The 57,671-nt window shown below is 73.6% G+C and carries 51 protein-coding genes and 1 pseudogene (2 of these 52 cut by a window edge); 13 read left to right on the plus strand and 39 right to left on the minus strand.

The genetic code is table 11. The annotated features are described in order from the left end of the window. On the minus strand, positions 1-255 hold the 5' portion of the coding sequence (locus tag ACFVFR_RS13090; RefSeq protein ID WP_383700560.1) for a chorismate mutase. It extends 159 nt beyond the left edge of the window; only the first 255 of its 414 coding nucleotides appear in the window; the start codon lies at positions 253-255; its stop codon lies beyond the left edge, outside the window. 421 nt (positions 256-676) lie between these two features. On the opposite strand from ACFVFR_RS13090, the gene ACFVFR_RS13095 reads away from it, so the two are divergent. Both ACFVFR_RS13095 and ACFVFR_RS13100 read left to right on the plus strand, forming a co-directional pair. Beyond that, positions 677-1,075 carry a VOC family protein gene (locus tag ACFVFR_RS13095; RefSeq protein ID WP_383700562.1) on the plus strand — a complete coding sequence of 133 codons (399 nt, stop codon included), beginning with the start codon at positions 677-679 and terminating at the stop codon, positions 1,073-1,075. A 54-nt stretch (positions 1,076-1,129) separates the two neighbouring features. Beyond that, the gene (locus tag ACFVFR_RS13100) at positions 1,130-2,170 is read left to right on the plus strand and encodes an aminoglycoside phosphotransferase family protein (RefSeq protein ID WP_383700564.1); all 1,041 of its coding nucleotides are present in this window, start codon (positions 1,130-1,132) and stop codon (positions 2,168-2,170) included. Positions 2,171-2,357: 187 nt separating this feature from the next. Here ACFVFR_RS13100 and ACFVFR_RS13105 read toward each other — a convergent pair whose 3' ends face one another. After that, entirely contained in the window at positions 2,358-3,089 is a 732-nt protein-coding gene (locus ACFVFR_RS13105) for a S1 family peptidase (RefSeq protein ID WP_383700707.1), read from the minus strand. A 921-nt stretch (positions 3,090-4,010) separates the two neighbouring features. Continuing rightward, a complete protein-coding gene (locus ACFVFR_RS13110; RefSeq protein WP_383700566.1) occupies positions 4,011-4,859 on the minus strand; it encodes a S1 family peptidase in 849 nt (282 codons plus the stop codon). Positions 4,860-5,122: 263 nt separating this feature from the next. On the opposite strand from ACFVFR_RS13110, the gene ACFVFR_RS13115 reads away from it, so the two are divergent. Beyond that, entirely contained in the window at positions 5,123-6,031 is a 909-nt protein-coding gene (locus ACFVFR_RS13115; protein WP_383700568.1) for a hypothetical protein, read from the plus strand. Positions 6,032-6,150: 119 nt separating this feature from the next. On the opposite strand, the gene ACFVFR_RS13120 is transcribed toward ACFVFR_RS13115, so the two are convergent. The 6 genes from ACFVFR_RS13120 to ACFVFR_RS13145 all read right to left on the minus strand — a co-directional run bounded on the left by ACFVFR_RS13120 (position 6,151) and on the right by ACFVFR_RS13145 (position 12,044). Next, on the minus strand, positions 6,151-6,876 hold the full coding sequence (locus ACFVFR_RS13120; protein WP_383700570.1) for an alpha/beta fold hydrolase: 726 nt from the start codon (positions 6,874-6,876) through the stop codon (positions 6,151-6,153). A 261-nt stretch (positions 6,877-7,137) separates the two neighbouring features. Next, positions 7,138-8,709, minus strand: coding sequence for a glycosyltransferase family 39 protein (locus ACFVFR_RS13125; protein WP_383700572.1), 1,572 nt, complete (start codon positions 8,707-8,709; stop codon positions 7,138-7,140). Positions 8,710-8,756: 47 nt separating this feature from the next. Continuing rightward, a complete protein-coding gene (locus ACFVFR_RS13130; RefSeq protein WP_383700574.1) occupies positions 8,757-9,704 on the minus strand; it encodes a hypothetical protein in 948 nt (315 codons plus the stop codon). 38 nt (positions 9,705-9,742) lie between these two features. Continuing rightward, positions 9,743-10,711, minus strand: a complete 969-nt coding sequence (locus ACFVFR_RS13135) for an ATP-binding cassette domain-containing protein (protein ID WP_383700576.1) — start codon at positions 10,709-10,711, stop codon at positions 9,743-9,745. 34 nt (positions 10,712-10,745) lie between these two features. Beyond that, positions 10,746-11,153 carry a GntR family transcriptional regulator gene (locus tag ACFVFR_RS13140; protein ID WP_383700578.1) on the minus strand — a complete coding sequence of 136 codons (408 nt, stop codon included), beginning with the start codon at positions 11,151-11,153 and terminating at the stop codon, positions 10,746-10,748. Between the two features lie 153 nt (positions 11,154-11,306). Beyond that, complete coding sequence (locus tag ACFVFR_RS13145) at positions 11,307-12,044, minus strand: SDR family NAD(P)-dependent oxidoreductase (RefSeq protein WP_383700580.1); 738 nt, start codon at positions 12,042-12,044, stop codon at positions 11,307-11,309. 80 nt (positions 12,045-12,124) lie between these two features. On the opposite strand from ACFVFR_RS13145, the gene ACFVFR_RS13150 reads away from it, so the two are divergent. Then, on the plus strand, positions 12,125-12,799 hold the full coding sequence (locus tag ACFVFR_RS13150; RefSeq protein WP_383700582.1) for a MarR family transcriptional regulator: 675 nt from the start codon (positions 12,125-12,127) through the stop codon (positions 12,797-12,799). Positions 12,800-12,827: 28 nt separating this feature from the next. On the opposite strand, the gene ACFVFR_RS13155 is transcribed toward ACFVFR_RS13150, so the two are convergent. From ACFVFR_RS13155 to hisI, 17 genes are all read right to left on the minus strand, one after another. Beyond that, a complete protein-coding gene (locus tag ACFVFR_RS13155) occupies positions 12,828-14,171 on the minus strand; it encodes a hypothetical protein (RefSeq protein WP_383700584.1) in 1,344 nt (447 codons plus the stop codon). Between the two features lie 250 nt (positions 14,172-14,421). Then, positions 14,422-15,882, minus strand: a complete 1,461-nt coding sequence (locus ACFVFR_RS13160) for a glutamate synthase subunit beta (RefSeq protein ID WP_383700586.1) — start codon at positions 15,880-15,882, stop codon at positions 14,422-14,424. Continuing rightward, positions 15,875-20,401, minus strand: a complete 4,527-nt coding sequence (gltB, locus tag ACFVFR_RS13165) for a glutamate synthase large subunit (protein ID WP_383700709.1) — start codon at positions 20,399-20,401, stop codon at positions 15,875-15,877. The genes ACFVFR_RS13160 and gltB overlap by 8 nt, the downstream gene beginning before the upstream one ends. A gap of 405 nt (positions 20,402-20,806) precedes the next feature. After that, positions 20,807-21,538 carry a VIT1/CCC1 transporter family protein gene (locus ACFVFR_RS13170; RefSeq protein WP_383700588.1) on the minus strand — a complete coding sequence of 244 codons (732 nt, stop codon included), beginning with the start codon at positions 21,536-21,538 and terminating at the stop codon, positions 20,807-20,809. 341 nt (positions 21,539-21,879) lie between these two features. Further along, positions 21,880-22,887: a prolipoprotein diacylglyceryl transferase gene (gene lgt / locus ACFVFR_RS13175; RefSeq protein ID WP_383700590.1), complete on the minus strand. Its 1,008-nt coding sequence runs from the start codon at positions 22,885-22,887 to the stop codon at positions 21,880-21,882. 99 nt (positions 22,888-22,986) lie between these two features. After that, the gene (locus ACFVFR_RS13180; RefSeq protein WP_383700592.1) at positions 22,987-23,775 is read right to left on the minus strand and encodes a DsbA family protein; all 789 of its coding nucleotides are present in this window, start codon (positions 23,773-23,775) and stop codon (positions 22,987-22,989) included. Positions 23,776-23,899: 124 nt separating this feature from the next. Next, positions 23,900-24,481: a Clp protease N-terminal domain-containing protein gene (locus tag ACFVFR_RS13185; protein ID WP_383700711.1), complete on the minus strand. Its 582-nt coding sequence runs from the start codon at positions 24,479-24,481 to the stop codon at positions 23,900-23,902. Positions 24,482-24,483: 2 nt separating this feature from the next. Further along, positions 24,484-24,693, minus strand: a complete 210-nt coding sequence (locus ACFVFR_RS13190; RefSeq protein ID WP_383700594.1) for a helix-turn-helix domain-containing protein — start codon at positions 24,691-24,693, stop codon at positions 24,484-24,486. Between the two features lie 137 nt (positions 24,694-24,830). Beyond that, positions 24,831-25,646, minus strand: a complete 816-nt coding sequence (trpA, locus tag ACFVFR_RS13195; RefSeq protein ID WP_383700596.1) for a tryptophan synthase subunit alpha — start codon at positions 25,644-25,646, stop codon at positions 24,831-24,833. Next, the gene (trpB, locus tag ACFVFR_RS13200) at positions 25,643-26,902 is read right to left on the minus strand and encodes a tryptophan synthase subunit beta (protein WP_383700598.1); all 1,260 of its coding nucleotides are present in this window, start codon (positions 26,900-26,902) and stop codon (positions 25,643-25,645) included. The genes trpA and trpB overlap by 4 nt, the downstream gene beginning before the upstream one ends. Before the next feature lie 343 nt (positions 26,903-27,245). Beyond that, complete coding sequence (gene trpM, locus ACFVFR_RS13205) at positions 27,246-27,413, minus strand: tryptophan biosynthesis modulator TrpM (protein ID WP_383700600.1); 168 nt, start codon at positions 27,411-27,413, stop codon at positions 27,246-27,248. A gap of 8 nt (positions 27,414-27,421) precedes the next feature. Beyond that, entirely contained in the window at positions 27,422-28,231 is an 810-nt protein-coding gene (trpC, locus tag ACFVFR_RS13210; RefSeq protein ID WP_383700602.1) for an indole-3-glycerol phosphate synthase TrpC, read from the minus strand. Positions 28,232-28,390: 159 nt separating this feature from the next. Next, complete coding sequence (locus ACFVFR_RS13215) at positions 28,391-28,882, minus strand: DUF2752 domain-containing protein (RefSeq protein ID WP_383700604.1); 492 nt, start codon at positions 28,880-28,882, stop codon at positions 28,391-28,393. A 524-nt stretch (positions 28,883-29,406) separates the two neighbouring features. After that, entirely contained in the window at positions 29,407-29,637 is a 231-nt protein-coding gene (locus ACFVFR_RS13220; protein WP_383700606.1) for an HGxxPAAW family protein, read from the minus strand. 442 nt (positions 29,638-30,079) lie between these two features. Next, positions 30,080-30,757 (minus strand): TIGR02234 family membrane protein, encoded by a 678-nt coding sequence (locus ACFVFR_RS13225; RefSeq protein WP_383700608.1) that lies wholly within the window; start codon positions 30,755-30,757, stop codon positions 30,080-30,082. Between the two features lie 259 nt (positions 30,758-31,016). Further along, a complete protein-coding gene (locus tag ACFVFR_RS13230; protein ID WP_383700713.1) occupies positions 31,017-32,618 on the minus strand; it encodes an anthranilate synthase component I in 1,602 nt (533 codons plus the stop codon). 208 nt (positions 32,619-32,826) lie between these two features. After that, the gene (gene hisI, locus ACFVFR_RS13235) at positions 32,827-33,216 is read right to left on the minus strand and encodes a phosphoribosyl-AMP cyclohydrolase (protein WP_383700610.1); all 390 of its coding nucleotides are present in this window, start codon (positions 33,214-33,216) and stop codon (positions 32,827-32,829) included. Between the two features lie 624 nt (positions 33,217-33,840). Between hisI and ACFVFR_RS13240 the strand changes: the two genes are divergently transcribed. Beyond that, positions 33,841-34,596 carry a hypothetical protein gene (locus tag ACFVFR_RS13240; RefSeq protein ID WP_383700612.1) on the plus strand — a complete coding sequence of 252 codons (756 nt, stop codon included), beginning with the start codon at positions 33,841-33,843 and terminating at the stop codon, positions 34,594-34,596. Between the two features lie 136 nt (positions 34,597-34,732). Beyond that, a complete protein-coding gene (locus ACFVFR_RS13245; RefSeq protein WP_383700614.1) occupies positions 34,733-35,365 on the plus strand; it encodes a TIGR03085 family metal-binding protein in 633 nt (210 codons plus the stop codon). Between the two features lie 231 nt (positions 35,366-35,596). Here ACFVFR_RS13245 and hisF read toward each other — a convergent pair whose 3' ends face one another. The 8 genes and pseudogenes from hisF to hisD form a co-directional block, all read right to left on the minus strand. Then, a complete protein-coding gene (hisF, locus tag ACFVFR_RS13250; protein WP_383700616.1) occupies positions 35,597-36,367 on the minus strand; it encodes an imidazole glycerol phosphate synthase subunit HisF in 771 nt (256 codons plus the stop codon). 149 nt (positions 36,368-36,516) lie between these two features. Then, positions 36,517-36,921: pseudogene (locus ACFVFR_RS13255) on the minus strand (RidA family protein); the annotation flags it as partial. Next, complete coding sequence (priA, locus tag ACFVFR_RS13260) at positions 36,918-37,643, minus strand: bifunctional 1-(5-phosphoribosyl)-5-((5-phosphoribosylamino)methylideneamino)imidazole-4-carboxamide isomerase/phosphoribosylanthranilate isomerase PriA (RefSeq protein WP_383700618.1); 726 nt, start codon at positions 37,641-37,643, stop codon at positions 36,918-36,920. The gene priA and the pseudogene ACFVFR_RS13255, both read right to left, overlap by 4 nt. 117 nt (positions 37,644-37,760) lie before the next feature. Next, positions 37,761-38,405 (minus strand): imidazole glycerol phosphate synthase subunit HisH, encoded by a 645-nt coding sequence (gene hisH, locus ACFVFR_RS13265; RefSeq protein WP_383700620.1) that lies wholly within the window; start codon positions 38,403-38,405, stop codon positions 37,761-37,763. Next, positions 38,402-38,569 (minus strand): hypothetical protein, encoded by a 168-nt coding sequence (locus ACFVFR_RS13270; RefSeq protein WP_383700622.1) that lies wholly within the window; start codon positions 38,567-38,569, stop codon positions 38,402-38,404. Before ACFVFR_RS13270 ends, hisH begins: the two co-directional genes overlap by 4 nt. Positions 38,570-38,651: 82 nt before the next feature. Further along, complete coding sequence (gene hisB, locus ACFVFR_RS13275; protein WP_383700624.1) at positions 38,652-39,245, minus strand: imidazoleglycerol-phosphate dehydratase HisB; 594 nt, start codon at positions 39,243-39,245, stop codon at positions 38,652-38,654. After that, entirely contained in the window at positions 39,242-40,387 is a 1,146-nt protein-coding gene (locus ACFVFR_RS13280) for a histidinol-phosphate transaminase (RefSeq protein WP_383700626.1), read from the minus strand. The genes hisB and ACFVFR_RS13280 overlap by 4 nt, the downstream gene beginning before the upstream one ends. Continuing rightward, on the minus strand, positions 40,384-41,712 hold the full coding sequence (gene hisD, locus ACFVFR_RS13285; protein WP_383700628.1) for a histidinol dehydrogenase: 1,329 nt from the start codon (positions 41,710-41,712) through the stop codon (positions 40,384-40,386). The genes ACFVFR_RS13280 and hisD overlap by 4 nt, the downstream gene beginning before the upstream one ends. 153 nt (positions 41,713-41,865) lie before the next feature. On the opposite strand from hisD, the gene ACFVFR_RS13290 reads away from it, so the two are divergent. The 3 genes from ACFVFR_RS13290 to ybaK all read left to right on the plus strand — a co-directional run bounded on the left by ACFVFR_RS13290 (position 41,866) and on the right by ybaK (position 45,150). After that, positions 41,866-43,467, plus strand: a complete 1,602-nt coding sequence (locus ACFVFR_RS13290) for an oxidoreductase (RefSeq protein ID WP_383700630.1) — start codon at positions 41,866-41,868, stop codon at positions 43,465-43,467. Positions 43,468-43,795: 328 nt separating this feature from the next. Next, a complete protein-coding gene (locus ACFVFR_RS13295; protein ID WP_383700632.1) occupies positions 43,796-44,536 on the plus strand; it encodes an LON peptidase substrate-binding domain-containing protein in 741 nt (246 codons plus the stop codon). A 77-nt stretch (positions 44,537-44,613) separates the two neighbouring features. Further along, positions 44,614-45,150, plus strand: a complete 537-nt coding sequence (ybaK, locus tag ACFVFR_RS13300) for a Cys-tRNA(Pro) deacylase (protein ID WP_383700634.1) — start codon at positions 44,614-44,616, stop codon at positions 45,148-45,150. A 339-nt stretch (positions 45,151-45,489) separates the two neighbouring features. On the opposite strand, the gene ACFVFR_RS13305 is transcribed toward ybaK, so the two are convergent. The 4 genes from ACFVFR_RS13305 to ACFVFR_RS13320 all read right to left on the minus strand — a co-directional run bounded on the left by ACFVFR_RS13305 (position 45,490) and on the right by ACFVFR_RS13320 (position 50,104). Then, positions 45,490-46,293, minus strand: coding sequence for a DUF2567 domain-containing protein (locus ACFVFR_RS13305; protein ID WP_383700636.1), 804 nt, complete (start codon positions 46,291-46,293; stop codon positions 45,490-45,492). A gap of 60 nt (positions 46,294-46,353) precedes the next feature. Next, positions 46,354-47,196 (minus strand): ABC transporter permease, encoded by an 843-nt coding sequence (locus ACFVFR_RS13310; protein ID WP_383700639.1) that lies wholly within the window; start codon positions 47,194-47,196, stop codon positions 46,354-46,356. 408 nt (positions 47,197-47,604) lie between these two features. Next, positions 47,605-48,585 (minus strand): ABC transporter ATP-binding protein, encoded by a 981-nt coding sequence (locus ACFVFR_RS13315; RefSeq protein ID WP_383700715.1) that lies wholly within the window; start codon positions 48,583-48,585, stop codon positions 47,605-47,607. Between the two features lie 211 nt (positions 48,586-48,796). Continuing rightward, entirely contained in the window at positions 48,797-50,104 is a 1,308-nt protein-coding gene (locus ACFVFR_RS13320) for an NYN domain-containing protein (RefSeq protein WP_383700641.1), read from the minus strand. Positions 50,105-50,351: 247 nt separating this feature from the next. On the opposite strand from ACFVFR_RS13320, the gene ACFVFR_RS13325 reads away from it, so the two are divergent. Further along, a complete protein-coding gene (locus tag ACFVFR_RS13325) occupies positions 50,352-50,531 on the plus strand; it encodes a hypothetical protein (protein WP_383700720.1) in 180 nt (59 codons plus the stop codon). Positions 50,532-50,891: 360 nt separating this feature from the next. On the opposite strand, the gene dnaE is transcribed toward ACFVFR_RS13325, so the two are convergent. After that, the gene (dnaE, locus tag ACFVFR_RS13330) at positions 50,892-54,434 is read right to left on the minus strand and encodes a DNA polymerase III subunit alpha (RefSeq protein WP_383700643.1); all 3,543 of its coding nucleotides are present in this window, start codon (positions 54,432-54,434) and stop codon (positions 50,892-50,894) included. 191 nt (positions 54,435-54,625) lie between these two features. On the opposite strand from dnaE, the gene ACFVFR_RS13335 reads away from it, so the two are divergent. The 3 genes from ACFVFR_RS13335 to ACFVFR_RS13345 all read left to right on the plus strand — a co-directional run. Next, positions 54,626-55,951 (plus strand): DUF2252 domain-containing protein, encoded by a 1,326-nt coding sequence (locus ACFVFR_RS13335; RefSeq protein WP_383700646.1) that lies wholly within the window; start codon positions 54,626-54,628, stop codon positions 55,949-55,951. A gap of 460 nt (positions 55,952-56,411) precedes the next feature. Next, positions 56,412-57,317: a thioredoxin domain-containing protein gene (locus ACFVFR_RS13340; RefSeq protein WP_383700648.1), complete on the plus strand. Its 906-nt coding sequence runs from the start codon at positions 56,412-56,414 to the stop codon at positions 57,315-57,317. A 205-nt stretch (positions 57,318-57,522) separates the two neighbouring features. Next, on the plus strand, positions 57,523-57,671 hold the beginning of the coding sequence (locus tag ACFVFR_RS13345; protein ID WP_383700650.1) for a hypothetical protein. 535 nt of this gene lie beyond the right edge of the window; 149 of the gene's 684 nt are visible here — the first part of the coding sequence; the start codon lies at positions 57,523-57,525; its stop codon lies off the right edge, out of view.

Genomic DNA, 57,671 nt, shown 5'->3' on the forward strand with positions numbered 1-57,671 from the left:
TCGGGACTCGCGCGCCGGGTCGGCGGGGGGCAGTTTGTGGTCGGCCTTGAGGCGGCCGACGCGTTGGGTGCACTTGAAGCGCTCGGCGAGCATGTGGACGACGGCCGCGTCGATGTTGTCGATGCTGTCCCGCAGCCGCGAGAGTTCGGCGCGTACGGCCGCGTCATCCGAGGTGGCGGTCTCCGGCTCACCGGCCGGCGTCGCGGGAAGGGTCCGCTGGGCGGAGCGTGCGGGCAGGTCAGGCTGGTCGTTCATCGCGTGGGTCTCCCGATGCGGTCACGGGCGGCAAACGGCGCCACGCTAACAGGGCGCGCGACGGCGCGAACGACCGACCGCGCCAGCGCCCCGCCGCGACCGCCCGGCCAGGTCAGCGCCGCCCGCCCGCACCCGCTCCGAGCCCCACCGGTACCACCGGCCCGGCCCGCCGCCGCCTCCGGGCCAGGGCGACCCTCCGGCCAGGCCGAACCCACCACCGCGCACGCCCACCAAGCCCGCCCGGCCCTACCGGCCCGCACCCGCCCGCTCCCACTCCCCCAGCGCCGCCGGCGCCCCGGCGTACCCGGCGACACCCGGCGCACTCCGGGGCAGGCGGGCGCGGGAACGGAGCGCGGGCGGTCGGGCGGGCCGCTCGGGCACGGTGATGGACTCCGACCGTCGACGCGTGCACCCTGCCTCCATGATCGCGAAACTCCAGTGCACCGTCATCGACTCCCCCGACCCCACCGCGCTGGCCGGCTTCTACGCCACCGTCCTGGGGTGGCGGCGCGACGCCGACGACCCCGACTGGGTCACGCTCACCGGCCCCGGCGGCCAGCGGTTCGCCTTCCAGCGCGTCGCCGACTACCACCCGCCCCGCTGGCCCGACCCGGCCCACCCGCCGCACTTTCACCTGGACTTCGAGGTGGAGACGCGCGCCGACGTGGAGCGGGCCCGGCGCGCGGTGGAGTCCCTGGGCGCCGCGCTCGTCCACGACACCGGCGGCGCGCGCGCCGGCTTCCTCGTCCTCACCGACCCGGCCGGCCACCCCTTCTGTCTCTGTTACGGGCAGCACCTCGCGCCCAAGGACCCGGCCTGACCGGCCGCCGGACGACAGCGCGCGGCCGGGGCGGGGGCGTGCGACGATGCGCCGATGGATTCGCAACCGCCGTTCAGCGACGGGTTACGCGCCGCGCTGGGCCGGCCCCGGACCGCTCGACCGCTGGAGAGCAGCCCGCGTTCACGGGTGTGGCGGGTGGAGTTGGACGCCGGGCCCGCGGTGGTCAAGCAGATCGTCGGCGGGGCCGACGCCGGACAGCGGTACGCCCGCGAGGTGGCCGCGCTACGGCTCGCCTCCGGGGCGAGGCGCCCCGTGGTGCCCGCGGTGTGGGGCACCGATCCGCACGCGCGGGTCATGGTGCTGGCGCACGTGGCACACCGGCCGCCGACCGCGCGGTGGATCGTCCCCTACGCCCGCGCGCTGGCCGCGCTGCACGCCAGCGCGGGGCCCGAGATCGTGGACGTCCTGCCCCGCTGGCGCGGCCCCGACGAGGGTGACATCGCCTCGTTCCTCGCGCTGGCCACCGAGCTCGGGGCGGCCGTTCGGCCCGGTGTGGCGGCCGAGTTGGCCGCGCTGACCCGCCGGCTCGACGCGGCTCCCGGACGGGCGCTGCTCCACGGCGACCCCTGCCCCGGCAACGACCTGCACACCACGGACGGGGTCACGTTCATCGACCTCGAAGGGGCGTCGTGGGGCAGCGGCCTGGTCGAGCTGGCCTACCTGCGGATCGGGTTCCCCACCTGTTGGTGCGTCACGACCGCGGCCCCGGCGCTGCTGGCGCGGGCCGAGCGCGCCTACGCGACGACCTGGCGGGAGCACACCGGCCAGACACCGCGCCTGGACCTGGTCGACGCCTGCGCCGGCTGGCTGATCAGGGGGGACGCCCTGGTCGAGCGGGCGTACCGGGGCACCGTCGACCAGTTGGCCCGGCTGCCGCACGAGGACTGGACGTGGGGCACCGTCTCGGCCCGGCAGCGGCTGTTGCACCGGCTCGGGGTGGTGGCCGGGTCGGCCCACGGGCGGGCCGAGCTGGGTGGGGTGGCCGCGCTCTGCGCCGACCTGCGCCAGCGGATGCTCGCGCGCTGGCCGGCGCTGCGCCCGGCTCCCGCCCGACGGCCGGACGCCCACGGGTGACGCGCGCACGGGCCGCGCTGAGGGGCGCGGCCCGTGCGGTGGTGCGTTCCGTGTGTCGCGTCAGCCGCCTCGCCGGGACCGTGGGTCGCACGGCCCGTGCTGTGCCGTGCCGTGCGTCGTCGGGCGGTGCCCGTCACGCGGACCCACGGATGGCGCTGTGGCGGTGTCGCTCAGCGGTGGAGCGAGGTCAGCGGAGCTGGCCCGCGGCGGTCTGGATGGCCGACGCGAAGTTGCTGACCTGGGTGTAGACACCGGGCTTGCCGGCGCGGGCGCAGCCCTCGCCCCAGCTCACGATGCCGACCTGGATCCAGGCGTTCGCGTTGTCCTTGCGGAACAGCGGGCCGCCGGAGTCGCCCTGGCAGGTGTCCACGCCACCCTGCTGGAGGCCGGCGCAGATCTCCTCGGCGGCGATCAGACCGCTGTAGGAGCCGCCCGCGGCCTTGCAGGTCGCGTCGCTGATGAAGGGCACCTTGGCCTTGAGCAGGTAGCGCTGCTGGGCGCCGCCCTCACGGTTGGCACCCCAGCCGGCGATGTCGAAGGTGCCGTTGTCGTACGACGAGGTGGTGGTGATCTTGATCGTCGGCAGGTCGATCGGCTTGGCCAGCTTGATCAGGGCCCAGTCCTTGCCGTTGCCGTTGTAGCCCGGGGCCTGGAGCACGCGGGTGGACTTGACCTTGACGGCGCTGGAGCTCTGCAGGTCCACCGAGCCGGCGGTGGCCGTGATGCTGGTGTTGGGGCCGCTGCCGTCCACGCAGTGCGCGGCGGTCAGCACGATGTCCTTGGCGTACAGCGAGCCGCCACAGCCCATCGACAGCCGGACCATGAACGGGAACTCGCCCTGGGCCGCGCGGGTGCCGCCCACGACCCGGGTGCTCGGGCCGCTCGGGTCACTCTGGGCCGACGCGGTGGTGGGGCTCATGCTGAGGGCGGCGAGGGCGACGGCGCCCGCGGCGACGCATCTCTTGACGTGCTTGATGAGCTTCAACGGATGTCCTCTCGTGGGTGGTTAGCACACAATTGGCAGAATCATGACAACCAGAATCCGGATACCGCTGCCACAGAACATCCCTTGAGCACGGAGCAGCGAGCCGCACAACATCCGGACTCGTTGGAGCAAGACCGTGAAAGTGCCGCTCGAATTATGTGGAGCCTATGGACACGGTGGCAAGGGTCGAGTTCCGGACACCACGGACGGCCTTTTGGACAGTTTCGAGAAGGCATGCTCGATTCCCGCGCATTACCGGGCATGCCGACCGGTCGGCGCACGCCGGAATTTCCGATATACGAACGTGGGGGCTTGCTCCAGCCACCACACCGGGAAGCGCGGACACCGCGCGCCGACCGCCCAACTCGCCGCGTACGACGAGAAAAGCACAGGCCAGCGACCTGGCGTGCGACACGAGAGCGGCCCGTACAGCGACCGGCGGACCGCCGCCGCCCATGCGAGCCACCGGCACGGACCCGCCAGTACGGCGCACGCGGGCCGGTCAGCACAGCGCGGCGACTTCCCCGTACGGCGCGCGAAGAAGCGCCCCGCGCGTCCTCGTCGCGGGGCGTCACGGAAATGCCGTACGCGCGAAACGCATCCCGCTTCGGGATTACCGGGAACGGGGAATCCACACCGTGGGTGGGCATGCCGAATTCCGCGTTCGCGTTCTGCGCGCACGCGGAATGAATCGGGCGGACAACGGACACCCCGCACGGAACGCCGGGCACGGGAAAGCGCGTTCCGAGCGGCGGGCCGACGTCGTGGGGGCGACGTCGGCGCCGTCTCGTGCGGCCGGTCACGCCGGCGACCCCGCCGCCGGACCCCGGTCGGGGCCCCGACGGCGGAGGGTGATCAGCTGCCGAGCTGGTCGGCGGCGCTCTTGATGTCCTGGGCGAAGTGGCTCACCTGGGTGTACACACCGGGCTTGCCGGCGCGGGCGCAGCCCTCGCCCCAGCTCACGATGCCCACCTGAATCCAGTCGCCCCCGTCGTCCTTGCGGAACATCGGGCCGCCGGAGTCACCCTGGCAGCTGTCCACGCCACCGGAGTCCTTGCCGGCGCAGATCTCCTCGGCGTCGACCAGGCCGCCGTAGGAGCCGCCCGCGGCCTTGCAGGTCGCGTCCTCGATGAACGGCACCGTGGCCTTGAGCAGCTTCTGCTGCTGGCTGCCACCCTCGCGGTCGGCACCCCAACCGGCGATCTGGAAGTCACCGTTGTCGTACGCGTCCGTGTCGGCGATCTTCAGCGTGGGCTGGTCGATCGGCTTGTCCAGCTTGATCAGGGCCCAGTCCTTGCCCGTGCCGTCGTACCCGGGCGCCTGGAGCACCTCGGTGGACGTGGCCTGCTGCGCGGCCGGGTCGTCCAGGTCCACGACGCCACCGGTGACACCGATATCGGTGTTGGGGCCACTGCCGTCCACGCAGTGCGCGGCGGTCAGCACGATGTCCTGGGTGTAGAGGGCGCCACCGCAGCCCATCGACAGCCGGACCATGAACGGGAACTCGCCCTGCTCGGCGGGGGTGCCGCCGACGATGCGGGTGTTCGGCCCGCCCGACTGGCTCTGCGCGAAGGCGGTGCCGGGGGTGAGGCTGAAGGCGGCGAGGGCGACGGCGCCGAACGCGGCACCTCTCTTGACGTTCCTGAGGAAGGACAACGGATTTCCTTTCGTGGGGGGTTCACCGCGTTGACGGGCCCGTGCCATGAGGAAATCCGGAGCTCGCCGCCGAAGATCCACCAAAGAAAATTGGTGCAGACCAGGTGACGAGCCGTAAAGTCTCCGGACCCCGTGGGGTGAGCCCGCAAAGCGCACTGCGATTATGTGTAAAGAGTGAACCGCGTGACAAGGGCTTCCTACCGGCCAGTTGAGGGCGCGAAGCACGCGCTCCGGCACATCGCGCTGACGCCGCCAGGCGCCGGCCGTTAGGTTGAGCCAGGTCAGCGGGGTTGACGGCGCGGGGGTGTGACGTGGCGACGACGGGCAACGAGATCCAGCACGGCTTTCCGCACATCGAGACGGTGCGCGCGGCCATCACCGCGCTCTACCGGCGCCTGTCCCAGGACACCGTGCGCGGCTTCGCGCTGAGCGTGCCACCCGTGGACGTCGCCTTCGCGGACGACGACGACCTCTATCTCGGCGTGCAGCGCCTCGCCCGCGTCATGGTCCGCCACCTGCGCCTGCCCGACGCGCGGATGATCATCAGTTTCCGCGAGATGGAGCACGCGGGCAACGTCGAACTGACCGCGGGCCCCGAGTACTTCATCGAGCTCAACGACCGCTTCAAGACCCACCGCCGCGATATCGGGGCCGCCTTGGCGCACGAGGTGATGCACGTCTACCTGCACCGCCTCGACCTCGCCTTCCCCGGCACCCGCGACAACGAGATCCTCACCGACACCGCCGCCGCCTACCTCGGCTCGGGCTGGCTGCTGCTGGACGCCTACCGGGAGAGTTCGGTCTCCCGCCAGAAGCTCGGCTACCTCACACCGGAGGAGTTCGGCTACGTCCTGGCCAAGCGGGGGCAGGCGTTCGGCGAGGACATCGCGCCCTGGTTCACCAGCCCCCAGGGCTACGACGCGTACGCCAGGGGCCAGGCGCGGGCGCGGCGGGACGAGCGACAACCCCCGCTGGCCGCCAGCGGCTGGGCGGGCCGGCGCCGTTACGCCAAGGACCGCCGGTACGCCCAGGACCCGCTCCACGCGTCGGGCCCCCACCCGTCCCCCGACCCGGGCGCGGGGTACGTCTTCGAGGGGTCGGCCCCGCTCCGGGTCCGCTTCCCGTGCCCGGTGTGCAACCAGCGCATCCGCGTGCCCGTACGGGGCAGGCTGCGGGCTCGGTGCGGGCTGTGCGGGACGGTGCTGGAGTGCGACACGTGAGCCCGGGCGGCGCCACGGCGACCCGCGGACGGGCCGGGGGCGCCGCGCCGCCGGGGTGAGCGACGGATGGCGAGGGTCCGGCCGCGAGCGGCGCGCGGGCCGCTCGCGACCGGCCCCGCTCACCGCAGGCCGGCCGGCTCCTCACCGCGTACCCAGCCCAGGACCGACCGCATGAAGCCGTCGAAGTCGTCCCGGTGGATGGAGTGGCCCGTGTCCTTGACCGTGTGCACGGCGAAGCCCCGCTGGCGGAGTTGCTCCTTGTGCGCCTCGGAGACCACGTAGCTCGGGTCGGCCGCCTGCACCAGCGAGGGCACGACGGGCCGTTCGGGGATGTAGTCGATGGCGTACTCGCCGCCCACCGCGTCCGCGGTCGCCGGGTCCCAGGCCGCGATGCCGGCGAGTTCGGCGTCCACGTCCCCCTCGTCCCAGTGCGGGTTGAAGTTGGCGATCATGCTGCGGGTCGCCTTGCGCAGGGTCTTCAGCGTCTGGGGGTCGGCGGGGCGCTCGCCGGTGGCCAGGGCCCAGGCCGGGTCGCTGTAGACGGCCCGCTTGGGGCGCAGCGTGTCCACCGCGATGGAGAGCGAGAGGCCGCCGAGCGAGTGTCCGATGGCCAGGTCGGCGCCGACCGGCAGGTTCTCCGCCAGGTCGGCGGCGAACAGCGCCACGCTGTACGCGTCGGCGCGCTCGCTCGCCCCGTGCCCGCGCAGGTCAACCGCGATGACCCGGTACCCGCTGTCGGCCAGCGCCGGGCCGACCCGGCGCCAGGTGCGGTGATCCGACATGATCCCGTGGATGAGCAGCGCGATCCGGTCCCCCGCGCCCCACTCCCGCGTGTGCAGCCGCATGATGGTGCCTCTCCCGTCCGTACGCACGGCGGTGTCGCATCCCACACCCCCGTCGGTCTCGTCCGCCCCGGCCGCCGCGCCCCCGCGCGCCGCCCCGCGCGGTGGGCCGGTGCCCACGCGCGCCCGGGGTCGACGCCGACGGTGGTCGTCGGCGGTACCGTAGCCGCTTCAACCTACCGTTTCGCATCGGCCCTCCCGCCGGGACTGTCTACGATCCGGGACGCGGGGCGGCCTGCGCCGTCGCCGCGTCGGTCCGTGGGGTCAGCAGGTGCCCGGTCGGGCGTAGCGCACCACGCGCATACCGCGCACCGGGCGCCGCTCGCAGACCGTGAAGTGGTCCCGCAGCACCGCGCGTTCGACCGCCTCCCGCGGGGCGGGGCGGACGGAGGGCGGCGGGTCGGTGATGAGGGTGATGCGGTGCGCGCGCAGCATGCGCGCCCGGATCTCCGCCGGCGGCAACTCCGTGCCCCACAGCGTGCCCGAGGAGAACGCGTCCTGGGCCAGCGCCAGGTCACGCAGCCCGTGGAACTCGTCCGGGGCGGACATCAACGGCTCGCGGCGGTGGAACGGCAGGAACAGCAGCCCGTCACCGGGTTCGGACAGCTCGCCGACGGCGCGGGCGGCGGCCACCGTGTCGTCGAGCCGGCTGTCCGGCGTGCGCAACGTCAGCGCGTACGGCACCTGCGCGACGAGCAACGCCGCGCTGGCGCCGCACAGCAGGCCGACGGCGGCCGGGCCGCGGCGCCGGGCGGCGCGCGACGCCTGGTCGAGCGCGGCACCGAGCAGCAGCGCGAACCCGAGCCAGCCGAAGAGCACGTACCGGTCGACGTAGATCGGGTGCAGCGCGGAGGCGGCCATCAGCAGGGCCGTGGGCACGAGGAACAGCGGCAGCGCCAGCGCCGCGAGCCCGATCCGCCCGCGCCGCCGCAGGGGCACCCGGGCCAACGCGCCGGCGGCGAGTGCGAGCCCGAGGAAGGCGGCGACCTGTCCGACGCCCGGCGCGGAGATCCACGCGACCTGCCGTGCCTGCTGCTGGCTCACCACGACCAACGGTGCGAGCGGTAGGGCGGCGCTCGCGGCGGCCCGTGCCCAGGACCAGAACGCATCGCCGTGCACCCGAGCGCAGCGCAACGTGAGGCCGTGCGCGAGGAGCGCGAGCACGGCGAACTCGTGCAGCAGGGCGGCCGCCGCCATCGCCGCCGCGTAGCCGCACCACGCCCGCCGGGTGGCTCCGGCGACCGCCCGCAGCAGCAGGTACGTGCCCCACACCACGCAGACGCAGACCAGCGCGTAGGAGCGGCCCTCCTGTGCGTACCGCTGCACCGGTGGCAGCAGGGGGAAGACCAGCCCGGCCGCCAACCCGGCGCGGGAGCCGGCCAGTCGGCGGCCGATCAGGACCACGCCGGCGGCGGCGCCGGCCATGGCGAGGACCGACGGCAACCGCAGCGCCCAGAGACCGCCGTCCCAGCAGGCGAACACGGCGTGCATCAACAGGTAGTAGAGGCCGTGCACGACGTCGACGGTGCCGAGCATCCGCACGATCTCGCCGAGGTCACGGTGCGCCACCTGGTACGTGCTGGACTCGTCGCGCCACATGCTGTGCTCGCGTTCGAGCCCCCACACCCCCGTGGCCAGGGTGAGCACCACGGGAAGCAGGACGAGGGCGTACGAGCGCGTGCGGCGCGACAGCCGCAGCCGCCTGGCGCGGGCAGCGCCGGGGCGGGCGGTACGGGTGCCGGTGGTGCGCGGTTCGGCGGCCGGCGTGGCGGGCTGTGCTGCCGTGGTCGTGGTGCCGGCGTCAGCGCCGCGGGCGCGCGGCGGGGTCAGGGCCATGGGGCGACGGAGCTCCGTTGTCGAAGGGGGCCACGGGGTGTCGACGGTCAGGCAGTCCGGCGCCCGACCCACCACAGGCAGCCGGCGACGAGGGCGGCGGCGACGGTCAGGCAGATGCCGGCCAGTACCCACTGCGTGGGCCAGTAGGCGCCGGCGGGGCGGTACTCGACGACGGCGCTGACCACGTCGTGCCGTTGCAGGCAGCGGGCCTGGTTCGCCTCCACGCTCAGGTCCGGGCATATCCAGTGGGGAAGACGCTCGCCCGAGGATGTCTCGTAGCCCAGGCGTTCGTGCAGCGCGTAGCGGGGCAGGTCCGGGTAGGTCGTGGGGGTGGACCGCGCGGTGCTCGTCGGCCACAGGTGCTCGGCCGGGCGCCACTTCCTTACCAGGTACGCGGCTCCGCCGCCGATCGCGAGGGAGACGAGCATGGCGGGCAGGGTCCGGCGGAGGATCAGGCCGGCGGCGGCGCCGACGACGACCGCGAGCACGGCCAGGGCCACCGCGGCCGGCCCCGTGGTCAGCAGGGGTGTGGGAGTGTCCCAGACCAGATCCCCGAAATCGCGCCAGGTCGAGTGCCACCACCATCCGTACAGCGCCGTGACGGCGATGCTGACCAACAGGGTGAGTGTCACGGCGAAGGCGAACTTGGCGGCGATCCAACGGCGAGGGCTGACCGACTGGGTGAGGGCCAGCCGGTGGCTGCCGCTCTCGAAGTCCCGCGCGAACAGCGGGGCGCCGACGAACGCGGCGACCAGCAGCGGGAGGACCAGCAGCGCGTAGCCCACGCGAAGGACCACGTCACGGTAGTCGGTAGTGAGCACTCTGGCCGCGTCGGTCAGGGAGTCGCCGACCGCGAGCCGCTCGCCGTGGCAGGTGGGGAGCAGGATGTCGCAGCCGGCGATGCCGTGGTCGTGCTGGAAGGCGGACTGCTGGTGGAACCAGTAGCCGAGGCAGCAGGCCGCCACCGTGGTCAGCGTCAGCACGGTCCAGGTCACAGAACGATGCTGACGCCACATCACCCAGCTCAGGCCCTTCACGCCGCGACCTCCGAGGCGTCGGCGCGGGCCTGGGCGAGCAGCAGCGGCGGCGCGGTCGGGTTGCGGAGGTAGCCGAGCAGGATCTCCTCGACGGAGGGCTCGCGAGTGATCCACTCGCCCTGCGGATCGGTGGCGCCGGGCCGTACCAGCGCGGTGAGTTGCCGGCCGGTGGCGCGGGCCTCGACCACGGTGTGGGCGGCGAGTTCGGGCGGCAGCCCGGGGTCACTGGCCCGATGCGCGGCGGCCCGTTCGCCGTCCCGACGAGCCCCGGTCACCAGGGCGTGCGCGGACTGGACGGCCTCCGTGTCGCCCGCGACCCGCAGCCGGCCCGCGCCGAACAACCAGAGGTGGTCGCTGACGCCGTCCAACTCGGCGAGTACGTGCGTGGCGATCAGCACCGTGGTGCCGTGTTCGGCGGCCTCGGCCATCAGTGCGCCCATCATGCGGCTGCGCCGCAGCGGGTCCTGGTCGGCCATCGGCTCGTCCAGCAGCAACAGGTCAGCGCGCTTGCCGAGCGCCAGGGCCAGCGCGACGCAGGTGCGCTGGCCGCCGGAGAGGGTCGATATCCGCACCCCCGTCGGTATGTCGACGTCCCGTAAGATCCGCTCCGCCACGGCCTGGTCCCAGCCGGGGTTGAGCTCGCGCCCGAACCGCAGTGTCTCCGCCACGGTCAGTCGTGGAAACAGCGGCTTGTCCTGGGCCACATAGGCCACCCGACGCCGGGTGGCGGGCGCCGAGGGCGCCTCGCCGAACAGCCGCAGGCTGCCGGTCGTCGGCGCCAGCAGCCCGGCCGCCAGGGCCAGCAGCGTGCTCTTACCCGAGCCGTTCGGGCCGATCACGGCGCAGATCCGCCCGGCGGGAAGCCGCAGCGTGACCTCGCGCAACGCCCAGTTCCGCCGGTACCTCTTGCCCAGGCCGCGCGCCACGACGGCCGCCCCCGGGTCGCCCGCGTTCTCGCTGGTCACCCGTACCCCCCACTTGTCATCTCGGTTCCCCTGGTCAGTTCGGCGTCGGCGACGCGTCGCCGAGGCGTTCGTCGAGGACCGAGGCGAACAGCGCCGCCACGTCCTCCCGGTCGAGCCCGGCCTCGCGCGCCCGGTCCATCCACGCCGCCAACTCCGCGCGCAGCGGCGACCCGGCGGCGGCCTCCGGCCGCGCGAGGGAGCGCCGCACGAAGGTGCCGAGGCCCGGCCGGGGTGCGACCAGGCCCTCGCGCTCCAGTTCGCGGTACGCCTTCAGGACGGTGTTCGGATTGATCGCGGTGGCCGCGACGACCTCCTTGGCCGTGGGCAGTCGGTCCCCCGGCTGCAACAGGCCAAGGCGCAGCGCCTGCTTCGTCTGCTGGACGATCTGCAGGTACGTGGCGACGCCGGCGCGCCGGTCGATGCGGTACTCGATCACCCGCATCACCCTTTCACTAATCAGTTAGTGGAATGATGGTGAGGTGGCGACCCGGCCCCTGTCAAGAAACGCCGACGGCGCGCGGCGTCGGCCCCGTGAGGGGCGGACGCCACGCGCCGTCGGCGACCGATCACCGGCCGCCTCACCACCGGGCGGGCCTCAACGCGTCATCCGCGCCCCGCCGTTGACGTTCAGCACCTGCCCGGTGATGTGCCGCGCGGCCGGCGAGCACAGGAAGGCGACCGCGCCCGCCACGTCGTCCGGCGCCCCCGCGCGGCCCACGGCGGTGGCGGCCACGAGTTGGACCCGGCGCTCGACGGTGAGCACGTCGCCGAAGAACTCGGTCTCGGCGACGTAGCCGGGCGAGACGACGTTGGCCGTGATGTCCCGGGCGCCCAGCTCCGCCGCGAGGTCGAGGTTCCAGGTGGCCAGGCCCGCCTTGGCCGCGCCGTACGAGCCGGCGCCTTGGTCGGCCGCGATCGACCCGACGTGCACCACGGCCCCACCGGCGGCCAGCCGGTCGGAGAGGGCGTGGGTGGTCAGCGCCGCGCTGACCAGGTTGGCGTCCAGGTTGGCGCGGAAGCGGGCGGCGTAGGCCCGCAGCCCGTCGGCCGGGTCCGTACCCACGGGCTCCTGCGGGGCGAAGTCGGTGTTGCCGCCCGCGTTGTTGACCAGGACGTCGATCCGGGCCGGCAGCGCGGCGAGCAGGTCGGCCACCCGGGCCGGGTCCGTGTGGTCGCACACCGCCGTCGCCACGTCGAACTCGGCGGCGGCGGTGGCCAGCGGAGCGGCGCGCCGACCGGTGACGATCACGGTGTCGCCCGCGTCGGCGAAGTGTCGGGCGACGGCGAGACCGATGCCCGTACCGCCGCCGGTCACCAGGATGGTGCGTGGCATAGAGTGCCCTCCAGCATTCATTTAGCTCTAAACGTAAGCTGCCGTTTAGATCTAAACGCATCCCGCGCCGGAGGACAACCATGACCGCCACCGACCGCCCAGCGGGCCGCGACCGCCCCGACCCGGGCGCCGGTCCACTCGCCGACCCGACCGACACGCCACGACCCACGCCAGCCCACGGGCCGGACGCGTCCGCGTCGGCCGGCGTGTACCCCACCGACCGGGCCGCCGACTACCCGGTGGCGGCCATCGCCGCCGCCTGGGAGCGGGAGCGGCCCGGCACGCCGGTCTCCTCGATCGGGATCGTCACGCCGATCTGGCGACTGGCCAAGCTGCTCGGCGACGACCGCCGCCGCGTGCTGGCCCGGGCCGGAGTCGACGCCGCGACGCTCGACCTGCTGAGCGTGCTCCGGCGGGAGGGCCCGCCGTACACGCTCAGCACCCGGGAACTCGGCACGCGCTCCCTGGTCACGGCCGGTGCCGTCTCCCAGCGGGTGGCCCGCGCCGAACGCGAGGGCCTGGTGACCCGCCACCCCGGCCAGGGCCGCCCCCGCACCGTCCAGGTCACCCTCACCCCGGCCGGCCACGCCCTGGTCGAGGACACCGTGGACCAGGTCCTGACGCGGGAGGCCGACCTCCTGACGGGCCTGACGGGCGAGCAGCAGAGGGAGCTGACAGAGCTGCTCCGCGTGCTGCTGAGCGACGTACAGCGACGACTGGGGGACGACCGGATCACGCACGTGGGACAGGAGTGACCAGGCCCTTGGCTTACGCGAGGTCAGGTCAGCGCACCGTCGGCCCCTTGAGCGCCGCGACCTCGCGGGCCCGGCCCGCCAACTGGCGCACCGCGCGCACCCGGGAGTGGGCGCGCAGGTGGCCGCGCAGGGTGGCGAAGTGCTCGTCGCCGCGCGCCGTGGACAGCGTGCGGTAGTCGTCGAGGAACGCCGACCAGGTGGCACAGCCCGCGTCGAGGTGCCCCAGCGCGAACTGCCGCCTGGCGAGCACGGCGTTCGCGTGCAGTCTGCCCTGCCGCTGCCGCTCCGGCTGGGCGCGCAGGGACGCCTGGAGCGCGGCGACGGAGCCCCTCAGGTCACCGAGCGCGGCGCGCGCGTGGGCGACGTGGAACTCGTACGCGGCCCGGTCGTACCCGCCGACCGCGTCACGCCGCGAGTCCGCCCTGGACAGGGCCGACTCCGCCTCGCCCAGCCGGACCGTCGCCCGCCGCCGGTCGCCGACCATGGCGGCGGCGTGCGCCTGCTGGCCGCGCAGGAACGCGACGAGGCGCGGCCCGGCCTGCGGCGCGGCCTCGGCCGCCGCGTCCGCGAGGTCCCGGGCCCGCCGCCCGTGGCCGAGGTGGGACGCCTGGAGGCTCATGCCGCGCAGCGTGCGGCAGTAGGTGAGGTGGTCGCCGGCCTCCCGGGCCAGGTCCAGGGCCGTGACGTAGTACCGCTGACCGAGGCCCTGCCGGCGCTCGTACATCGCCATCCAGCCGGTGAGATAGGTGAGGTCGGAGGCGGCGGAGAGCAGGTCCGTGCGGACCGGTTCACTGGCCGAGGCCCGCAGGTACGGCGCCACCGTGTTGACCAGGAAGGCCGCCGCCATCGGGCGGGCGTGACCACCGCCCAGCTCGTCCAGGATGTCCGCGATCCGGTCCGTCATCGTGCGCACCGTGGCCACCTCGCCCGGCCCGATCCGCCCGGCGGAGCGCGCCCCTCCCCCGCTCCCCTCGGCCCGCGCGGGACCAGCGAACGCCGGTACGGCGAGCGTCGCGGAGTACAGGCTGGCGGCGAGGAGGCGACGCCGGGCGGGGCTCATGTCCTCGGCGCCGAGGTCGGTGAGCCGGCCCACCATGTCTCGGCTGCCACCGGAGGCGGGTTCGGGAAAACCTGCGTCGGAGAACGTCACCGGGCGCCCCAGTCTGCGGGCCAGGGCCTCCAGGACCATCGGCCGGACCGCCTCCCGAGGGAGGTATCCCTTGAGCCACGAGAAGGGCGACTGAGGCTGATAGCTCAACGACGTGCCCTGTTCCACGCCTATGCGGTTGACCGCCTGCGCGAACTGGCGCAACGTCCAACCCGTCTCGCGGTAGAGACGCTCAAGGTGAGCGTTCGGAGTTCGATCAGCCATCCGCCTCAACTCCCCACTCGGCGGGCGATGTTCGGGCACGCCACGGTGTCGCCGCCACCGTACCGCCGCCCGTGGTCGGGCCGTCACCCCGCGCGAGGGTGGCCGGGTGCGTCCGGCCGGTGGCCGGGAACAAAAAGGCGGCGCCTGCCATCCGGTCGGGGACGGGCAGGCGCCGCGTGTTCCGCACGGCGCTGTACGGGACACCCCGGCACAGGCCGGTGGCGTGGGCGGCCCGGGTGGGCCGCGGGGGTCAGACGGTCAGGGCCCGGTCCGTGGGGCGGATCGGGGCGGGCAGTGCGCTGGCGCCGGTCAGGTAGGCGTCCACCGCGCGGGCCGCCGAGCGTCCCTCGGCGATGGCCCAGACGATGAGCGACTGGCCACGGCCCGCGTCACCGGCGACGTAGACCCCGGCCACGTTGGTGGCGAAGTCCGCGTCACGGGCGACGTTACCCCGAGCGTCCAGGTCCAGGCCAAATTGCTCGACCAGGCCGTTGCTCTGGTCGATGCCGGTGAAGCCCATGGCGAGGGTGACCAGCTCGGCCGGGATCTTGCGCTCGGTGCCCGGCCGCTGCTCGAACTTGCCGTCCTTGAACTCGACCTCGACCAGGTGGAGGAACTTCACGTTCCCCTCCTCGTCACCCTCGAAGTGGGTGGTGGAGACGGAGTAGACCCGCTCGCCGCCCTCCTCGTGGGCCGAGGTGACCTTGTAGAGCATGGGGAAGGTCGGCCACGGCTGGTGCTCGGGGCGGTCCTCGCCCGGACGCGGCATGATCTCCAGCTGGGTGACGGAGGCCGCGCCCTGGCGGTGGGCGGTGCCCACGCAGTCGGCGCCGGTGTCGCCGCCGCCGATGACCACCACGTGCTTGCCCTCGGCGGTGATGGGCGGGGCGACGAAGTCGCCTTCCTGGACCTTGTTGGCCAGCGGCAGGTACTCCATCGCGGCGTGGATGCCGTTCAGCTCGCGGCCGGGCACCGGCAGGTCGCGGGAGACGGTGGCGCCGGCGGCGATGACGACCGCGTCGTAGCGGCGGCGCAGGTCGGTCGCGTCGATGTCCCGGCCGATCTCCACCTCGGTACGGAACTTGGTGCCCTCCGCGCGCATCTGCTCGATGCGGCGGTTGATGTGCCGCTTCTCCATCTTGAACTCGGGGATGCCGTACCGCAGCAGCCCGCCGATGCGGTCGGCCCGCTCGTAGACGGCGACGGTGTGGCCGGCCCGGGTGAGCTGCTGGGCGGCGGCGAGCCCGGCCGGGCCGGAGCCGATGACGGCGACGGTCTTGCCGGACAGCCGCTCGGGCGGCTGCGGGGTCACGTCCCCCGACTCCCACGCCTTGTCGATGATGGTGACCTCGACGTTCTTGATGGTCACCGGCGCCTGGTTGATGCCCAGGACACAGGAGGCCTCACACGGCGCGGGGCACAGCCGCCCGGTGAACTCCGGGAAGTTGTTCGTCGCGTGCAGCCGCTCGCTGGCCTCGCACCAGTCCTCGCGGTAGGCGTAGTCGTTCCACTCGGGGATGAGGTTTCCGAGCGGGCAGCCGTTGTGGCAGAACGGGATGCCGCAGTCCATGCAACGGCCCGCCTGCTTGCTGATGACCGGCAGCAGCGAGCCGGGGACGTAGACCTCGTTCCAGTCCCGGACGCGCTCGGCGACGGGACGGGTCGCGGCGACCTCGCGGCCGGTGGTGAGAAAGCCCTTGGGGTCAGCCATGCGTCGCCGCCTCCATCATCTTCTGGGTGGTCTCGGACTCGGAGAGCCCGGCTCGCTCGGCGGCGTCCTTGGCGGCGAGCACGGCCTTGTAGGTGGGCGGGAAGACCTTGCTGAAGCGCCCGGCCGCCGCGTCCCAGTCGGCGAGGAGGGCCGCGGCCACCGTGGAGCCGGTCTCCTCCTGGTGGCGGCGCACCACGTCGTGCAGCCACCGGGTGTCGGCCGCGTCCAGCGGCTCCACGGCCGCCACCAGCTCGCGGTTGACCTGGCCCGGGTCGAGGTCGATGACGTACGCGATGCCACCGGACATGCCGGCGGCGAAGTTGCGCCCGGTCTCGCCGAGCACCACGGCCCGGCCGCCGGTCATGTACTCGCAGCCGTGGTCGCCCACGCCCTCGGAGACGACGGTGGCGCCCGAGTTGCGGACGCAGAACCGCTCGCCGACCCGGCCGCGCAGGAACATCTCGCCCCCCGTCGCGCCGTAGGCCAGGGTGTTGCCGGCGATCGTGGAGTACTCGGCCAGGTGGTCGGCCCCCCGGTCGGGGCGCACGATCAGCCGGCCGCCGGACAGGCCCTTGCCGACGTAGTCGTTGGCGTCGCCCTCCAGACGCAGCGTCACGCCGTGCGGGACGAAGGCGCCGAAGGACTGCCCGGCCGAGCCGGTGAAGGTGATGTCGACGGTGTCCTCGGGCAGGCCGGCGCCGCCGAACTTCTTCGTCACCTCGTGCCCGAGCATGGTGCCCACGGTGCGGTTGATGTTGCGGATGGCGACCTGGGCGCGGACGGGCTGCGCGGACTCGGCGTCCGGCGCGGCCAGCGCGTCGGCGGCCAGCTTGATCAGCTCGTTGTCCAGCGCCTTCTCCAGCCCGTGGTCCTGGGCGGCGATCTGGTGGCGTACCGCGCCGGCCGGCAGGTCGGGCACGTGCAGCAGCGGCGCCAGGTCCAGGCCGCTGGCCTTCCAGTGCTCCACGGCCCGCGAGGTGTCGAGCAGTTCGGCGTGCCCGACGGCCTCCTCCAGGGTGCGGAAACCGAGCTCGGCCAGCAGTTCGCGGACCTCCTCGGCGATGAACCGGAAGAAGTTGACGATGTACTCGGCCTTGCCGCTGAACCGCTCGCGCAGCACCGGGTTCTGGGTGGCGATGCCGACCGGGCAGGTGTCCAGGTGGCACACGCGCATCATGACGCAGCCCGAGACCACCAGCGGCGCGGTCGCGAACCCGAACTCCTCGGCGCCCAGCAGCGCGGCGATGACCACGTCCCGACCGGTCTTGAGCTGGCCGTCGGTCTGGACGACGATGCGGTCGCGCAACCCGTTGAGCAGCAGGGTCTGCTGTGTCTCGGCCAGGCCCAGCTCCCAGGGGCCGCCCGCGTGCTTGAGCGAGGTCAGCGGGGAGGCGCCGGTGCCGCCGTCGTGACCGGAGATCAGCACGACGTCCGCGTGCGCCTTGGAGACGCCCGCCGCGACCGTGCCGACCCCGACCTCGCTGACCAGCTTGACGTGGATGCGGGCCCGCGGGTTGGCGTTCTTCAGGTCGTGGATGAGCTGGGCGAGGTCCTCGATGGAGTAGATGTCGTGGTGCGGCGGCGGCGAGATGAGGCCGACGCCGGGGGTGGAGTGCCGCGTCTTGGCCACCCACGGATAGACCTTGTGACCGGGCAGTTGGCCGCCCTCGCCGGGCTTGGCGCCCTGGGCCATCTTGATCTGGATGTCGTCGGAGTTGACCAGGTACTCGCTGGTGACACCGAACCGGCCGGAGGCCACCTGCTTGATGGCCGAGCGCCGCGCCGGGTCGTACAGCCGCTCCGGGTCCTCGCCGCCCTCGCCGGTGTTGGACTTGCCACCGAGCTGGTTCATGGCGATCGCGAGGGTCTCGTGGGCCTCGCGCGAGATGGAGCCGTAGGACATGGCACCGGTCGAGAAGCGCTTGACGATCTCGGAGACCGGCTCGACCTCCTCCAGCGGGATCGCCGTCCGCTCCGTCGTGAGGCCGAACAGGCCGCGCAGCGTCATCAGCCGCTCGGACTGCTCGTTCACCCGCGCCGTGTACTGCTTGAAGATGTCGTAGCGGCGGGCCCGGGTGGAGTGCTGGAGCCGGAAGACGGTGTCCGGGTCGAACAGGTGCGGTTCGCCCTCGCGGCGCCACTGGTACTCGCCACCGATCTCCAGCGCGCGGTGCGCGGAGGGGATGCCGCTGGCCGGGTACGCCTTGGCGTGCCGGGCGGCGACCTCGGTGGCCACCACGTCCAGGCCCGCGCCCCCGATCTTGGTGGCGGTGCCGTGGAAGTACGCGTCCACGAACGCCTGGTCGAGACCGACGGCCTCGAAGACCTGGGCGCCCCGGTAGGAGGCGACGGTGGAGATGCCCATCTTGGACATCACCTTCAGGACGCCCTTGCCGAGCGCCTTGATCAGGTTGCGGATGGCCACCTCGGACTCGATACCGGGCAGGAAGGTCCCCGCGCGCACCAGGTCCTCGACGGACTCCATCGCCAGGTAGGGGTTGACGGCGGCGGCGCCGTAGCCGATGAGCAGGGCGACGTGGTGCACCTCGCGGACGTCGCCGGCCTCCACCAGCAGCCCCACCTGGGTGCGCTGCTTGGTGCGGATGAGGTGGTGGTGGACGGCCGAGGTGAGCAGCAGCGAGGGGATGGGCGCGTGTTCGGCGTCGGAGTGCCGGTCGGAGAGGACGATCAGGCGGGCGCCGTCGGCGATGGCGGAGTCGACCTCGCCGCAGATCTCGGTGATCCGCGCGGACAGCGCCGCGCCCCCGCCGCCCACCCGGTACAGGCCGGAGAGCGTGGCGGTCCCCAGCCCGGCCCGGTCGCCGTCGGCGTTGATGTGGATGAGCTTGGCCAGCTCGTCGTTGTCGATCACCGGGAAGGGCAACGTGACACTGCGGCAGGAGTCCGCGGTCGGCTCCAGGAGGTTGCCCTGCGGGCCGAGCGAGGAGATCAGCGAGGTGACGAGTTCCTCGCGGATGGCGTCCAGCGGCGGGTTGGTGACCTGCGCGAAGAGCTGGGTGAAGTAGTCGAAGAGCAGTCGCGGCCGGTCCGAGAGCGCGGCGATGGGCGAGTCGGTGCCCATCGAGCCGATCGGCTCCGCGCCGCCTGCGGCCATCGGCGCGAGGATGACGCGCAGCTCCTCCTCGGTGTAGCCGAAGGTCTGCTGCCGGCGGGTGACCGAGGCGTGCGTGTGCACGATGTGCTCGCGCTCGGGCAGGTCCTCCAGCTCGATCTCGCCGGCCTCCAGCCACTCCTGGTAGGGCTGCTCGGCGGCGAGGCCGGCCTTGATCTCGTCGTCCTCGACGATGCGGTGCTCGGCGGTGTCGACGAGGAACATCTTGCCGGGCTGGAGCCGCCCCTTGCGGACGACGCGGGCCGGGTCGATCTCCAGTACGCCGACCTCGGAGGAGAGCACGACCAGGCCCTCGTCGGTGACCCAGTAGCGCCCCGGGCGCAGCCCGTTGCGGTCCAGGACGGCGCCGACCTGGGTGCCGTCGGTGAAGGTGACACAGGCCGGACCGTCCCAGGGCTCCATCATCGTGGAGTGGTACTGGTAGAAGGCGCGGCGCCGCTCGTCCATCGAGGCGCTGTTCTCCCACGCCTCGGGGATCATCATCAGCACGCTGTGCGGCAGCGACCGGCCGCCCAGGTGCAGCAGCTCCAGGACCTCGTCGAAGGAGGCGGAGTCGGAGGCGTCGGGGGTGCAGACGGGGAAGAGCCGCTCGATGGGCCGCCCCTCGCCGGCGAGCACGTCGCTGGCGAGCTGCGTCTCGCGCGCCCGCATCCAGTTCCGGTTGCCCTTGACGGTGTTGATCTCGCCGTTGTGCGCGACGAAGCGGTACGGGTGCGCCAGCGGCCAGGACGGGAAGGTGTTGGTGGAGAATCGGGAGTGCACCAGCGCGATGGCGGTGGCGAACCTGCGGTCGGACAGGTCGGGGAAGAACGGCTCCAGCTGCCCGGTGGTGAGCATGCCCTTGTAGACCAGGGTGCGGGCGGAGAGCGAGGGGAAGTAGACCCCGGCCTCCCGCTCGGCGCGCTTGCGCAGCGCGAACGCCCTGCGGTCCAGGTCGATGCCGGTGCGGTTGCCCTCGGCGTCGGCCACGAAGAGCTGCGAGAAGGCGGGCATGGTGGCGCGGGCCGTGCTGCCGAGCAGGTCGGGCGCGACGGGGACGACCCGCCAGCCGAGGACGGTCAGGCCCTCCTCGACGGCGAGGGCCTCGATGCGGGCGACCGCGTCCGCGGCCTGCGCGCCGTCGCCGGGCAGGAAGGCGATGCCCACGGCGTACGCGCCGGCGTCGGGCAGCGGAAAGGTGACGCTCTCCCGCAGGAAGGCGTCCGGCACCTGGAGGAGGATGCCCGCACCGTCGCCCGAGTCGGGGTCGGAGCCGGTGGCACCGCGGTGCTCCAGGTTGCGCAGAACAGTGAGGGCCTGCTCGACCAGCGTGTGGCTGGCGTCGCCGGTGAGGGTGGCGACAAAGCCGACACCACAGGCGTCGTGCTCGTTACGGGGGTCGTACATGCCCTGGCGGGCGGGGCGCCCCTGGAGCGGTGACCAGGCGGCGGTGGCGGTGGCGCCGGTGCCGGTCACGGAAGGCACAGGCCGGAGGTGCGCGGAACGCATCGGCTCTCCCGTCGTCGTCGGTGGCAAGTGCTGAAACCGAGGGACGACGTTGGCCCTCTGTGAAATTTGGTGCAGATTACATGATGACCCGCTTCCCAAGAAGCGGATACTTCATTCCAGCATGCGGACACCGCGTGGGGGCGGTGGCGAAGAGGCGAGGGGCGGAACAACGCGCGCCCGCTGGTTCAGCGGAGCGAGCGACGTTGCCCGCGACGCCTCGGCCTTATGCCCGCCCGTGAGCGAATCGAAACCGCACGGTAATCCGCATATTATTCATGACTCCGCATGATTCATCACCCCAGGTCACCCGATAGCCGTCCCGAGCAGGGCCCCGAGGGCGTACGTCACGCCGGCGGCGGCACCACCCAGCGCCAGCTGCCGCAGCCCGCTGAACCACCACGTGCGGGCCGTCACGCGGGCCACCACCGCCCCGCACCCGAACAGGCCCACCAGCGCGAGCAGCACCGCCGGCCACAGCGCCCCGGCGCCCAGCAGGTACGGCAGCAGGGGCAGCAGCGCGCCGAGCGCGAAGGCCCCGAACGAGGAGAGCGCCGCGACCAGCGGCGAGGGCAGGTCGCCCGGGTCCACGCCCAGTTCCTCGCGCGCGTGCACCTCAAGGGCCCGGTCCGGGTCCACCGAGAGCTGCCGGGCCACCTCGCGGGCCAGCTTCGGCTCGACCCCGCGTGACTCGTACAGCGCCGCCAGCTCAAGGAGTTCGTCGCCCGGGTGGCTGCGCAGCTCGCGGCGCTCGATCTCCAGCTCGGCCAGCACCAGTTCGCGCTGCGAGGCCACCGAGGTGTACTCCCCCGCGGCCATCGAGAACGCGCCGGCCGCCAGTCCGGCCAGGCCCGTGATCACGATGGTCTGCTGCGAGACGGCGCCGCCGGCGACGCCGGTCATCAGGGCGAGGTTGGACACCAGGCCGTCCATGGCGCCGAAGACCGCCGGCCGCAGCCAGCCGCCGTTGACGTCCCGGTGGGTGTGGTTGTCACGGTGGGCGACGTGCGGCGGCTGTGCGGCGGTCATGACGGACATGAGGTAGAGCTCTCCCTTCGCGGGGCGGCGGGCGTCTCACCCGCCACCAACGACTCGAAGGTACGCTCGAATTCCCCGCCTCCGCCAGCAAGGAAGGCCGAACTTACCTCGCTGACCTGCGCGAACGCCGAACCGGCCGTACCAGGCCAGTCCGCGACCACGGCCCCGCGCGCCAGCATCCGGCGACGACCCCACGCGCCCGAGGGGCCCGCGACCGACACCCTCGCGCGCCGACCCCCGGCCCGGCGGCCACGGACAGCGACCGGCGGGCACGCGAGAGGCCGCCGGACCTCTGTGGTCCGACGGCCTCTCGCGTGCGCGACGGGTCTACGCCCGGGCGCTCAGCCCTTCTTCGACGGCTCGACGCCCGTGGCGCCGGCCGCCCCGTCCGCGGCGTCCCCGCCCGTGGCGGCCTCGCCTCCGCTCGCCCCGTCGTCGGCGTCCGCGTCGGGGCGGGCGCCCTTCGGGTCGTCCGTGGCGGCCGGTCCGGCGTCGGACGCCTCGGCCACCGGGGTGCCGGACGTGGCGACCGCGGCCGGCTCCACCACGGCCTCCCGCCCCGGGCTGAGCCGCGCGGAGACCACGATGTAGGCCACGGCCGCCAGGAAGACGACGATCGCGGTCCAGTTGTTCAGCCGCAGGCCGAGCACCTCGTGCGCCTCGTCCACGCGCAGGTACTCCGTCCAGAACCGGCCCACCGTGTACGCGGCGACGTAGAGCGCGAACGCCCGCCCGTGGCCGAGGGTGAACCGTCGGTCGGCCCAGATCACCAACAGCGCCACGCCCACACACCACAGCGACTCGTACAGGAACGTCGGGTGGTAGGTGCCCGCGACGGTGCCGGTGGCCGGGTCCGCGTCGATCTTCAGCGCCCACGGCAGGTCGGTGGCCTTGCCGAAGAGCTCCTGGTTGAACCAGTTGCCCCAGCGGCCGATCGCCTGGGCCAGCGCGATACCGGGGGCGATCGCGTCCGCGTACGCCGGCAGCGGGATGCCCCGGCGGCGACAGCCGATCCAGGCGCCGACCGCACCGAGCGCGATGGCCCCCCAGATACCGAGGCCGCCCTGCCAGATCTTGAACGCGTCGACCCAGTCCTCGCCCTCACCGAAGTACAGCTGGTAGTCGGTGATGACGTGGTAGAGCCGGCCGCCGATCAGCCCGAAGGGCACCGCCCACACGGCGATGTCGGCCACCGTGCCGACCTGGCCGCCACGGGCGACCCAGCGCCGCCCGCCGTACCAGACCGCGACGAAGACGCCGATGATGATGCAGAACGCGTAGCCGCGCAGCGGGATCGGGCCGAGATCGATCACGCCGGATGAGGGGCTGGGGATGTAAGCGAGGTCCATGACAGGGTCGACGCTACCCTGCCGGGCGGGAAGCGCGGCAACCCACCCGGCACAACGGCTGCATAACGGCCCACCCGCGCGGGACGGGTCCGCCGGCGGTCAGCCGCCCTTCTTCCCGGCCTTCTTGGCCACCTCCTTCTTCAGCTTCTCCGGGGTCAGCGGGTCGTCCTGGTCCCCGTAGACGTTCTCGCCATCGAGCAGGACGGTCGGCGTGGCACCGTGGCCCGACTTGTCGAACGCCTTGTCCACCTTCCGCACCCAGCTGTCGTGGGTCCCCTTGTTCACACAGGCCCGGAAGGCCGGGGTGTCCAGGCCCTCCACCTTGCCGGCCAGCTCGATCAGGTGGCCCCGGTCCGCGAAGGCGTCGTCCTGCTCGCGCGGCTGGTTCTGGTAGAGCACGTCGTGGTAGGCGGGGAACTTCCCGGCGTCCTGGGCGCAGGCCGCCGCGTTGGCCGCGCGCAGCGATCCGCTGCCGCCCATGTTGCCGTCGATCAGTCGGACCAGGTGGTACTCGGCCCTGAGCTGGCCGGCCTCGCGCAGCTCGGTGATCGTCTGCCGGAAGCCGTTCTCGAAGCCGGCGCAGCCGGGGCAGCGGAAGTCCTCGAAGACGGTGAGGGTGGCGGGCGCGTTGGCGGCGCCGGCCGGAATGGCCACCCGCTCCTCACCGGTCGCGCCCTTCGGGTCGACCACCGGGCCGCGCGCGTCGGCGTCGTCGTCGTCCTTGTGGCTGGCGATCAGGGCGCCGATGCCGCCTACCGCGCCGAGCACCACGACGATGACGCCGGCCGCGATATAGGTGCGCTTGCGCTTGTTTCGCGCCTCGTCCTTCGCGCGCTGTTCCTGCAGCCGCTCGCGAGCGCTGCGCTTGTCGTTACGGTTGTGACTCACGCCCGTACACAACGAGACGGACGAGCACGGCTGCGCTCCCCCGCCCGGTATTCGCCCGAACGAGCGACTCCGCGCGCGGCCGGCACGGGCGTCCACCCGGCAGTGTGGCGCGCGAAGGACCAGGTCAGCCCGTCGCGGCGCGCCCCACCTCGGGTACGGCCAGCACGCGCTCCAGCTCGGCCCGCGACGCCCCGTACTCGGCCATGACGTCCCCCACCACACCGGCCCCCGCCGCGAGCCCGAGGAGCAGGTGCTGGTCTCCGATCTGGCGCTCGCCACGCCCCTGGGCGACCCGTAGCGCGCGCTCCAGCGAGGACTTGGCCTCGCGCGAGAACGGGCGGTGCCCGCGAGGCCACCACCAGCGCGGCCCGCGATCGGCGGCCAGCGCGTCGGGCCCGTGCGCGTCCTCCACCCGGGCCACGATCGCGCTGACGTCCACGCCCAGCTGGGCCAGTGCCGCGATGTCGGCGCGCGAGAGCCCGCCCACCCGCCTGGCCTCCTGTAACGCCGCGGTCAGTTCCGTGCGCCGCTGGTCGACGCCGAGGGCGATCAGGGCGCGGGCACCCGGGGTCCGGCCCGGGTCGAGAAGGTCGAGCAGGGCGAGGAGCAGGTGCTCCTCGGTGATGGTCGTCGCCTCGGCCCGCTCGGCGTGTCGGACGGCGCCCTCCACCACGTCGCGGGCGCTCTGGGTGAACTTCTCCAGCATGGTCACTGCCTCCCGTACTTCTTGTGCACGGCCTGCCTGCTGACGCCGAGCTCGCTGGCGATCTCCTGCCACGACCAGCCCCGCGCCCGGGCACCGCGCACTTGGACGGCCTCCAACTGCTCCAGCAGACGCCGCAGGGCGGCCACCGCGCGCAGCCCGACCCGGGGGTCGTGATCGCCCGCGCGCTGGGCCAGATCGGTTGCCTCAGTCATGACGTCAACCTACGTTGACACGCGGGCCATGTCAACCAAGGTTGACGCACGCCTCTGGGCCGGGTCCGGACACGACCGCGCCCCGGACGGTCACACCGTCCGGGGCGCGGGGTGCGGGACGCACCGCCGAGGCGGGCTCAGCCGCGCTGGCGCACCCCCTTGGCCAGGTCGGTCGCGAGCGCGCGCACCCCGGCCAGACCCGCTTCGGTGTCGGGCGCCGCCAACAGCTCCTTGACGAAGGCCGAGCCGACGATCACCCCGTCGGCGAACTGGGCCACCTCGGCGGCCTGTTCCGCGTTGGAGACGCCCAGGCCCACACAGACCGGCAGCGTGGTGCTGGTCCGGGTGCGCGTCACCAGTTCCTCGGCCTCGCGGCCGACCGAGGCGCGGGTTCCGGTCACGCCCATCAGCGACGCGGCGTACACGAAGCCGCTGCCGGCGGCCGTGATGGTGGCCAGCCGCTCGTCCCGGCTGCTGGGCGCGACGACGAAGACCGTCGCCAGGCCGTGCCGCTCGGCGGCCTCGCGCCAGGGGCCCGACTCCTGCACCGGCAGGTCGGGCAGGATGCAGCCCGCGCCACCGGCCTCGGCGAGCTCGGCGGCGAACCGCTCGACGCCGTAGCGGTCCACCGGGTTCCAGTACGTCATGCACAGCACCGGCGCGCCGGTGGCCGCGTGCACCTCGCGCACCGTGCGGATGACGTCCACGATCTTCACGCCGCCGCGCAGCGCGATGTCGTCGGCGGTCTGGATGACCGGGCCGTCCAGGACCGGGTCGCTGTGCGGCAGCCCGACCTCCACGATGTCGCAGCCGCCCTCGATCATGGCCGAGATGGCGCGTACGCCCCCGTCCACGGTGGGGAAGCCGGCCGGCAGGTAGCCGACCAGCGCGGCCCGGTTCTCGGCCCTGGCCCGGGCCAGCGTGTCGTTCAGCAGGCTGATGTTGCCGCTCACTTGGCCCCCTCCTCGCCCGCCGCGTCGGACGGCGTGTCGTACAGCCCGAAGTAGCGGGCCGCGGTGTCCATGTCCTTGTCGCCGCGCCCGGAGAGGTTGACCAACAGCAGCCCCTCGGGGCCGAGTTCGCGGCCCAGCTCCAGCGCGCCGGCCAGCGCGTGGGCGCTTTCGATGGCCGGGATGATGCCCTCGGTCTGCGACAGCAGCCGCAGCGCCCGCATCGCCGCGTCGTCGGTGGCCGAGCGGTACTCGGCCCGCCCGGCGTCCTTGAGGTAGGCGTGCTCGGGGCCCACCCCCGGGTAGTCGAGCCCGGCGGAGATCGAGTACGGCTCGGTGATCTGCCCGTCGTCGTCCTGGAGGACGTAGGAGCGGGAGCCGTGCAGGATGCCGGGGTCGCCGACGCTCAGCGTGGCGGCGTGCTCGCCGCTGTCGATGCCGTGCCCGGCGGGCTCGACGCCGACCAGCCGCACGTCCGTGTCCGGGAGGAAGGCGTGGAAGAGGCCGATGGCGTTGGACCCGCCACCGACGCAGGCCACGGCGGCGTCCGGCAGCCGGCCGACGCGCTCCAGGAGCTGACGCCGGGCCTCGACGCCGATGACCCGGTGGAAGTCGCGCACCAGCGCCGGGAAGGGGTGCGGCCCGGCGACGGTACCGAACAGGTAGTGGGTGCGGTCCACGTTGGCGACCCAGTCGCGGAACGCCTCGTTGATGGCGTCCTTCAGGGTGCGGCTGCCGGACTTCACGGCGATGACCTCGGCACCGAGCATGCGCATCCGGGCCACGTTCAGGGCCTGGCGCTCGGTGTCGACCTCGCCCATGTAGATGGTGCACTCCAGGCCGAAGAGGGCGCACGCGGTGGCGGTGGCCACGCCGTGCTGCCCGGCGCCGGTCTCGGCGATGACCCGGGTCTTGCCCATCCGCCGGGTGAGCAGCGCCTGCCCCAACACGTTGTTGATCTTGTGGGAGCCGGTGTGGTTGAGGTCCTCCCGCTTGAGGAAGACCCGCGCCCCGCCCGCGTGTTCGGCGAACCGGGGCACCTCGGTCAGGGCGCTGGGCCGCCCCGTGTAGTTGACCATCAGCTCGCCGAGTTCGGCGGCGAACGCGGGGTCGGCCTTGGCCTTCTCGTACTCGGCGGCGACCTCGTCGACCGCGGCGACCAGCGCCTCGGGGATGAACGTGCCGCCGTACGCGCCGAAGTACCCCTCGGCGTTGGGGACCTGACCCTGGGGGTCGGGGATGAAGAACTCGGACGTCATGCGATGTGCTCCTCGAACGGGGCTGCTGCCCCGTGGATGTCACGCCGCGCCCGGCCCGTGCGTACGGCGCCACCGTCCCGGGCCACGCTGTGGTGGCCGGGTGGGGCGCCGCGCGCCGAGGGGGCGGCGGTGGGAGATCAGGACACGGAACGTCGCCGGCCGGCCATGCGCCCTCGGCGCGGACACCGGGGCGCGAGCGTGCGGGCGTACGGCATGCCGCCGTGGCGGCGGCCACGGCCGACCCGGGGCACGGCCCGCGAACGCGCCGCCCCGGGGCCGGACGGCCGGACGGGGGCGTACGCGCGAGGTGGCGGGGTCGTGCGGGGGCGGGGCGCGGCGCGGCTCAGCGGCCGGCGGGCGCCCCGGGCCATCGACGGCCGTTGACCTGGCCCGGCTCGCTGCCGATGTGGTAGCGCACCCGACGCCCCCGCACCCGACGGGCGGGCGCCCGGCAGCCGCGGTGCCAGGGGGGCAACGCGCGGCGGTCGGGCTCGGCGGGGGCGGCGGACACGGGGTGGCTCAGCTCCGGCCGTGCCGCAGCGCGGGGTGGGCGCCGGCGGCCACGAGGTCGGCCACGGCGGTCTTCGGGTCGCGGCCGGTGACCAGCGACTCACCGACGAGCACGGCGTCCGCGCCGTCGTTGGCGTACGCGATCAGGTCGTGCGGGCCGCGCACGCCCGACTCGGCGATCTTCACGATGTGCGACGGGATCTCGGGCGCGATCCGGGCGAAGTTGCCCCGGTCCACCTCAAGCGTCTTCAGGTCGCGGGCGTTGACGCCGATGATCCGCGCGCCGGCGGCCACGGCACGCTCCACCTCGTCCTCGTCGTGCGCCTCGACGAGCGGGGTGAGCCCGATCGACTCGGCGCGCTCGATCAGCGAGACCAGCGCCTCCTGGTCGAGGGCGGCGACGATGAGCAGGGCCAGGTCGGCGCCGTACGCACGGGCCTCCCACAGCTGGTAGGAGGTGACGATGAAGTCCTTGCGGAGCACGGGGATGTCCACCCGGGCCCGCACGGCCTCCAGATCGGCCAGCGAGCCGCCGAAGCGGCGCTGCTCGGTCAGCACGCTGATCACCGAGGCACCGCCCGCCTCGTAGTCGGCGGCGAGTCCGGCCGGGTCCGCGATGGCGGCCAGCGCGCCCTTGGACGGGCTGGAGCGCTTGACCTCGCAGATCACCTTGACGCTGTCACCCTTGAGCGCGGCGACGCCGTCCTTGGCCTGCGGCGCCTTCGCGGCGCGCTGCTTGAGCTCGTCGAGGCTGACACGCGCCTGCCGTTCGGCGAGGTCGACCCGGACTCCGTCGATGATCTCATCGAGCACACTCACGCGAGCAGCCCCCTTCCGATGGAGCTTGGTGGTCGGCGCCGGTGTGGCGGACGATCGCATCACCAGGCATGCCGATGGTATCTGGCGTGCCGGCGAGGTTGCGCATCCGGTTGACGGGAGCGCCACCATCTGGACGCCCGCCGAGGTGTCGGACAGGCGTCAGGGGGCCAGCGCCGCCCCGAAGGGCACGTTGCGTACCAGGGTGAACACCAGCACCGTCAACCCCACCGCGCTCCACAGGTAGCGGCCCTCACGCAGGCGCTCCAGCCCGCCCCGGAGCCGGCCGGCCGCGCGCCGGGGGGTGCCAGGCGGGCCGGGCGCACCGGGCCCAGCGGCGGCGCGGACGAACCAGCGGGTCCACAGGGCGACGAAGGCGACGTAGCCGAGGACCGCGAGCGCGTTGGCACCCAGTGCCGCCACGAGGTCGCCGTGGGCGAGGGCGTGGGCGCCGCGCAGCCCGCCGCAGCCGGGGCAGAGCACGCCGGTGTACTGGAGCAGCGGGCAGGCCGGGTAGTGCCCCGGCTCGTGGGGGTCGACCGCGGCCACCACCGCGAAGGCGCTCAGGACACCCGCGAGCACCCCGAGCGGGGCCAGGAGGCGACGCGGCGCGGCAGCGGCGCGCGGGCGGCTGGGGCGAGGCGGCGCGGACACGGTTCGAGTCTGCGCCCCCGCCGCCCCACCCGCAGCCCGGCGCGCGGCGGGCGGGGGCCGTCCGGGCGAGGGCGGGCGCCCGCGTGCGGGGGCCGGGCGTGCGGGGCTGGGCGCGTGGCGGGCCCGACGGTGGCGCCCGGTGGGCGGCGGTTCCGGGGCGCGGGGGCCGCGGGGGGTGCCGCGAGGCGGGGTGCGGGACCGGGTCTCTGGGCCGGGGCGCGAGGCTGCGGTGCGGCGAGGGCCCCGGAGCGTGGGGCCGGGCGGCGGCGCGGGCCTGGTGTGAGAAGGGACCGCTGGGGCGAGCGCCAGCGGCTCGCGGGGGACCGGCGGTGGGCCGGTGCCGGGGCCCGGTGGTGGCGCGGCTGGCCGGTCGGGGGCGTGGAGGCCGCGGGACGCGGGGCCAGGCGCGGTACGACGCGGGGCCAGGCGCGGTACGGGGCGGTCGGCGCGTACGGCGCGTACGCGTCCAAGGGGGGCCCGTGGGCCCGGGGCGCGCCCCGGGCCCGGCCGGTGCAGGGTGCCGGTTACGACTGCGGGCTGTGCCGCACCACCTGCGGCTTCCGCTTGGGCTGTCCCATGCCGGCGGCCGACATGCCCATGCCCACGATGCCGCCGAGCACGACCACACCGAGACCCGCCCAGAAGCCCACCGGCTTGGCCATCACGGTGAACGCGCCGGAGACGCAGAATCCGATGAAGGCGATGGTGACGCCGGTCCAGGCGGCCGGGGTGTGTCCGTGACTGGTACCCGCCATGAGTTCTCCTCGTTCGCTGTGTCGCTCCCCCCGGGCCGCGCCTGGCGACCGGACGGCGCCTGGCGGGTGGCCGGGGAGATGTCCCCGGGATCGGGGCACGGGGCTGCGTGGGTCCATTGTCCCTGACGTGCTGATGCGAGATCAGCCTGGGGTGGGCCGAGTGGGAGGCCGCCGTGCCCGGTGGGGGCGACGGACACCGCCGACCCGTCGGGCCGGCGCCGGCTGCCCGGGGTCACCGCCGCCCGGCCGCGCCCCGTACGCCACCGGAGTCGGCCAGGCACGAGGCGGGTTCGACGCACGGGGGGCGGGGCGTGGGCGTGGGCCCCGACACGGGGTGGGTTCGGGCTCGACGGCGCGAGGCCCGAAGGGACACGGAGCCCGACGGCGCGAGGCCCGGAAGGCGCGGGGCGCGACGGCGTGCGGGCGGGGTTCGGCGCCGGGTTCAGCTCTCCCGGCCGGTGGGGTCCTCGCCCCGGTCCAGGGCCTTCCACAACTCCTCGGGCCGGTCGGGGTCGGGCGCGGTGCGGGTGCGGCGCGGGCGGTCACCGCCGGAGCCGGCCCGCTCGTAGCGGCCCGACATGGCGGGCCAGGCGCGGCCGTAGCACAGCGCGAGGACGCCGGCGAGGAAGATCAGGACGCCGCCGGCGAACGCGGCCCAGGGCCAGGGGGTGTGGGTGACGCCGTGGATGGCGGTGTCGGCGATGCCGGTGGTCTCGGCCGCCTTGCTCTCCAGTGCGGCGGTGTCGTCCAGGGCGAGCAGCGAGCCGACGGCGGTGCCCACGCCGCACAGGGCGAGGATGCCCGCGACCGCGTACCGGCTGAGCCCGCGCACGGCGAACACCGCGATGAGCGCGGCGAGGCCCACGATGGCCAGCGCTCCGGGCAGGCCGGTGATGTCCTGGCCGTCGGCCGCGCGGCGCAGGTCGCCCTGGGCGAAGACGGCGTCGCCCTCGGCCCAGGTGCGGCCGGACGCGAGGAGCACGAGGGCCGCGCCGAGCGCGGCGAACAGCAGCGCGACGGCGAGGCTGAGCTTGGTGCGCTTGCCCGCGGCACCGCCGCGTCCGGCGCGCGCGGCGGGCTCGGCTTGGCTACGGGGCTGGGGTACGGCGGCTGTACTCACGCCTACCACTATCCCTCACCGGGTGGTGCGGCAGGTCGCGCGGGGGTCACCGCGCCCGCCGGGCCGGTGTCGCGTCCCGCGCCCACCGCCCCCGACGCTCCCCCACGCGCCGCGCGTCACCCGCTCGGGCCGGGCGCCCACACCGGCGCCATCCGCCACGCCCGCCCCGTACGTCCCACGGAACGCCTGCCCCCACGGAACCCGCCTCCCGGATCGCACGCCGCACGGGCGTCGAGCCGTCGCGCCGGGCGGGCGCCCGCTACGCCCGTCGGGTGGGCGTCGCGCGCAGCCGGCCGGCCGTGCTGACCGCGCGCAGTACCGCCGCCGCCTTGTTGCGGCACTCCGTGTTCTCCGCCGCCGGGTCGGAGTCGGCGACCACGCCCGCGCCCGCCTGCACGTAGGCACGCCCGTCGCGGAGCAGGGCGGTGCGGATCGCGATCGCGGTGTCCGAGTCGCCGGCGAAGTCGAGGTAGCCGACGCAGCCGCCGTACAGCCCGCGCCGGGTGGGCTCGACCTCCTCGATGATCTGCATGGCGCGGGGCTTGGGCGCGCCGGAGAGGGTGCCGGCGGGGAAGCAGGCGGTGAGCACGTCGAAGGCGGTACGGCCCGGAGCCAGGGTGCCGGTGACGGTGGAGACGATGTGCATGACGTGGCTGTAGCGCTCGATGGACATGAAGTCCACGACCTCCACGCTGCCCGGCTCGCACACCCGGCCCAGGTCGTTGCGCCCGAGGTCGACGAGCATCAGGTGCTCGGCCCGCTCCTTCGGGTCGGCCAGGAGTTCCTCGGCGAGCGCGGCGTCCTCCTGGGGCGTCGCCCCGCGCGGCCGGGTGCCGGCGATGGGGTGCAGCATCGCGTACCCGTCCTCGACCTTGACCAGCGCCTCCGGGCTGGAGCCGACGACGTCGAAGGCGCCGGTGCCGTTCGCGTCGGGGAAGCGGAAGAGGTACATGTACGGGCTCGGGTTGGTGGCCCGCAGCACCCGGTACACGTCGAGCGCGCTGGCCTCGCAGGGCGTCTCGAACCGCTGCGAGGGCACCACCTGGAACGCCTCGCCGGCGTGGATGCGCTCCTTGATGTCGCGCACCACGTCCATGTACGCCTCGCCGCCCCACAGCGCGGTGAACTCCGGCAGTTCGGCGGCCGGCAGCACGGTGGGGCTGGTGGGCACCGGGCGGGCCAGGTCGGCGGTCATCGCGTCGAGTCGGGCGATGGCGTCGTCGTACGCCTCGTCCACGCCGGTGTCCAGGTCGTTGTGGTTGATGGCGTTGGCGATCAGCAGGACGGTGCCGTCCCAGTGGTCGAGCACGGCCAGGTCCGAGGTGAGGAGCATGGTCAGTTCGGGCAGTCGCAGGTCGTCGCGGCCCGAGTCGCCGATCCTCTCCAGGCGGCGCACGATGTCGTAGCCGAGGTAGCCGACCATGCCGCCGGTGAACGGCGGCAGGTGGATGAGGCCGCCCAGGTCGCGCGGGGTGTGCAGGGTCTCGACCGTGGCCCGCAGGGCGGCCAGCGGGTCGCCGTCGGTGGGGACGCCGACGGGCGGGGTGCCCAGCCAGTGCGCCTGGCCGTCGCGCTCGGTGAGGGTGGCGGCGCTGCGGACGCCGACGAAGGAGTAGCGGGACCAGGAGCGGCCGTTTTCCGCCGACTCCAGGAGGAAGGTGCCGGGCCGGCCGACCCAGCGGGCCTCGTCCTCGCCGGGCCCGCCGGCGGCCGTGTCGGCGGCGTCCGCGCCGGCCGTACGGGCGGAGCCCGCCAGTTTGCGGTAGAGGCCGACCGGGGTGTCGCCGTCCGCCAGCAGCCTGCGGCTGACGGGAATGACGCGGCGGTCCGCCGCCAGCTTCCGGAAGGTCTCGCGGTCCATGGTGCCCGTCGCGTCCGTCATACCCGCATCGCCCGTCGTGTCGTGCGCATCGAATGTCCTGGTGGTCCGGGGTCGAGCCCCGGTCTCGCTGGGGGGACCGGGGCCGGGGCCGGTCCGCGCCCCTCGTGTCGGCGCCACGGCGCCGGCTGGTGCCCCCGTCCCCGCCGGCGTCCGCGCGGGGCGCCGGCGGTCCTCATGGCAGCGGAGCCTACTGCCCGAGCGGCAGGCCGCCCGCGTCGAAGCAGGTCCGGTCGCCGGTGTGACAGGCCGCGCCGACCTGGTCCACCTTGACCAGCAGGGTGTCCGCGTCACAGTCCAGGGCCACCGACTTGACGTGCTGCACGTGCCCGGAGGTGTCGCCCTTGACCCAGTACTCGCGGCGGCTGCGGCTCCAGTACGTGCAGCGGCCCGTGGTCAACGTACGGTGCAGCGCCTCGTCGTCCATCCAGCCGAGCATCAACACCTCGCCGGTGTCGTACTGCTGGGCGATGGCGGGCACGAGGCCGTCGGCGTCGCGCTTGAGCCGGCCCGCGATGGCGGGGTCGAGGTCGCTCGCGCGGCCGGTCGGGACGCCGGCGGGGGAATCGGGGCTGGACATGGGCCCATTATGCCCAGCGGGGCGGCCCCGGGAGAGCCCGTTCCACCGGCACGGGCGCGCACCCCGACCACAGGCGCCACCCCCGCTCCCACGCGACCCCGCGCCAAACCCGCACGCCCGCGCCCCGTCGTCTCGCACGGCCCTGCCGAGGGCCCCGTGGGGACGCGCCGCCGCCGGTGCCGTACGCGGACCTCCCCCGCGCCGCCCGCCGGACGTCGCGGCCCGGGACCCGCGTCCGCCCTCGCGACCGCGCACCGGCCGTTCCTTCACCATCCGCTCCGCGAACGGTTACGTTTCAGCCACACCACTCCCGGCCGTCTCCCGCGCGCGGAAGGCGGCACCGCGTCCCCCGCGTCCCGGTTGTCCCACGATGCTCGGCCATCTCAGGCCCTGATGTGGGTGCATCCGGGGGTGAGTTGCCCCGCTAAGTGCGACTCTGTACGCACCTCGCGCCGCACTCGTCACGCCAGCCAGCCCGATGACGGTGCACCGCCACCCATGCGGCATGCTTTCGATATGACGTATCCGCCGCCGCCCAACGACCCTCATCAGCCAGGAAACCAAGGCGGCTTCGGTCCGCCGCAACAGGGTTTCGGGCCACCCGCCCCGCACGGAGGCCCGCCCATGGGCGGTCCCCCCATGCCGCCCGGTGGGCAGTTCCCGCCCGGCGGGGGGTACGGCGCGTACCCCCCGCCCCCGCCTCCGCCGCCCGGCCGTAACAACAAGAAGACCGCGGTCATAGCCGCCGTCTCGGTGCTCGCGATCGCCGCGGTCGTGGGCATCGTGGTCGCCGCCACCGGCGGGGACGACGACGGCGACAAGGCCGCCAAGAACAAGCCCAGCGGCGGCCCCAGCGTCACCGCGCCGAAGATCCCGACCGACATGCCGTCGATCGAGATCCCGACCCCGTCCGGGTCGCCGGGCCAGGGCGCGCCGGTCGAGGGCGGCACCGAGACGCCCAGCGCCGACCCGTCCACCAGCGATCCGTCCAGCGACACGTCGGCGTCACCGAGCGACCTGGTGCCCTACGTCGTGCTCAGCCCGGGCACCTGCTTCGACCACCCGGGGCTCGACTCCAGCGTGAAGAAGGTCGAGACGCGCTCGTGCAGCGGCCCGCACGACGGCGAGGTGATCTCCAACGCGACGCTGACCGGCTCCTTCAGCACCGAGAAGCAGATCCAGACGAAGGCGCTCGCGCTGTGCGAGACGGCCGCCAAGGGCCGGATGAAGACCGTCCCGGCCGGTAAGACGTTCTACTACTACGCGCTCTACCCCTCGCAGCCGACGTACACCATCCGTGGCCAGGACCAGGTCTCCTGCTCCCTGACGCTGAGCGCCTCCCCGGACGGTCCGAAGCTGACGGAGAAGCTGCCCAAGTAGCATCGCGGGCCTGCGGAGGGGCCCGCGTCGTCACGACCGGCGGTGGTACGGCCGCGCCGCGCACGCCGCGGCGCGGCTGCGCCACCCGGTACCGACCGCCGTGGCGGGGTACCCCCGACGGTCGTAGGGTGGCGGTATGTCTACGTACGCGAAGCGCGAACGGCTGCTGCTCGCCGACTTGTTGGAGGCGGCCGGACCGCAGGCCCCGACCCTGTGCGCGGGGTGGACCACCCGCGATCTGGCGGCCCATCTGGTGGTGCGCGAACGGCGCGGGGACGCCGCGGCCGGCATCCTGGTCAAGCCGCTGGCGGCCCGGCTCGCCCGGGTGCAGGACGAGTTCGCGGCCAAGCCGTACGAGGAACTGCTCCAGCTCATCCGCACCGGCCCGCCCCGGTTCTCCCCCTTCGCCCTCAAGCAGGTCGACGAGGCCGCGAACGTGGTGGAGTTCTACGTCCACGCCGAGGACGTCCGGCGCGCCCAGCCCGACTGGACCCCGCGCGCGCTCGACCCGGTCTTCTCCGACGCCCTGTGGAGCCGCGTCGAACGCTCGGCCCGCGCCCTGGCCCGCAAGAGCCCCGTCGGTCTCGTCGTCCGCGCCCCCGACGGCCGCACCGTCGTCGCCCACAAGGGCACGCCCGTCGTCACCCTCACCGCCGACCCCGCCGAGGCCCTGCTCTACCTCTACGGCCGCCAGCGGGTGGCACGCGTCCACACCGAGGGCGACAAGGCGGCCATCGCCCAGGCCCACGAGGCGGAACTGGGCCTGTAACCCCCGACCGCCCGCCTCCACACACCCCCGACCGCGCCCACGGTCCTCTGACACCACCGGGTCAGCCATGCCCTGACATCGCGGTGCGACAGCGCCCCTGTCGTGTTGCCGTGCCGGGACCGGCGTCCGGTCGCGGAGGTCAACGAGGTGTCGTGGAATCCGGGTGCGCACGCCCGCCCCGGGGTGCGGCCCCGCGCCCGCGCTCAGCTCGCCCGGGCCCGTGTCGTTGGGCTAGCGGACCGGGTGGCCCGCCTCGTGGAGAGTGGTCTTGACCTGGGGGATGGTGAGGTCGCCGAAGTGGAAGACGGAGGCCGCCAGGACGGCGTCGGCGCCGGCGGCGATCGCCGGGGGGAAGTCGGCGAGGCGGCCCGCGCCGCCGCTGGCGATGACGGGGACGGTGACCCGCGCGCGGACGGCCTTGATCATCGCGGTGTCGTAGCCGTCCTTCGTGCCGTCGGCGTCCATGGAGTTCAGCAGGATCTCGCCGGCGCCGAGTTCGGCCGCCTCGTGGGCCCAGGCGACGGCGTCCAGGCCGGTGCCGCGACGTCCGCCGTGGGTGGTGACCTCGTAGCCGGAGTCGGTCGTGGTGCCCTCCGGGCAGCGGCGCGCGTCCACCGACAGGACCAGCACCTGGCGTCCGAACCGCTCGGCGATCTCGCGGATCAGCTCCGGGCGGGCGATGGCGGCGGTGTTGACGCCGACCTTGTCCGCGCCCGCGCGCAGCAGGCGGTCCACGTCGTCGGGGGTGCGGACGCCGCCGCCGACGGTGAGCGGGATGAAGACCTGTTCGGCGGTGCGGCGGACCACGTCGTAGGTGGTCTCGCGGTCGCCGGAGGAGGCCGTGATGTCCAGGAAGGTGAGTTCGTCGGCGCCCTGCTCGCCGTACAGCCGGGCCAGCTCGACCGGGTCACCGGCGTCCCGCAGGTGCTGGAAGTTGACGCCCTTGACGACGCGGCCGTTGTCCACGTCGAGGCAGGGGATGACTCGGACCGCGAGGGTCATGGGATGCGTCCTTCGGTGCTGCCGGCCGGGCCGTCGGGCTCGGCGTCGGCCGGGTGGTCTGCGGGGGTGCGGGCCGCGCCGTCGGCCTCCGGGGCGCCGGGCCCGGCGAGCGGGTCGGCGGCGGGAGCGGCCGGGGCGCCGCCGGGGGCGAACGCCTCGAGTTCCACCTCGACCAGCACCCGCGAGTCCACGAAGCCGGAGACGACGACCAGCGTGGTGGCCGGCCGCGCGGCGTCGAAGACCTCCTTGTGGGCGCGGCTGACGGCGTCCACGTCACGCGCGTGGGTGAGGTAGAGGCGGGTGCGGATGACGGACCCGGCGCCCAGCCCGAAGCGCTCCAGCGCGCCGAGCGCGTTCCGCAGGGCCGCCCGGGTCTGCTCGTACGGGTCGCCCTCGCCCTGGAGCACGCCGGCCACCAGCGGCATCGTTCCGGCGACCAGGACGCGGTCGCCGGCGGCGACGGCCCGCGCGAAGCCGATCGTCTCCTCCCAGGGGCTGTCGCCCTGGTGCCGTTCGATGCCGTCCGGCCGGCGGGCGGGCTCGGGTGTGGTCATGCTGATACCGCCTCCAACGCCTCTTCCAAGGTAAACGCCCCGGCGTAGAGCGCCTTGCCGACGATGGCGCCCTCGACGCCCACCGGTACCAGTGCGGCCAGGGCACGCAGGTCGTCGAGGGAGGAGACGCCGCCGGAGGCGACGACGGGGCGGTCGGTGGCGGCGCACACGTCCCGCAGGAGCTGGAGGTTCGGCCCCTGGAGAGTGCCGTCCTTGGCGATGTCGGTGACCACGTAGCGGGCGCAGCCCTCGGCGTCCAGCCGGGCCAGGGTGGCGAACAGGTCGCCGCCGTCCCGGGTCCAGCCCCGGCCGCGCAGCGTGGTGCCGCGTACGTCCAGGCCCACGGCGACGCGCTCGCCGTGCTCGGCGATGACCCGGGCGACCCACTCCGGGGACTCCAGGGCCGCGGTGCCGAGGTTGACCCGGGTGCAGCCGGTGGCCAGGGCCGCGGCCAGCGAGGCGTCGTCGCGGATGCCGCCCGACAGCTCGACCTTGAGGTCCATGGCCTGGGTGACCTCGGCGATCTGGGCACGGTTGTCGCCGGTGCCGAACGCCGCGTCCAGGTCCACCAGATGCAGCCACTCGGCGCCCGCTTGCTGCCAGGTCAGCGCGGCGGCCAGCGGGTCGCCGTAGGAGGTCTCGGAGCCGGACTCCCCGTGGACGAGGCGGACGGCCTGGCCGTCGCGTACGTCGACGGCGGGGAGGAGTTCGAGCTTGCTCATCGGGTGCCAGTCTTTCGCGTCAGATACGAGTCGGAGACGTGCGGGGACGTGCGGTCGGGCCCGGCGGGGGCGCGACGGCGTCCGACGGTGGCCGGCCGGCGGCCGGCGCGCGGGCGCCTAGAGGGTGTCGAGCCAGTTGGTCAGCAGGTGCGCTCCGGCGTCGCCGGACTTCTCGGGGTGGAACTGGGTGGCGCGCAGCGGGCCGTTCTCGACGGCCGCGACGAACGGCTCGCCGTGCGTGGCCCAGGTGACCTGCGGCGGGCGTATCGCCGGGTTGGCGACCTCCAGTGACCACGCGCGGACCGCGTAGGAGTGCACGAAGTAGAACCGGGCGTCCGCGTCCAGGCCGGCGAAGAGCGCGGAGTCGGCGGCGGGGGCGACCGTGTTCCAGCCCATGTGCGGCACGACGGGCGCCTGGAGCGGCTCCACCGTGCCCGGCCACTCGTCCAGGCCCTCGGTCTCCACGCCGTGCTCGACGCCGCGCTCGAAGAGGATCTGCATCCCGACGCAGATGCCGAGGACGGGCCGCGAGCCGGCGAGGCGGCGGCCGACGATCCAGTCGCCACGGGCGGCCCGCAGGCCCTTCATGCAGGCGGCGAAGGCGCCCACGCCGGGGACCAGGAGCCCGTCGGCCGTCATGGCCCGGTCGTAGTCCCGGGTGATCTCCACGTCGGCGCCGACGTGGGCCAGCGCCCGCTCGGCGGAGCGCACGTTGCCAAAGCCGTAGTCGAAGACGACCACCGAGGGCCTGCGCCCGCTCATCCCCACACCCCGTTGATCCGCATGACGCCCGCCACCAGGCACATGGCGGCGCTGATGCCGAGCAGCACGATCACGCCCTTGGGCATCCCCTGCTTGGCGAAGGAGATGACACCGCCGAGGAGGAAGAGCCCGACGACGATGAGGACGGTAGACAGACCGTTCACAGGTTCCTTCCGGAGGGGGCCGGCGCGGGACGGGCCGTCGGGCCCGTGGCGCGCGCCGCCGGGTGTGGGGCGGGAGGCACGCTCACAGCGCGCCCTTGGTCGAGGGGAGGATGCCGGCCGCGCGCGGGTCGCGCTCGCTGGCGTACCGCAGGGCGCGGGCGAGCGCCTTGAACTGGCACTCGACGATGTGGTGCGCGTTGCGCCCGTACGGCACGTGGACGTGCAGGGCGACCTGGGCCTGGGCGACGAAGGACTCCAGGATGTGACGGGTCATCGTCGTGTCGTAGGTGCCGATCATCGGGGCGATGCGCTCGGGCTCGGTGTGCACCAGGTAGGGGCGGCCGGAGAGGTCCACGGTGACCTGGGCGAGCGACTCGTCCAGCGGGACGGTGCAGTTGCCGAACCGGTAGATGCCGACCTTGTCGCCCAGGGCCTGCCGGAACGCCGCGCCCAGGGCCAGGGCGGTGTCCTCGATGGTGTGGTGGGTGTCGATGTGCAGGTCACCCTCGGTCCTGACGGTGAGGTCGAAGAGGCCGTGCCGGCCGAGCTGGTCGAGCATGTGGTCGTAGAAGCCGACACCGGTGGAGATCTCGGTACGCCCGGTGCCGTCCAGGTCGATCTCGACCAGGACGGAGGTCTCCTTGGTGGTGCGCTCCACGCGTCCTACGCGGGTCATCGCTCGTTCTCCTTCACTACCGCCCGGACCGCGTCCAGGAACGCGTCGTTCTCCGCCGGGGTCCCGGCGCTCACCCGCAGCCAGCCCGGCACACCGTTGTCGCGGACCAGCACGCCGTGGTCGAGGATCGCCTGCCACATGCCGTGCGAGTCGGCCCCGGGCTCACCCCAGTGGCCCACCAGGGCCGGGGGGAGAGCGAACTGGACGAAGTTGGCGTCCGAGTCGACGACCGGGCAGCCGATCGCGCGCAGCTCGGTCACCAGGCGGTCCCGCTCGCTCTTGAGCTGCTCGACGTACCCGAGCAGCGTATCGGTGTGGTCGAGGGCGGCCAGCGCGGTGGCCTGAGTGACGGCGGACAGGTGGTACGGCAGGCGCACCAGCTGGACGGCGTCCACCACGGCCGGGTCGGCGGCCAGGTAGCCGAGCCGCAGTCCGGCCGCGCCGAACGCCTTGGACATGGTGCGACTCAGCACGAGTCGTGGCCGGCCGGCGATCAGCGGCAGCAGCGAGGGCTGGTGGCTGAACTCGCCGTACGCCTCGTCCACCACTACCAACGCGCCCCGCTCGCGGGCCGCCTGCGCCGCCTCGTGGAGGGCGAGCACGGTCTCGGCGGCGACGGCGGTGCCGGTCGGGTTGTTCGGCGAGCAGACGAAGACCACGTGCGGGCGCAGCCGGGCGATCTCGGCGGTGGCGGCGGCCACGTCGATGGTGAAGTCCGCGCGCCTGGGCCCGGAGACCCAGCCGGTGCCGGTGCCGCGCGCGATCAGGGCGTGCATCGAGTATGAGGGCTCGAAGCCGATCGCGGTGCGGCCGGGGCCGCCGAAGGTCTGCAGGAGCTGCTGGATGATCTCGTTGGAGCCGTTGGCGGCCCACACGTTGGCCGGCTCCACCGGGTGGCCGGCGGTGCGGGTCAGGTAGGCGGCCAGGCCCGCGCGCAGCTCGACCGCGTCCCGGTCGGGGTAGCGGTTGAGGCCGCGGGCCGCCTCGGCGACCCGCTCGGCGATGTCGGCCACCAGCTCGGCGGGCAGCGGGTAGGGGTTCTCGTTGGTGTTCAGCCGGACCGGAACGTCGAGCTGCGGCGCGCCGTAGGGGCTCTTGCCGCGCAGCTCGTCCCGGACGGGCAGGTCCTCGATGCGGGTCACGGGGTGGTCTCCGGTACCTTCCAGCCGAACCTGGCCTTGATCGCCGCGCCGTGCGCCGGCAGGTCCTCGGCGTCGGCGAGGGTCACCACGTGGCGGGCGACGTCGGCGAGCGCGTCCCGCGTGTAGTCCACGATGTGGATGCCGCGCAGGAAGGACTGCACGGACAGGCCCGAGGAGTGGCAGGCGCAGCCGCCGGTGGGCAGGACGTGGTTGGAGCCGGCGCAGTAGTCGCCGAGCGAGACCGGCGCCCACGGGCCGACGAAGATCGCGCCCGCGTTGCGGACCCGGTCGGCGACCGTGGCGGCGTCGCGGGTCTGGATCTCCAGGTGCTCGGCGCCGTACGCGTCGACCACCCGCAGCCCCTCCGCCACGCCGTCCACCAGCACGACGGCGGACTGCCGGCCGCCCAGCGCGGGGGCGATCCGGTCCTCGACGTGCTTGCTGACCTCGACCTGGGTCGCCAGCTCCCCCTCGACCGCGTCGGCCAGCGCGGCGGAGTCGGTGACCAGCACGGCCGCCGCCAGCGGGTCGTGCTCGGCCTGGCTGATCAGGTCGGCGGCGACGTGCGCCGGGTCGGCGCTGTCGTCCGCGAGGATCGCGATCTCGGTCGGGCCGGCCTCCGTGTCGATGCCGATGCGGCCGGTGAAGTAGCGCTTGGCGGCGGCGACCCAGATGTTGCCGGGGCCGGTGACCATGTTCGCGGGCGCGCAGGAGGCGGTGCCGTACGCGAACATGGCGACGGCCTGGGCGCCGCCCGCCGCGTACACCTCCCGCACGCCCAGCAGCGCGCAGGCGGCGAGGATCGTCGGGTGCGGCAGGCCGTCGAAGTCCGCCTGCGGCGGGGAGGCCAGCGCGATGGAGGCGACGCCGGCCTCCTGCGCCGGAACCGCGTTCATAATCACGGAGGAGGGGTAGACGGAGCGGCCACCGGGCGCGTAGAGCCCGACCCGCTCGACGGGCACCCACTTCTCGGTGACGCTGCCGCCGGGCACGACCTGGACGCGGTGCGCGGCGCGGCGCTGCTCGCGGTGGACGAGGCGGGCGCGCCGGACGGACTCCTCCAGGGCCGCGCGGACCTCGGGGTCCAGGGCGGCCAGGGCCTGGTCGAGCGCCTCCTCGGGCACCCGCACCCGCTCCAGGCGCACGCCGTCGAACCGATGCGCGTACGCGATCAGCGCCGCGTCGCCACGATGGCGCACGTCCTCGCACAGGGGCCGCACCTTCTCCAGGGCGGCCGACACGTCGAAGTCGGCACGGGGCAACAACGCGCGCAGGGCCTCGCCCTCGGGGAGGGCGGCGCCACGCAGATCGATTCGGGAGATCACGCGGTCAATTGTCTCAGACGTGTCCCGAGCGCCGTCCTGCCGTATCAAACGCTGATACCCGCCCCTAGGTTGGCCCTGACCTGTGGTGTTCAACCGGTCACAGAGCGGGAATGGGGTCCGTACACGCGTACGGGCACGGGAGGAGAGGCAGCGGTGACGGAGCCACATGACGGGGACCCGCCCGACGGGCTGGGTCTGACTCCCGCCGAGTGGGGCATGTGGCAGGCGTTCCGCACCGGCAGCACCTTCGACCTGCGCTCCCCCAACCAACACCGCAACGACCCGACCGGCCCGCACGCCTGGGGCCCCGAGCGCAGTGTGCGGGCGCGGGTGCTGGCGTTGCTGCTGCTGGAGCCGCCGCCGGCGCAGCCGGGCCGGGTCGCCGCGCTCAAGCTCAACGGCGTCTACGTCACCGGCACCCTGGAGCTGGCCGGCGGCACCATCGCCCCCTTCGTGGAGCTGCGCAACTGCCGCTTCGAGCAGGAGATGCTGCTGCCGGAGAGCCGGTTCACCACGCTGCGCCTGGTGGGCTGCGCGGTGCCGCGTATCGAGGCCGCCCGCCTGCACACCGAGGGCGACCTGCACCTGCCGCGCTGCACCGTGGACCGGGGCATCCGGCTGACCGACGCGCACATCGGCACGGACCTGCTGCTCAACCAGCTCGTGGTGCGCGCGGACCGGTACGGCAGGTCGATCGCCGCGGACGGGCTGAACGTCGCCCAGGACTTCCAGGCCGAGCTGATCGAGTCCTACGGCGAGTTGACGATGCGCGGCGCGCAGATAGGCGTCTCGCTCAGCCTGCGCGGCAGCAAGCTGCGCAACCCCACCGGCCGCCGCGCGCTCAACGCCCCGCAGCTCAGCGTGGAGCGCACGCTGTACCTGACGCCCGCGGGCGACACCGGCTCCCCGTTCTCCACCGGCACCACCCCGCCGTACGGCACGCCGCTGACGCAGACCGGCGGGATACCCACGCAACCCTTCGAGTGCGAGGGCGGGGTGCGGCTGGACGACGGCCGGTTCGGCGACGCGATCGACCTGGACCAGGCGCGCTTCGTGATGGCCAGCGACCAGGAGCTGTCGATGCGCCGCGTGCAGACGCCGGAGCTGCGGTTCCTGTGCGAGCGGCAGCAGAGCGGACGCGTGGTGCTCTCCGGCGCCAAGGTGATCAACCTGGTCGACAAGTCCACGAGCTGGCCGGGGCCCGGCGGCCTGGCCATGGCGGGGTTCTCCTACGAGTCGCTGATCCCGCGCGGCCACTTCCCGCTGACCCGCCGCCTGGAGTGGGTGGCCGCCGCCACGCCGGAGTACGCGCCCGAGCCGTACGAGATGCTGGCCACCGCGCTGCGGGACAGCGGCGAGGAGGAGTTCGCCCGTGAGGTGCTGCTGGCCAAGCAGCGGCGGCGGCGCGAGACGCTGCCGCTGGCCGGGAAGGCGTGGGGCTACCTCCAGGACTGGATGGTGGCCTACGGCTATCGGCCGGGCCGGGCGGCGGTGTGGATCGCCCTGTTGTGGGCGGTCGGCGCCCTGTTCTTCGCCCACCACCAGCCCGAGCCGATCAAGGCCGACGAGGGTCCGCAGTGGAGCGCCGCGCTGTACACCCTGGACGTGCTCTTACCGGTGATCGACCTCGGTCAGGCCAGCTACTGGACACCGAGCGGGGCGACCCAGTGGGTGACGGCCGTGCTGGTCCTCCTCGGCTGGGTGCTGGCCACCACGGTCGCGGCCGGCGCCTCCCGGCTGCTACGCCGCAACTGACCCGCACCGCGTGGGCCCACGCCTGGCGGGCCCACGCCTCGCCCCACCACCCCGCCCGGCCCCCGCTCCACTCCAACGGCACCGCCACCCCGCAGGCCCCCACCCCGCCGCTCCTCGCACGCGGCCGTCTCCGGCGACGCGCCCGGCCGGCCGCCGGGCGGGCCGGCCACTGGCCCGACCCCGCCGGCCCGCGCTCCGGGGTGGCCGCGCCCCGGCATCGGAACGTATCCACCAAAATCAGCCGATACGGGACTAGTTGAGCGGCGAGGCGATCTCAGGTGTCACGTCGCGATCCACGGAACGGGGGCGGGCATTAGGCTTACTCGTCGTGACTGCCGCCCGCCTGCCGCTCTTCCCGCTGAACACCGTGCTGTTTCCCGGGCTCGTGCTGCCGCTCAACATCTTCGAGCAGCGCTACCGGGCGCTGATGCGCGACCTCGCGGCGTTGCCGTCGGACGAGCCGCGCAACTTCGCCGTCGTCGCCATCCGCGACGGCCGGGAGGTCGCGCCCACCGCCCCCGGCCTGCCCGACCCGACCGCCGAGCCCGAGCTCGGCGCCGCCGCGGGCTTCGGCGAGGACCCGATGCGCGCCCTGCACGCCGTGGGCTGCATCGCCGACGCGGCCACCATCAGGGAACAGGAGGACGGCACCTACGAGGCGGTCGCCACCGGCACCACCCGCTTCCGGCTGCTGTCCGTGGACGCCTCGGGGCCCTACCTGACGGCCGAGGTCGAGACGTTGGAGGAGAGCGCGGGCGACGGCGCCGGAGCGCTGGCCTCCGGGGTCATCCGGGCCTTTCGTACCTACCAGAAGCGTCTGGCCGGAGCCCGCGAGCGCTCCGTCGCCACCTCCCAGGACCTGCCCGACGAGCCGTCGGTGCTCTCCTACCTGGTGGCCGCCGCGGCGGTGCTCGACGTACCAGCCAAGCAGCGGCTGCTCCAGGCGCCGGACACCGCCAGCCGGCTGGCGGAGGAGCTGAAACTGCTGCGCGCCGAGGCGGCGGTGATCGGTAAGCTCCCCTCGCTACCGATGGTCGACCTGACCCGGCGCCCCACCAGCCCCAACTGACCCGACCGTCCGCGCGGGCCCGTCCCGTCGCCTCCGTACGGCATCCGTAGACCCCGACCCGGCGGGAGAGCACCCTCGTGGGAAAGAAGTCGCAGCACGGCTCGAAGGCGGCGAAGGGGAAGAGGCAGTCGCCCGGCGGCACCCCGGCCACCGTGGCCCTGGCCGAGGCCGACGTGGCGTTCACACTGCACTCCTACACGCACGACCCGAACGACCCCGACTACACCTCCTACGGCCAGGAGGCGGCGACGGCCCTGGGCGTCGCGCCCGAGCAGGTCTTCAAGACGCTGGTCGCCGACGTGGACGGCGCGCTGACCGTCGCCGTCGTGCCCGTCTCGGGCTCGCTCGACCTCAAGGCGCTGGCCGCCGCCGTGGGCGGCAAGCGGGCCGCGATGGCCGACCCGGCCGCCGCCGAGCGGGCCACCGGATACGTGCGGGGCGGCATCTCGCCGCTGGGCCAGCGCCGGCGGCTGCCGACGGCCCTGGACGTCTCGGCCGCCGGGCACGCGACGGTGTGCGTCTCGGCCGGCCGGCGCGGCCTGGAAGTCGAGCTCTCCCCCACCGACCTCACGGCCCTCACCGGCGCGGTCCTCGCCCCCATCGCCCGCGCCTGACCCCTGGACGTCGGCGGGCGCCTTCGCTAGGACCACCAGTGCGGGCCGCCGCACGCGCGCCCCGCACCGGGGAGGTCGCATGTCCAAGCGCACCCGCAAACGCCGCTGGCGGCTTCGCAAGTCCAGAGCGAACCACGGCCGCCGCCCGTCCTGACCACCACCGCCGCACGCCACGGGCCAGCCCCGGGGCGTACACCACACCCGAACGCACCGGGGGCGGGACCGGCCCGCCGGCCCCGCCCCCGGCTGGCTTCCACGCGCGGTCCGCCCGTACCCGGTTCCCCCCCCGTACGCCGCCGACCGCGCGCCACGGCGCCCGTACGCCGCCGGGCGCGGCGCCTAGGCCGGCGGGCCCGCGTCGCGGGGTGTGGGGCCAGTGTCGCGGGGCGGGGCCGGTGCCTCGTGCGGCGGCTGCCGGTTGGAGGTCTCGCGCGGGGCCGCGTCGCCCGGCGCGGGCTCGGCCGGCCGGGTGTCGGCGGGGCGGGTGTCGGCGGGGTGGTGCGCAGCGGGGCGGAGGTCGTCGGGCTCGGGGTCGCGGGGACCGAACAGGCCGGTGAGCACGAGCTGGGTCACCATCGCCGCGATGGGCCAGGCCAGCAGCGCGCCCTTGGCCTTCAGCTCCAACGGCCCGTCGAAGGGCACCCGCTCGCCGGCCGCGCGGGCGCTGGCCACGATGTCCGTGTCGGGGCCCAGGAAGACCCCGAACCGCCAGCCCAGCCAGGAACCGAGCAGACCGCCGACGGCCAGCGCGAGCACCACCGGCACGCCGGCCGCCCGGCGGAAGCAGAAGACGACGACAGCCGTCACCAGCCCCGCGCCGAGGCCGATCAGCAGGAACGTACCGTCGGCGCCGATCGCCTCCTCGCTCTCGGAGCTCTTGGGGTAGACGGCGTTGCCGATGAGCACCATCTGCACACGCGGCGCCCACCACACCCACAACGCGCCGAGCAACGCTCCGACGGCCGTCAGGGCGCCCGTGATGACGGCGGCGTCCCGCAGCTCCGTGTGCAGGCCGTGCCGGGCGCTCCGGCCCCCGGCCTCCCGCGCGCCGTGCGGCTCGTGGGCGGGGGTCTCATGCTCCGGACGGGGCTGCGAGCCGGAGTGCGACGGGGGTGGGTCAGAGGGTGTCAACGGTGCGGTCACTCCGTCATCGTGCCAGGTGGGCGGGGGGTGTGTGGCGGCAGGCGGCACGTCGGGAGCGGGTCACCGCACCGCCGCCCTGCGATAGGCCCAGGTGGCCACGGCCAGCGAGACGACGCCCACCACGGCACACACCCCGAGGTCGAGCCCCACGGCCAGCCAGTCGGGGTGCGCGTCGAAGGTGCGGGCCAGTGCCTCCACACCGTACGTCGACGGCAGCAGGTCGCGGGCGTACGTCACCACGGCGGGCATCCGTTCGGCGGGCAGCACGCCGAGCAGCAGGGCCGCGGACATGCCGAGCTGTCCGCAGAGCGTGGCCAGTTCGGGGCGCGGCGCGAGCAGTCCCAGGGCCGCGCCGAGTCCGGCGAGCGCCGCGCCGGCCAGCGGGATCACCGCGAGCAACACCCACAGGTGCGTCAGCGGCAGCCCGAACAGGACGCTGCCGGCGACGGCCGTGACGATGGTGCCCGGCACGGTGAAGGAGGCGTACGCGCCGGCCGCGCCGAGCACCACGGCGGCCGGCGGGACCGGCAGCGTCGCGTAGTGGTCGAGGCCGCCGCTGGCGCGCAGCGCTCCGAAGTACTGGGCCAGCAGGTTGAGCGCGACGAACGCGACGACCAGCACGCTGGCCCCGGAGACCACGGCGCGCGCCTCGCTGCCGCCGTCGACGACCCCGCGCATCAGGATCATGATGCCGATCGACTGGAAGGTCGCCACGAACAGCAGCGGGATACGGGCCACCCGGGCCCGGGAGAGCTGGGCCCGGTAGACGGCGGCGAGCGCGGGCAGCAGCCGCGCCCGCGCCGCGAGCGGGGCCGGCTCGCTGACGGCGGCCCACTCCCGGGCGCCCTCGCCCGACTCGGCTGCGGCACGGGCGGGCACGGCCGCCGCGGACACGGCACTCACGTTGCGCTGCTCCTCTTTCGTACGAGCTGACCCGCCGCGACGCCATGCGCCGCGCCGCGGTCCCGATGGCCGCGGCGTCCCCCGCACCCCGTCACGCGACCTGCCTCCCGGCCCGCCACCCGGCCTCATATCCCCCACCGTTCCGCGTCCGGGTGCGTGCCGGTCGCCCACCGGCCGCGACCGCCGGGCCCACCAGCCTACGAGCCGCGTCCGCGACCCGGCCAACCGCCCGCGCCGCCGAAACGGTCCTCCGGCACCGCTGGTACGCGCCGCGCCAGCGGCCCACCGCTCTCGTCTCCGACCGGACAGCTGGCGGCGCGGCCTCCCGACGGCCGGCCCCCGACGTGCCCGGTCGGCTCGTCCCTGGTGTGTCGGGTGGGCCCGTCGGCGCGGCGTCGCGTCGGCGGCTCACGCCTTCACCAGTCCCTCGGGCCCCTCGGCGCGCCCGCCCAGGGCCAGGTACACGTCCTCCAGGCTGGGCGTGGCCAGGGTGAAGTCGTCCAGGGCCGCGAAGGCCGGCCCGCCGGTGACGGCGGCGATCACCGCGCGCGCCTCGTCGGGGGCCAGGCGCAGCGTCCAGCGCCGCCCGGTCGGGCGGGCGGCGTCCCGCAGCGCGGCCACCTCGGGCACGTCCAGCGGCGGCTGGTCGCGCCACACGAGATCGACCCGTACGTCTCCGGCGACCAGCGCCTTCAGGCCGGCGGGCGTGTCGCAGGCGATGACCCGGCCGTTGTCCATGACCGCCACCCGGTCCAGGACGGTCTCGGCCTCGATGACGTTGTGCGTGACCAGCAGCACGGTGGTGCCGCTGGCGGCTCGTCGGCGGTCGATGGCGGCCCAGACGGCGCGGCGCGCGACGGGGTCCATGCCGGTGGTCGGCTCGTCCAGGACCAGCACGGGGCGCTCGCCGACCAGGGCCGCGGCCACACACGCCAGCCGGCGCTGGCCGCCCGAGAGCTTCCTGATGGCCCGGCCCGCGATGGACGCCAGGCCGAGTTCGTCCAGGACCGCGTCCCGCTCGGTACGGGCCCGGCGCGCGTCCAGACCGCGCAGCCGGCCGGTCGTCTCGGCGGCGAGCGCGACGGTCAGGTCGTCCAGGGCGGTGGACTCCTGCCCCAGGTAGCCGACGAGGCGCGAGGCACGGTCGGGGTGGCGCACCAGGTCGTGGCCGAGGAGGTCGACGCTGCCCTCGTCGGGCCTGAGCAGCCCGGTGAGCTGGCGGACCAGGGTGGACTTGCCGGCGCCGTTGGGGCCGAGCAGTCCGAAGATCTCGCCGCGCCGCACGTCGAGGTCGATGCCGTCGCTGGCGCGGATGGCGGGCCCCTGCGGGGCGCCCCGGCGGGCACGGGCTGCGGGGTACGTCTTGACGAGGCCGCGGACCACGCACACCGCGCCGCCGCCCACCGCCCTGGTCCCGGAGTCGCGCTCCGGCCGCTTCGCGCCCGTCCTCACGAGCTACGAGGGTACGCGCCCCACCCTCGTCGCCCTGCTCCGGGGCGGCCCAGGCGCCCGGCGCCCCCGTCCGCGTGGTAGCCCGAATCAGCCTCGCGAGGTGGGTGCGGGCGCGGGCCGGGGGTGACGAAGGGCGCCATATGGGGTGCTACTCCGACACGGGGGCGTGGTCCGCCGCCATCCGGGTGTCGATTTCTCGCCAGAAACCCGCGCGGATGGCGTACCGGTCGTGCTCGTCGATCTGGTCGTCCTTGTGCGCGAGCAGGCCGAAGCGGGCCGCGTACCGCAGCAGTTCGCCGTCGATGCGGTGCGGAATGCGCGGGTACTCCGTGGAGAGCTGTCGCACGTGCGCGGGGTCCGAGAGGCGGCCGATCCAGCGGCGGGCGAAGACCTGGCCGACCTCGAAGGGGTCACCGCTGACGGTGGTGATGTCCTCCTCGCGGTCGGCCCAGCGCTGTTCGGCCGTGGTGAGCTGGGCCAGCATGGGGATGGAGGCGGTTTCGGGGGGCTCTCCGGTGGCGGGGGACGGGCCCCGTTCGACCCATCCCCGGTCGGATGACCAGCGCAGGGTCGCGGTGGCCACCGGGGCCGGGGCCGGGGGGCTGGTGGTCGCGGCGCCGGGCCGCCCCAGGCCCGCCAGGTCCTTGGGGGTGGGGACGGCCCTGGTGGCGCCGCTCGCGCCGGCCCCGTCGGCCGAGGCCGCCGCGGGCTGCTCCGGGCCCTCCCGGCGCGACCCCGCCCCGTCGGCGCCGGGCAGGGGGCGGGCGGTGCCGTTGTGCGGGGCCGGGCGGCTGGGCTGGGTGCCGGCGGCAGCCGCCGCGGCGGCTGCGGTCTCGGGCAGCGGCGCGGAGAGGATGGCGGCGATCTCGGGGCGGGGCACGGAGCTGGGCGCACACGGGCCGGGCAACTCCTTGGCGCGCACCGCCTGGGTGATCCAGGTGCGGTCCAGGACGCGCCGCTCGTCGGCCTCGGCCACCAGGTCCTCGGACTGGTTGTAGTCGCCGTCGGCGGCCTGGACCGCCCACAGGTGGACGGCGACGCCGTGCTCCTTGGCGGACATCAGACCGGGGAGCAGATCGCCGTCACCGGTGACGAGAACGATGTCAGAGCATGCCCTGTTTCGAGCGAGTTCGGTCAGTTCCGCGTGCATGGCCGCGTCCACGCCCTTCTGCGCCCACCGCCCGTCGCTGCGGGTCAGCGCGCCGAGTCGGACGGTCACCCGGGGCATCACGCGCAACCTGCGGTGTTCGGGCTGAGGTACCCGGTCGGGGGCGCCGTCGAACCAGTAGATACGCAACAGCGACTGGTCCGTGTCGGCCTCGGCGCGGTCGCGCAGCCCCTTGATCAGGGCGGCGTGGTCAACGGTGATACGGGAGCGGGCGGGCTCGCCCGCGAGCAGGCTCGCGGCGGCGCCCAGCAGATACCCGGCGTCCACCAGGACGACGCAGCGGTCCACGTGTCACCCTCTTTCCTCACGGTCCATGCGCGGCAGTCCCGACGTGGCTCCGCCCCGGCATTTTGCTTCGGCTTTCCATGGAGTCTGCCCGACCCCACGAGGGTTATCAGCCCGAACTCGATCATCGGCGTGGCGGATACGGAACGCCCCAGCCCATCCCGCCCTTTACGCGGGGTAATTGCCCGACATGCAGCCTCTCGATAGTCGTGCCAGGGTGTTTTCCGGGGGAAACCCTCGCACGGGAGGCATGACGATGGGCAAGCACAAGCGCGACCGGAATCAGCGACAGAAGGGCAGCGACGCGGAACGCGGACAGCAGGAGGCACAGAAGTCCGCGCTCCAGGCCCAGTCCCCGCACCAGAGCCAGGCCCAGGGCAGCCCGACGGACGTGGCCCGTAAGCACCAGCGCCGCTTCGGGCACAACTGACCCTCCGCCGCGCGGGCGCCGCCCGTGCCACACCGGCCCGGCCCGGCGGATGTCGGGACGATGTCGGGCGGCGACGCCACCGGCACCACCTCGCGCGAGGAATCCGACGCGCGCGAACACGCCGGAACGTCCCGAACACCCGGCCGAAGCGGTAACCACAGCAAACGCACGAAGGCGCAGAGAACACAGCAGCCGCGATAAGCACAAGAAACTCAAAAGAACACCGAAGAAGCGGAATTCACGGAAGAGAAGCATCGAAAGCATGAAAGGGGCGCGTCCCGATCGGGACGCGCCCCTTTTACCCTCTCCAGCCTCTCCCCGCTCCCCCGGTGCGCCGTTCCCGCGGGTCCGACTCCGTGGTCAGGCGCCCAGGCAGGACGGGCCGAGCAGCACCTTGAGGTCGCCGAAGAGGGCTGGGTCGGCCGTGACGCGGTGCCGGTCCAGGCGCAGCACGGTGGTCTTGCGGGCGCCCTGGAGCTTGATCCGCACCTCGGTGGCCCCACGGTGGTGGGTGAGTACCTCGCCGAGCTTCTCCACCAGCGGCGGGGTGACCTTGACGGTGGGGATGGTGATGGTGACCGGCGCGTCCAGCGACGCCTCGGACAGGTCGGGCACCATCAGCTCCATGGCGACCAGCCGGGGCACGTCCTCGCGCTTGTCGAGGCGGCCCTTGACGAAGACCACCGTGTCCTCGACCAGTTGGGTGGAGACGAGCTGGTAGGTGGCGGGGAAGAACATGCAGTCGATGGAGCCCGCCAGGTCCTCGACCGTCGCGATGGCCCAGGCGTTGCCCTGCTTGGTCATCTTGCGCTGGAGGCCGGAGATGATGCCGCCGATGGTGACGATCGCGCCGTCCGCGTGCTCACCACCGGTGAGCTGCGCGATCGCCGCGTCCGCCTTGTCGTTCAGCACGTGCTCGATACCGAACAGCGGGTGGTCGGAGACGTAGAGGCCGAGCATCTCCCGCTCCTGGGCGAGCAGGTACGCCTTGTCCCACTCGATGTCGGAGAACTCGACGTCGAGCCCGAAGCCCGGGGTGTCGTCGGCGCTCTCCTCCCCCATGCCGCCGAAGAGGTCGAACTGTCCCTCGGCCTCCTTGCGCTTGACCGCTACCACGTTGTCGATCATGGTCTCGTAGTGCGCGGTCAGACCCTTGCGGGTGTGCCCCATCTCGTCGAAGGCGCCGGCCTTGATCAGCGACTCGGTGGTGCGCTTGTTGCAGCAGACCGCCTCGACCTTGTCGAGGTAGTCGGGGAAGGAGGCGAACTTCCCCTTCGCCTTGCGGCTGCGGATGATCGAGTCGACCACGTTCTGGCCGACGTTGCGCACGGCGGTCAGGCCGAAGAGGATCACGTCGTCGCCCTGGGCGGCGAAGTTGGCCTCCGACTCGTTGACGTTGGGCGGCAGCACCCTGATGCCCATGCGCCGGCACTCGTTCAGGTAGATCGCCGACTTGTCCTTGTCGTCGCGCACCGAGGTGAGCAGCGCGGACATGTACTCGGCCGGGTAGTTGGCCTTGAGGTAGGCGGTCCAGTAGGTGACCAGGCCGTACGCGGAGGAGTGCGCCTTGTTGAAGGCGTAGCCGGCGAAGGGGACCAGGACGTCCCACACCGCCTGGATGGCCTCGTCGGAGTAGTCGCGCTCGCGCATGCCCTTCTGGAAGGGGATGAACTCCTTGTCGAGGACCTCCTGCTTCTTCTTGCCCATGGCCCGGCGCAGCAGGTCGGCCTGGCCCAGCGAGTAGCCGGCGAGCACCTGGGCGGCCTTCTGCACCTGCTCCTGGTACACGATGAGGCCGTAGGTGATGCCGAGGACCTCCTTGAGGGGCTCCTCCAGCTCCGGGTGGATCGGCGTGATCTCCTGCTGGCCGTTCTTGCGCAGGGCGTAGTTGGTGTGCGAGTTCATGCCCATCGGGCCCGGCCGGTACAGGGCCGAGACGGCGGAGATGTCCTCGAAGTTGTCGGGCTTCATCAGCCGCAGCAGGGAGCGCATGGGCCCGCCGTCGAACTGGAAGACGCCGAGCGTGTCGCCACGGCACAGCAGGTCGTAGGTCTTGGGGTCGTCCAGCGGCAGCGAGAGCAGCTCGATGTCGATGCCCTTGTTGCGCTTGATGAGCTTGACGGCGTCATCCATGATCGTCAGGTTGCGCAGACCCAGGAAGTCCATCTTGAGCAGACCGAGGTCTTCGCAGGTGGGGTAGTCCCACTGGGTGATCGTCACGCCGTCGGAGTGCCGCACCCACACCGGTACGTGGTCGGTGATGGTCTCGCTGGACATGATCACGCCGGCGGCGTGCACACCCATCTGCCGCACCAGGCCCTCGACGCCCCTGGCGGTGTCGATGACCTTCTTCACGTCCGGCTCGTTCTCGTACATCGCCCGCACCTCGCCCGCCTCGCTGTAGCGCGGGTGCTGGGGGTTGGTGATGCCGTCGAGGTTGATGCCCTTGCCGAGCACGTCGGCGGGCATGGCCTTGGTGATGCGGTCACCCATCGCGTACGGGTAGCCGAGCACGCGGGAGGAGTCCTTGATCGCGTTCTTCGCCTTGATCGTGCCGTACGTGCCGATCATGGCGACCTTGTCGGCCCCGTACTTCTCCGTCACGTACCGGATGACCTCCGAGCGCCGACGCTCGTCGAAGTCGATGTCGACATCGGGCATGGACACGCGCTCGGGGTTGAGGAACCGCTCGAAGATCAGCCCGTGCTCGACCGGGTCGAGGTCGGTGATGCCCAGGGCGTACGAGACGATCGAGCCGGCCGCCGAGCCCCGGCCGGGGCCCACCGCGATGCCGTTGTTCTTCGCCCACATGATGAAGTCGGCGACCACGAGGAAGTAGCCGGGGAACCCCATCTGGATGATGATGTCCATCTCGTACTCGACGAGCTTCTGGCGGTCCTCCGGAATACCTCCGGGGAAGCGGCGCGCCATGCCGCGCCGCACCTCCTCCTGGAACCAGGTGACCTCGGTGTACCCCTCGGGAACGTCGAACCGGGGCATCAGGTCGCGCTTCTCGAACCAGCCCGTGGTGTCGATCTGCTCGGCCACCAGCAGGGTGTTGGCACACCCCTGCTGCCAGGCGTCCGAGGAGTCCACCGCGTACATCTCGTCCGTGGACTTGACGTAGTAACCCGTGCCGTCGAAGCGGAAGCGGTCCGGGTCGGAGATGTTCTTGCCGGTCTGGATGCACAGCAGCGCGTCGTGCGCGGACGCCTCGTGCGCGTAGGTGTAGTGCGAGTCGTTGGTGACCAGCGGGGGGATGCCGAGCTTCTTGCCGATCTCCAGCAGGCCGTCACGGACCCGCTTCTCGATGTCCAGGCCGTGGTCCATCAGCTCCAGGAAGTACCGGCCCTTGCCGAAGATCTCCTGGTACTCCGCCGCCGCCTTCAGCGCCTCGTCGAAGTGGCCGAGCCGCAGCCGGGTCTGCACCTCGCCCGAGGGGCAGCCGGTCGAGGCGATCAGCCCCTCCGCGTGCTGGGCGATCACTTCCTTGTCCATCCGGGGCCACTTCGTCAGCCACCCCTCCGCGTACGCGTCCGAGGACAGCCGGAAGAGGTTGTGCAGTCCGGTCTTGCTGGCCGCCCAGATCGTCTTGTGCGTGTAGCCACCCGAACCCGAGACGTCGTCGCGCTTCTGGTGTGGCTGACCCCACTGGATACGCCGCTTGTTACGCCGCGACTCGGGCGCGACGTACGCCTCGATCCCGATGATGGGCGTGATGCCCGCCTTGGTCGCCTGCTGGTAGAAGTCGTAGGCGCCGTGCAGGTTCCCGTGGTCGGTCATCGCGATGTGCGACATGCCCATCTTCGAGCACGCGTCGAACATGTCCTTCAACCGCGCCGCACCGTCGAGCAGCGAGTACTGGGTGTGCACGTGCAGATGCGTGAAGGGCGGCTTGGCCACGATGGAAGACCTCCGGCGGAACAGTGGGTGACGGATGCCCTCCCCTCCTCCCCGAGGGGTGAGCCAGGAGGGAAAGATGGCTCCGAAGTCTACTTCGGAGCACTGACAGCGACGGGGCACTCGTGGCCGGCCCCGCGCGTTGGACCGGCGGAACAGCAGTTCCCCGCGACGCATCCCAGGAGGACCCAGCGATGGCGACCGAGCACGGCCGGGCCGCACAGCGCGGCGAGCAGATCCTCGCCGTCTTCGACACCGCCTTCGGCGAGCTGCTCGCCGCCGACCCAGCGGCCTTCCGGGTCAAGTTCCGGAAGATGGCCGCCTCCGCGTTCGCCTTCTACCGGGGCACGGCCTCCCTCTTCTACGGCGACCTGGAGGCCGAGCGCGACGCGGGGCCCTACCTGGACGAGCGCACCAGCCGGGTGTGGATCCACGGCGACCTGCACGCCGAGAACTTCGGCACCTACATGGACGCCAACGGCCGCCTGGTCTTCAACGTCAACGACTTCGACGAGGCGTACGTCGGCCCCTTCACCTGGGACCTCAAGCGCCTGGCCGCCTCGCTCGCGCTGATCGGCTACACCAAGGCGCTCAGCGACGAGGCGATCAGCTCCCTGGTGCGGACGTACGCGGGCGCCTACCGGGAGCGGATCGCGGCCCTGGCCTCCGGCGCCAAGGACGAGGAGGTGCCGCCCTTCACGCTGGACACCGCGGACGGGCCGCTGCTGGACGCGCTGCGCGCGGCCCGCTCGCTGACCCGGTTCGGGCTGCTCGAGTCGATGACCGAGATCCGCGACTTCGAGCGCCGCTTCGCCGACGGCGGCGGCTCCATCGAGCTGGACGCCGCCACCCGGTACAAGGTGCTGGCGGCCTTCGACGGGTACCTGGAGACGCTGCCGGACTCCAGCCTGGACCGGCCCGACTCCTACCGCGTCAAGGACGTCGTGGGCCGGCGCGGGATCGGCATCGGCAGCGCGGGCCTGCCCTCGTACAACATCCTGCTGGAGGGCAACAGCGACGCCCTGGAGAACGACGTCGTGATCTACATGAAGCAGGCGCAGACCCCGGCCGTCTCCGCGCACATCACCGACGCGCGGGTACGCGACTACTTCCAGCACGAGGGGCACCGCACGGTCATCTCCCAGCGCGCGCTCCAGGCACACGCCGACCCGTGGCTGGGCTGGACCGAGCTGAACGGCGCCGGACAGCTCGTCGCCGAGGTCTCGCCGTACGCCGTCGACCTGGACTGGTCCGACATCGACGACCTGGACGAGATCACCCAGGTCGTCGCCGACCTGGGCCGGGCCACCGCGACCATGCACGCGGCGGCCGACGACGAGAGCGGCCACTCGCTGGTGCCGTTCTCCACCGAGCGCGCCATAGACGCGGCCATCGCCGCCGACGAGGCCGGCTTCGCCGAGCTGCTGGTCGACTTCGCCCACTCCTACGGCGCCCGCGCGCGGGCCGACCACCAGATCTTCGTGGACCTCTTCCGCAACGGGGCCATCCCCGGCCTGTGACGGGCCCGCCCCCGGCGGGTGCGGCGCGCGTGACCGGCCGGCGGCCGCGCCGAGGCGCGGCCGGTAACCGCTCCCGAACTCCCGTCCGGCCCGGCTAGGGTGACTCGCCATGCAGCCAGGTCCGCAGCCCGAGGGAGAGCAGGGCCCCCAGGGCCCGCCCTCCAGTCCGCCGCCTCCCGCCCCGCACCCGGCGCCGCCGGAGGCCCAGCCCCAGCAGCCGAGCACGCCCGCCGCGTCTCAGCAGCCCGCCGCACCGGAGCAGCCCGCCGCGCCCGAGCAGCCCGGCGCACCCGACCCCCAGCGGCCCGGCGCACCCGCGCAGCCCCCGCCGCCGGCGGCCTATCCGGCCCCGCCCGGCCCGTACGCGCCGGCGTCGGCGCCCGGCCCGGCGTCCGCCGGCCCGCCGCCCGGCTCGCCGCCGGGGCCCGGTGGCGCGTGGGGTCCGCCCGGGGCGCCGCCGGTGGCCGATGCCGCGAAGCGGCGCACGACGCTGGTCATCACGGCCACGGTGGTCGCGGTCGCGCTGGCGATCACCGGGGTGCTCGTGCTCGGCGGCGGGAGCGACGACGGCGACCAGGGCGACAGCGCCGCCCGCGAACGCCAACGGGACGCCGCCGAGTGGCAGCTCATCGGGGGCGGCGGCGGGCAGAGCTCCGAGAACCCCGAGGCCACCGGGACCGTCGGCGGCGGCTCGCGGGAGGAGAGCGGGAGCGGCACGGGCACCGGCGGCGGCGCGAGCACCGGCGGTACCCAGCCGCCGAAGGGCGAGCTGGTCAAGCCCGCGCACAGCAGTGGCACCGACGGCACCACGGTCGTCATCGGCCAGCCGGCTGCCACGGCGACCCTGGAGCTCTACGAGGACCTGCGCTGCCCGCCGTGCGCGCAGTTCGAACAGAACGTGGGCGCCACGATCATCAAGGACATCAAGGACGGCAAGTACAAGGCGCGGTTCACGCTGGCCACCTTCCTCGACAACACCATGGGTGGCTCCGGCTCGCGCAACGCCCTCAGCGCCCTGGGCGCGGCCCTAGACGTGAGCCCCGAGGCGTTCCTGGACTACAAGAAGGCCCTGTACGCCCAGGGCAACCACCCCACCGAGGGCGCGGACACCTTCTCCTCGGACACCTATCTGCTCAAGATCGCCGAGCAGGTTCCCGCGCTCGCCGCGAACTCCGCGTTCCAGGGCCACGTGCGCACCGGCACCTTCGACGTGTGGGCGTACCGGATGTCCAGGTCCTTCGACACGAGCGGGGTGGCGTCCACGCCGACGGTCAAGCTCGACGGCCAGCTCCTGTCCGGCGGCGGCGGTGTGGGCCCGCCGACCACCGTCGCGGACTTCACCAGGGCCGTCGACGCGCGGCTCTAGCCTTCGGGCCGGGCGGTCCTGGTCGCGGACGGCCGCGCCGCCCCGACCGCCACGCGTACGGCACGTGGTGGCGGCCGGGGCGGACGCCGCACGTACGTGACATGAGTCACATGTGGGCGGCTGAGCGGGGCGAGTGCGGGCATCCGCGCGGAGATGCCGAATCTTGACACGCCACTTATCCGCGGCCGTGGCACACTCTCGGGCGATGGACATATCGGCGGTACGACTGCGAGCGGTACGCGCGGCGCTGTTCACAGCGCTGTGCGTGACGCTGTCCGCGGCATCCCACGTGCTGCTCTCGCGCGCCCCGCTGCCCCTGACGACCGTCCTGCTGCTGAGCGTCGCCGTCTTCGG

The organism is Streptomyces sp. NPDC057702, assembly GCF_042799315.1.
In the GTDB taxonomy this organism is placed as follows: domain Bacteria; phylum Actinomycetota; class Actinomycetes; order Streptomycetales; family Streptomycetaceae; genus Streptomyces.

Coding starts and splice junctions, on each gene's coding strand:
- ACFVFR_RS13140 (WP_383700578.1), bottom strand. CDS start 11,153: ATGCGGGTGATCGAGTACCGCATCGACCGGCGCGCCGGCGTCGCCACG.
- gltB (WP_383700709.1), bottom strand. CDS start 20,401: ATGTACGACCCCCGTAACGAGCACGACGCCTGTGGTGTCGGCTTTGTC.
- ACFVFR_RS13155 (WP_383700584.1), bottom strand. CDS start 14,171: ATGGCTGATCGAACTCCGAACGCTCACCTTGAGCGTCTCTACCGCGAG.
- ACFVFR_RS13240 (WP_383700612.1), top strand. CDS start 33,841: ATGGGCGGTCCCCCCATGCCGCCCGGTGGGCAGTTCCCGCCCGGCGGG.
- ACFVFR_RS13185 (WP_383700711.1), bottom strand. CDS start 24,481: ATGCTGGAGAAGTTCACCCAGAGCGCCCGCGACGTGGTGGAGGGCGCC.
- ACFVFR_RS13245 (WP_383700614.1), top strand. CDS start 34,733: ATGTCTACGTACGCGAAGCGCGAACGGCTGCTGCTCGCCGACTTGTTG.
- hisI (WP_383700610.1), bottom strand. CDS start 33,216: ATGTCCAGCCCCGATTCCCCCGCCGGCGTCCCGACCGGCCGCGCGAGC.
- trpB (WP_383700598.1), bottom strand. CDS start 26,902: ATGACGTCCGAGTTCTTCATCCCCGACCCCCAGGGTCAGGTCCCCAAC.
- ACFVFR_RS13095 (WP_383700562.1), top strand. CDS start 677: ATGATCGCGAAACTCCAGTGCACCGTCATCGACTCCCCCGACCCCACC.
- ACFVFR_RS13170 (WP_383700588.1), bottom strand. CDS start 21,538: ATGTCCGTCATGACCGCCGCACAGCCGCCGCACGTCGCCCACCGTGAC.
- lgt (WP_383700590.1), bottom strand. CDS start 22,887: ATGGACCTCGCTTACATCCCCAGCCCCTCATCCGGCGTGATCGATCTC.
- ACFVFR_RS13105 (WP_383700707.1), bottom strand. CDS start 3,089: ATGAGCCCCACCACCGCGTCGGCCCAGAGTGACCCGAGCGGCCCGAGC.
- priA (WP_383700618.1), bottom strand. CDS start 37,643: ATGAGCAAGCTCGAACTCCTCCCCGCCGTCGACGTACGCGACGGCCAG.
- ACFVFR_RS13150 (WP_383700582.1), top strand. CDS start 12,125: ATGACCGCCACCGACCGCCCAGCGGGCCGCGACCGCCCCGACCCGGGC.
- ACFVFR_RS13120 (WP_383700570.1), bottom strand. CDS start 6,876: ATGCGGCTGCACACGCGGGAGTGGGGCGCGGGGGACCGGATCGCGCTG.
- ACFVFR_RS13110 (WP_383700566.1), bottom strand. CDS start 4,859: ATGGCACGGGCCCGTCAACGCGGTGAACCCCCCACGAAAGGAAATCCG.
- ACFVFR_RS13230 (WP_383700713.1), bottom strand. CDS start 32,618: ATGGACCGCGAGACCTTCCGGAAGCTGGCGGCGGACCGCCGCGTCATT.
- ACFVFR_RS13100 (WP_383700564.1), top strand. CDS start 1,130: ATGGATTCGCAACCGCCGTTCAGCGACGGGTTACGCGCCGCGCTGGGC.
- ACFVFR_RS13325 (WP_383700720.1), top strand. CDS start 50,352: ATGACGATGGGCAAGCACAAGCGCGACCGGAATCAGCGACAGAAGGGC.
- ACFVFR_RS13190 (WP_383700594.1), bottom strand. CDS start 24,693: ATGACTGAGGCAACCGATCTGGCCCAGCGCGCGGGCGATCACGACCCC.
- ACFVFR_RS13125 (WP_383700572.1), bottom strand. CDS start 8,709: ATGGCCCTGACCCCGCCGCGCGCCCGCGGCGCTGACGCCGGCACCACG.
- ACFVFR_RS13145 (WP_383700580.1), bottom strand. CDS start 12,044: ATGCCACGCACCATCCTGGTGACCGGCGGCGGTACGGGCATCGGTCTC.
- ACFVFR_RS13160 (WP_383700586.1), bottom strand. CDS start 15,882: ATGGCTGACCCCAAGGGCTTTCTCACCACCGGCCGCGAGGTCGCCGCG.
- ACFVFR_RS13220 (WP_383700606.1), bottom strand. CDS start 29,637: ATGGCGGGTACCAGTCACGGACACACCCCGGCCGCCTGGACCGGCGTC.
- ACFVFR_RS13335 (WP_383700646.1), top strand. CDS start 54,626: ATGGCGACCGAGCACGGCCGGGCCGCACAGCGCGGCGAGCAGATCCTC.
- hisB (WP_383700624.1), bottom strand. CDS start 39,245: ATGACCCGCGTAGGACGCGTGGAGCGCACCACCAAGGAGACCTCCGTC.
- hisH (WP_383700620.1), bottom strand. CDS start 38,405: ATGAGCGGGCGCAGGCCCTCGGTGGTCGTCTTCGACTACGGCTTTGGC.
- hisF (WP_383700616.1), bottom strand. CDS start 36,367: ATGACCCTCGCGGTCCGAGTCATCCCCTGCCTCGACGTGGACAACGGC.